The organism is Synechococcus sp. WH 5701 (assembly GCF_000153045.1).
Taxonomy (GTDB): Bacteria; Cyanobacteriota; Cyanobacteriia; order PCC-6307; family Cyanobiaceae; genus Regnicoccus_A; species Regnicoccus_A antarcticus.
This window is the reverse complement of the sequence record NZ_CH724159.1, coordinates 944420-997822: the sequence shown is the minus strand read 5'-3', so window position 1 is coordinate 997822 and position 53403 is coordinate 944420. Positions and strand designations below refer to the sequence as shown.

Here is a 53403-nt window from a genome sequence, read left to right as displayed (position 1 = left end):
TGACGGTGCTGACCCCCAGACCCACGGTCCTCCCCCCTTCCACCCACCCTTTCGCAGAGGTGGTGGAGCGGCTTGAAGCGGGCGGATCGATGCTGCCTGATACCCCAGAGAACCTCACCCAGATCATCGGCATCTACAAGGCCTATGCCGTGCCGATGGATTTCTACTGGCGTGATCTCCTGTACATCGCCGAGCGGGTATTCCTCAATCCCCTGCCGGCCTTCAAGTATTTCCCCAGCCAGGAGTATCTCGATCTTCCCAATTCCTATGCCGGAGAAGGCGCCGACCTGCGCATCTGGCGTGGGGAGGCCGGGGCCCACCCCGAGCTGCTGGCCTTCATGGAGAAGGGCGAGACGCGGCGGATGCCCAAGCTGCTCCACCACCTCTGGCACGACCGCATCAACATGGAGTTCGCGGAAGCCTGCATGGATGCCATGTTCTGGCACCAAGGCATGGGTGGGCGCTTCTACGACTACCTGGAGAGCGACAGCTACAAGGCCAATGCCGATCGAGCGATCAAGGCCTATTTCAAGGGCAATCCCCTGATGCTGGGGCTGCATAAGCTGTTCCCGGAAATGTTTCTGGAGCAGGTGCGCAAGCTCAGTTACTACGCCAACCTCGGCCTGTTCTGGGAGGTGATGGCGCCAGTGTTCTTCGAGATGAGTGACATTTACGACGAAGGGGGGTTCGCTGGCGTGCCCGATGCCATGGATTTCCTGGTGAATGGCATCTTTGCAGTGGCTGGTCGGCCGATCTATCATCACGTTTACATCAATGGAGAGTGCCTGGAGATCATCCCCAAGTCAGAAGGTTTCACCTGGCTTTACGAAGCCGCCCTGCCTTATGTGGAGGCCGTCTTCTATCGCACAGCGCCATTCCGTGGCACCAAGTCGTACAATGCCCAAGCTTCGCAGGTCCCAGCCCAGCAGGCGGATTTCCACTACGGCATTCTCTACGCCGATGTGTTCCCAGTGGGTTCTGCTGGCATTCCGCCAACTCTTCTGATGCAGGACATGGTGCATTTCCTGCCCCCCTATCTCAAGGAGATCTACCTCAAGCATCGGCGCGGCGAGGAAGATCAGCTGATTCAGCTTGGCATCACCTTCCAGCGCTCCATGTACAACGTCACCTCTGCGGTGATCCAGGCCCTGCGGGCCGCGCTGTTCTATCCCCTGGACGATCCCGATCCGGAGCATCTCCTGGCCAACCGCCGCTTCTTCGAAAGCCAGATGGATCGCTTCCTCAGGCCCGAAGCACGCCTGCGCGATGTGCAGACCCAGGACTACCGCTGAGCTGATCCACCCACCGTTCCTCTGACAAGCATCACCGTGCCCGACATTCTCGACACCGCTCGTGCGGCCGGCTGTTTCCAGACCTTGCTGGCGGCTGTTGAGGCCGGAGGTTTGCTGGAGGCTCTCGCCAGCCCGGGGCCTTTCACTGTGTTCGCTCCGGTGGACGACGCCTTTGCCGCCCTGCCACCCGGCACCGTTCAGACCCTGGTGCAGAACCCCCCCCAACTGGCACGGATCCTCAAATATCACGTGCTCTCGGGCCAGTACACCCGTGAGCAACTGCTCAGTCAGCCGGAGTGGACCACCCTGGAGGGGGCGACACTACCGATCCGCCGCGCTGATCCTTTCGAAGTGAAAAACGCCAGCGTGAATGCGGCAGATGTGGTCTGCGACAACGGGATCGTGCATGTGATCAACCGGGTGATGCTGCCGGGCTGAATCTCCGCCCCGCTTCAAAGTGGAGCCGCACCCTGCATCAACCAGAGCCCGTGAAGTCCCTCCCAGATCAGATAGGCACTGATCAGCAGGGCCAGCACACCAACCAGCCACTCGCCGTGGTGCTCCATCCAGCCCTCCAGCCGACTGAGGGGGACTCTGATCCTGCCGCCAGTAGCAATCCAGGCCAGGGGAGGCAGCAGCAGCAATGAACTGGCCACCGCCATGAATACGCCAGTGAGTTCCAGATCAGTGCTCACACCCGGCTGATTGATCAACAGCAAGCCGGCTTCCTTGAGGTAGAAGACCAGATTCTCTGGGGTGAGCAGGGCGCTGGCGGCCCCAATCAGCACCAGCATCGGTGTGCTGAAGTCAGGCAGCTGACTGATCAGACGCATCGCCATGCCCTGCTCGCCGATGGCAGCGGCCGGAGTGAGTTGATAGACGCCTAGGCCCATCAACACGGCCGCGCCGATCAGATCGATCATCACCTGCCCGCGTTCTCCGTGGTTGAGGGCCAGGGCCAGGTTGTCGCCCACGACCATCAGGCCAACGATCGCCAGTCCATTTGCACTGGCCCAACCGCTCACAAAGGCCAGGGCGCGTCTCAGGGGGAATGTTCCCAAGAGGAGCAGCACCACCACGGCAATGTGCAGCGGACTGAAGGCGATGCCGAACCCGAAGAGTGATGACTGACCAAAAAGAGCTGCCGAGCTCAGGTGCGGAGCGGGGCCGAGCAGATCAAGGCTGGGCAAGGGGAGCGCCAACGCCGATGTGACGTCTGAGACCGTACTGGTCTGGCACCCCCCAGCGTGAGGGGCCGCTGGCTCCTTAGAGGGCGATGGTGCCCGTTTCGGATGTGCGGATGCGCACGGCCTTCTCAACGGCTGTCACGAAGATCTTGCCGTCTCCGATTTCACCGGTTCGGGAGGGACCAGCAATCGCATCGATGGCGGTGTCCACCTTGTCGTCGTCGACCACGACCTCCACCTTCACCTTATTGATGAACTCCACGGTGAATTCGGCGCCGCGATAAGTCTCCACCTGACCCTTCTGGCGACCGAAGCCCCGGCAATCGGTGATGGTCATGCCAATGATGCCCGCATTGACGAGAGCCGTCTTGACATCGTCAAGCTTGACTGGGCGAATGATGGCTTCAACCTTTTTCATGATGAAAGACGGTGGGACAGATGTGAACGTGATGGAAGCACGGGCTGGGGATACCCAGCCGCGCGGGCATTCAAGCGAACAATGCGGGTCAGAGCTGCTCTTCTCTGTAGCTGTCGAGACAGAATGCCCCGCTTTAGCCTGTTTCGGATGAAACGGATGCTTGCCGCTGGCTGGGATCAGGCACGGCCCGCCTCCTCCGTCCCACCCCAGCCATGTGGGCCGCTACCGATGACGGCTCCATCATCTCCCGGTTCAGCTCACCATGATGCCAACGGCTCTGCCATCAAGTCCTGAGCCCAGGAGCGAGACACCGCCGCCGTTGTCGCTGGTCAAAGCAGTCCGCTGCTGGCGGGCTGGCTGCTGATCGCCCGCCGCTGGTCCGTGCTCAAGCTGATCGTGGTTGCGGCCTTGGTGGGGGCCCTCAACACACCCCTGCGAAGCTGAGGAGAAGCCCCGAAGCGTTCTGGCCCATGGCCGCTCCCGGCAGGGACCTGATCGCCGAGATCCTGCAACGCACCGGCGAACACCTGGTACTGGTGGGCCTGGCCATGGCGCTGGCTCTGGCTCTCAGCCTGCCGGCCGGCCTCTGGGTTCACTCTCGCCCCCGGTGGTCGGGTCCGGTGCTGGCTCTGGCGGGGATGATCCAGACCGTCCCCAGCCTGGCGATCTTCGGCCTGCTGATCACGGTGCCCCTTCTGGGGGGGATCGGGCCAGTCCCGGCCGTGGTGGCCCTGGTGCTCTACGCGCTGCTGCCCCTGCTGCGCTCCATCGTGACCGGCCTGGCCGGCGTTCCCCGGGGGCTGCGTGAAGCCGGCCTGGCCCTCGGTCTCAGCGAGGGAGAGGTGCTGCGCCACGTGGAACTTCCCCTGGCCCTGCCGGTGATCGTGACCGGGATCCGGGTGGCCACGGTGATCAGCGTGGGGGTCGCCACGATCGCGGCTGCGATCGGCGGCGGCGGACTGGGAGTGTTCATTTTCCGCGGCCTGGCCACGGTGAACAATGGCCTGATCCTGGCGGGGGCGATTCCGGCTGCAGTCCTGGCCCTGGCCGCCGATGCCGCCATCGGCCTGGTGCAGGGACGCACGCCCAGACGCTGGCCGCTGAGGCCATGGGGATTGGGCCGCCGCCGCTCCTGGCTTGCCGCAGGCCTTGGGGGCCTGCTGATTGCCCTGGTGGCAGCACTAAGCCTGGGGCTGGGACCCTTCACCGTCGGCCCCGCCACGGCCGGGCGGATCACCGTCGGATCCAAGAGTTTCACCGAACAGATCATTCTGGGGGAGCTGCTTGCCCAGCAGATCGAGCGCCACAGCAGCCTGCAGGTGGAGAGGCAGTTCAGCCTTGGTGGAACGGCAATCTGCCAGGAGGCGGTCCGCAGCGGCCGGATTGCCGCCTATGTGGAGTACAGCGGCACCGCCTGGATGACGATCCTGCAGCAACCGCCCCTACGCGAGGCCACGACAATGCTGGAGCGGACCCGAAGCCTCTACCGGGACCGCTTTGATCTGGAGGTGTTCCCATCTCTCGGATTCGAGAACACCTTTGCGGTACTGGTACGCCAGGAGACCGCCCGGCGCCTCAAGTTGACCACGATCTCGGAGGCGGCGGTCCACACCCCCGGCTGGCGAGCTGGATTCGGCTATGAATTCCTGAACAGGGCCGATGGATACACGGGCCTGGCCAGCAGCTATGGCCTGAGCTTTGCAACTCGGCCGGTCTCGATGGACCTGGGCCTGGTCTATCGCGCCCTGGCCGATGGTCAGGTGGACCTGATCGCAGGTGATTCCACCAACGGTCTGATCCCCACCCTCAGGCTGAAGGCCCTGGAGGACGACCGCCACTATTTCCCCCCGTACCAGGCCGTACCTGTGGTGAATGGCGCCATTCTCAGGCGTCACCCGGAAATCGGCCGCGCAATCAAGGGGCTCCAGGGAAAACTGAGCGCGCAGACCATGCAGAGGCTGAATGCGCAGGTGGACGAGAACGGCGAAGCCGTGGGGCAGGTGGTGAATCGCTTTCTCGACGACCTCGAGCAAACCGGCGCTCGTTGAGATCTCTGCCCGGGATCAGAGGCAGGTCTTCTCCACCGCTCTGGAAGGCCTCACTGCCGCTTGACCCTCAGAGAATCTGGGCCAGGAACTGGCGACTGCGCTCGTGCTGGGGGTTGGTGAAGAAGGTTTCCGGGGGGGCCTCCTCCACGATCTGCCCCTCAGACATCAGCACCACCCGGTGAGCCACCTCGCGAGCGAAGCCCATCTCGTGGGTCACGACCACCATGGTCATGCCGTCGGCGGCCAGATCGCGCATCACCTCCAGCACCTCGCCCACCATCTCCGGATCAAGGGCACTGGTGGGCTCGTCGAAAAGCAGGATACGGGGCTCCATGCAGAGCGAGCGGGCAATCGCCACCCGCTGCTGCTGGCCGCCCGAGAGCTGGCCGGGATACTTGCGGGCCTGCTCGGCGATGCCGACCCGCTCCAGCAGGGCCATGGCCTGGGCCTCCACCTCGCTGCGTCGGCGCTTGCGCACCACCACCGGCGCCAGGCTGAGGTTCTCCAGCACCGTGAGGTGGGGGAAGAGGTTGAACTGCTGAAACACCATGCCGGTGTCGCAGCGGATCGCATCGATGTTGCGCAGGTCGTTGGAGAGGGCGATCCCATCGACGCTGATGGAGCCCTCCTGGAACTCCTCAAGGGCATTGAAGGTGCGGATGAAGGTGCTTTTGCCGGAGCCTGAGGGGCCCATGATCACCACCACCTCCCCCTTCGACACGCTCAGGTCAACGCCGCGCAGGGCATGGAAGCCATTGGGGTACCACTTCTGCACCCCACGGGCCTCGATCATCGGCTGGGTGGACGGCATGGCTCAGGTGGGGGAATGGGTGGGATCGAGGCGGCGTTCCAGGGCCCGGCTGCCCAGACCCAGGGCAGCGCAGCAGCACCAGAACAGCACAGCCAGAGTGAGATACACCTCGGCGTTCTTGCCCAGGAACTCGGGATTGGCCATCACGGTACGGGCAGTGCCGAGCAGATCGAGCAGGCCGATCAGCGACAGCAGCGTGGTGTCCTGCAGCAGGGAGATGAACTGACCCACGGCGGCCGGCAGGGCGATGCGCAGGGCCTGGGGGAGCACCACCCGTTGCAGGGCCAGGGGCATCGAGAGCCCCAGGGAACGGGCGGCCTCCAGCTGGCCTGGGGGAACGGCGGAGAGGCCGGCGCGCACCGCCTCGGCCAGGTAGGCGCCACAGAAGAAGGTCAGCACCCAGGCGGCCCGCCAGACCCGATCCGGTGCCCAGCCGCCGGGGAGCATGTAGCCCAGGATGTTCTGACCCAGGAACAGCAGGGTGATCAGCGGGGCACCGCGGATGAACTCGATATAGAACACCGAGGTCCAGCGCAGCAACGGCAGACTGCTTCGGCGCCCAAGGGCCACCACCACCCCGATCGGAAAGCTGAGCAGGATCGCGAAGCTGGCCATCAAGAGGGTGAGCAGCAGCCCGCCCCACTCCGATGGCGGCACCCGGGGAATGCCCAGACCGCCGGCGATCAGCACCATCCCGAGCAGATAGAGCAGCGGCCAGCTCAGGGGTACCAGCTTCACCAGCCGCGGCGGCCAGCTCCGCCCCCAGTGGCCTGCCAGCCAGCGCATGGCCAGCAACAGGCCGGTGATCGCCCACCAGCGCAGTTGCAACGAAAAGTCCAGGGCCAGGGATGCCGGCAGCCAGGCCGTCAGGAAACCGAGAACGGCCAGCGCCAGTCGGTCGTTGAAGGGCCAGAGCTCGCCGCTGCGATCCGCTCGGGGAAAGGCCCGCAACAGCCCCCAGCTCACGCCGCTGAGAGCTGCCACCAGCACCACCAGCAGCCAGAGGCGCCACTGTTGCGGGATCGGATAGCGCCCGACGGCGAAGAGGGTGGTGTTGGCCTGGATCACGGCCCACTGGGCCTGGCCGAACGCCCAGCGCAACAGACCCGCCGCCGCCGCCAGGATCAGCGCGATCAGCAGCACCGAAAGCACGCCGTCGGTTGGGCTGGCGAACAGTTCCTGGCGCAGGGCACCGGCCCAGCTGCGCTGAACAGACTCCGGTGCCGGCCTGGCGGGCCGCAGGGGCGGGGTGGTTCCGGATTGGGGACCGGGTTGAATGGAGGTCATCGGCTCAGCGCTCCCGGATCTGCACCAGCTGGTTCACACCGTTCATCACGGCGGAGATCAGCAGATCGATGATCAGGTAAGAGCCCAGGAGCAGCAGAAACACTTCCAGGGCGCGCCCGGTCTGGTTGAGGGTGGTTTCCGAAACGGAATACAGATCCACGTAGCCCACAGCCACAGCCAGGGAGGAGTTCTTGGCCAGGGAGATGTACTGGCTGTTCAGGCCCGGCACGATCACCCTCAGGGCCTGGGGCAGCACCACCGAGCGCATGCTGGCGCTCCAGTGCAGGCCCAGGGAGGTGGCCGCTTCCCACTGGCCCTTCGGCACCGAAGCGATGCCACCCCGCACCACCTCGGCCACGAAGGCGCCGGTGTAGGTGATCAGGCCGGTGAGCAGGGCTGTGAACTCCACGGACAGCCTCAAAGGCGCCCTCCAGACCCCATTGACCAGCTCCGGGCCCTGCCAGCTGAAGCCCTGGGCGAACCAGGCCAGATACAACCCTGACTTCGAAAGAACGATCCCAGGCAGCTGAAAAGCAGCGGTGCCGTTGGGCAGGGCCAGAAACACCACGAAGTACCAGAACAGCAGTTGCAGCAGCAGGGGGATGTTGCGGATCACCTCCACGTACACCCGGGCCAGCCGCCGGAGCAGCCCATTGCCGCTGAACGAGGCCATGCCCATAGCCGTGCCCAGCAGCGTGGCCCCCACCAGGCCCACCAGAATCACTCGCAGGCTGTTGACCAGTCCCACCAGCAGGGCTCGCCAGTAGGGCATCGAGGCGTCGAAGGGGATCAGGCTCTCGGCGACATCGAAGCTGGCCGGCTGGCTCAGCCAGCGCCAGCTCAGCAACAGCCCGGCGGCTGTGAGGTTGCGCACCAGATTGCCCACCAGCAGGGTGATCACCAGGAGCAGGACCAGGCCCACCACCGCCTGGACGATCCAGGGCAGCACCCGGCGGTCGCGCCACCAGGGGATTCGCTTGAGGGTGGCGCTCAACGGAAGGGCGGCGAATAGATCAGGCCACCCTGGGTCCAGAGGCGGTTCTCGGCCCGCTCAAGCTTGAGCGGCGAGCCGGTGCCCACATTGCGCTCGAAGATTTCGCCGTAATTGCCAACAGCCGCGATCGTCTTGGCGACAAAGTCGGCTGGCAGACCGAGTTGCTTGCCGAAATCACCCTCCACCCCCAGGAAACGGCGCAGGTCGGCCTGGTTGGTGTTGGCCTTGGCCTCCGCCACCTTGGCGGCCACGTTGGCCTTGGTGATGCCCAGCTCCTCGGCCTGGAAGAGGGCGAACACGGTCCAGCGCAGGGCATCGGCCCAGGCGGGGTCGCCATTGACGCTGGCGGGAGTGAGCGGTTCCTTGCTCATCACCTCCGGCAGGAGGATGTGCTCATCAGGTTTGGGGAAGCTGCTGCGCTTGGCCGCCAGCTGGGAGCGATCGCTGGTGACCGCGACACAGCGGCCGCCCAGGTAGGCCGCGTAGGTCTGGTCGCCGGTCTGGAACTTGAGCGGGGTGTAGGCGATGCCCTGCTCGCGCATTCGATCGGCCAGGTTGAGTTCCGTGGTGGTGCCGCTCTCCACACAGATCGGCTTGCCGTCGAGATCCTTGAGCGTCCTGGCCCCGCTGGCCACGGGCACCATCACCCCCTGACCGTCGTAGAAGGTGGTGGGGCCGAAGGATATGCCGTTGCCGCCGGCCGAATCGCGGCTCAGGGTCATGGTGGTGTTGCGGGCCAGCATGTCCACCTCACCGCTGGCCAGGGCCGCGAAGCGCTCGCTGGAGTTGAGGTCGCGGTATTCCACCTTGGAGGGGTCACCCAGCACCGCCGCCGCCACGGCGCGGCAGGTGTCGGCATCGAGGCCGCTGTAGGTCCCGTCAGGGCCGAGGAAGCTGAAGCCTGGCAGCTTGCCGTCCACCCCGCAGACAAGCTTGTCGCGGCCCCGGATGGTGGAGAGCTTCACGCTCTGAACACCCCCGCCGCTGCCGCTGTCGTCGGCGCAACCACCAAGGGCGAAGGCCAGCAGCAGGGGCAGGGCGAGGAGCCAGCGGGGCGAGGGTTGCATCAACCAGGAGCAAAGCAGTGGGCGCAGTTTGCCAGCTCTGCCACGGACATGCCGCTTACCCAGCCTGATAATGGTGCGTCTCCGGAATCGATGGGTGCCAGGCAGCGCCAGTTCCCCCTCCAGGCCATCCACCAGAACGACCACCAACCCGATCCGTGAGCTGCTGGAGCGCTTCCAGCAACGACGCTCGCGACTGACGGTGCCTCAGTTCACGGTGCTCACCGGCCTGCTGGTGATCGCCGTGGGCACCTTGCTGATGGCCCTGCCCGTGTTCTCTTCCGAGCAGGTCGGCCTCTGGGAGGCCATGTTCACGGTGATCTCCGCCATCACAGTGACGGGACTTTCGGTGGTGGACGTGGGCCAGGAGCTCACCTTTCCTGGGCAGGTGCTCCTTGCCCTGTTGATCCTCACCGGCGGCCTGGGGTTGATGGCCATCACCACCTTTCTGCAGGGCTTCGTGCAACGGGGCTCGAGGCTGCGCCGCCGGCTTGATCGCGGCCGGGCCATGGACGAATTCGGTGTGGGCGGCATCGGCGACACCTTCCACTCGATCCTGATCACCGCAGCCTGGGTGATCGGCATGGGCACTCTCGTGCTCTACACCATCGGTTTCCGTGACATCCCCGTGCCGCGTGAGCGGCTGTGGGCCTCCCTGTTCCACTGCATCAGCGCTTACAACAACGCCGGCTTCGGCCTCTGGAGCGACAGCCTGATGGATTATCGCGCCAGTCCGGTCGTGAACCTGGTGATCATGGTGATGATCGTCTCGGGGGGAATCGGCTACCGGGTCACCAACGACCTCTGGCAGAACCGGTTCAAGGTGCGTCTGATCCGCAGTTTCAGCCTGCACACCCGCCTGGTGCTGCGCTGGACGATCGGCCTGATCCTGATCGGCGCGGCAGGGATGCTGTTCACCGAGCATTTCACCCGCTCCAGCGGACTGACGCCCCTGCCCTGGTGGGAGGAACTGCAGGTGGTGTTTTTCCAGTCGGTGAGCACCCGCACGGCCGGCTTCAACACCGTGCCCCTCTCGGTGGAGGTCATCTCCGAAGCGGGTCTGCTGCTGATGATGACGCTGATGTTCATCGGCGCCAGTCCCGGAGGGACCGGCGGCGGCATCAAGACCACCACCTTCGCGTGCCTGGTGGCGGCCACCCGCTCCACCCTCAGGGGCGAAGACACTGTGGTGATCCGGCGCCGGGCGATCTCCGACAAGGTGGTTCTGCGGGCCGTTGGGGTCACCCTCGCCTCACTGCTGTTCGTGCTGTTGATGGCTCTGGTGCTGGGTCTCGACCGCGGGGTCGGCACCGACGGTCAGCCCTTCAGCTTCCTGGAGAAACTGTTCACCTGCATCTCCGCCTTCGCCACCGTGGGACTCGATGTGGGGGTCACCGCAGAGCTGAACCGCTGGGGCCAGCTGGTGCTGATGGTGGGGATGTTCGTGGGCCGGATCGGCATCCTGCTGCTGCTCTCGGCGGTCTTCGGCAGCCACACCACCTCACGCATCTCCTACCAGCACGAGGAGCTGTACCTCTGAAGATGGGGGCTTCTGAGGCTCTCCTCCGCCAGGACGGACAATGGAGAGCCTGCTCGCGGCACCGGCTCCATGGCGGCACTCCCCGACCGACTGGTGATCCGCCGCCCTGACGACTGGCATGTGCATCTGCGCGACGGGGCGATGCTGCGGGCCGTAGCCCCCAGCACGGCCCGGGTCTTCCGGCGAGCGATCGTGATGCCCAACCTGCTGCCGCCGATCACCACGGCGGCGGCGGCAGAGGCCTACCGCGAGCGCATCCTCTTCGCGGTGTCAGGGAGCAACGGATTCGAGCCACTGATGACGGCCTACCTCACCGACACGATCGATCCTGGTGAGCTGGAGCGTGGCTTCAGCGAGGGGGTCTTCACCGCCGCCAAGCTCTATCCAGCCCGGGCCACCACCAACGCCGAGGCCGGGGTGAGTGATCTGGCCCGCATCGCGCCGGTGCTCGAGACGATGGAGCGGATCGGCATGCCGCTGCTGATCCACGGCGAGGTGACCGACCCCGAGGTGGATGTGTTCGATCGAGAAGCGGTGTTCATTGAGCGTCAGCTCGAGCCCCTGCTGGAACGTCACCAGGGGCTGAAGGTGGTGTTTGAGCACATCACCACCGCCGAGGCCGTGGCCTTCGTTGAGGGGGGGCCTCCAACCCTGGCTGCCACGATCACCCCCCATCACCTGCAGATCAACCGCAACGCCATGTTCCGGGGCGGGTTCCGCCCGGATGCCTACTGCCTGCCAGTAGCCAAGCGGGAACTGCACCGGATCGCCCTGCGCGGTGCTGCCACCTCAGGACAACCCAGGTTCTTCCTGGGCACCGATTCAGCACCTCACTCGCGGGAAGCGAAGGAATCGGCCTGCGGTTGCGCCGGTATCTTCAATGCCCCCCATGCGCTTGAGAGCTACGCCCAGGTGTTTGAGCAGGAGGGTGCCCTGGAGCAGCTGGAGAACTTTGCGTCGGTGTTCGGGCCCCGTTTCTACGGTCTGCCCCTGAACGAGACCACGATCGAGCTGGTGCGGCAGCCCTTGGAGGTGCCCCACCAGCTTGAACTGGGCGGGCAGGGTGATCGTCTCCTGCCGCTGGTGCCTTTCCAGGCCGGAGAAATCCTGCCCTGGCGAATCGGGGCTGCGCCCGCCTAAGTAGCCAGTCCGGAATCGAGGTGGATGTCTGGCTTCAGCCCGAGGGTTCGGGCCAGGTAGGGCAGGCTGACGCCCTGAACGAAGAGGTTGACCACCACCACAATGAAGATGATGCTCTCGGCGTTCTTGCTGATCTCCCCGATGATGGCCGGGTCAATGCCGCGGATCCTGGGAATCGCCAGGCTTAGGTCGTGGGACAGGGCGAGGGGAACAGCCCCTCGCAGCCCACACCACGATACCAACAACGATTCCTTGAAACTGAACGGAGAGAGAGGCTGCAGAATCAGCACGCTGATGGGACGAGCCACGAACATCAGCCCCAGGGCCGAGAGGAGGCCGATGGGCAGGGCGTCGACCAGGTCAGGAGGATAGACAAGCAGGCCAAAGATCAGAAAGATGGTGATCTCCGTCATCGTGTTGAAGGGGAGTAATACCTCCTGAATTGTGACGTGGTTAATCTCAGGCGAGCGATACCTGGTGTTGGTGAGAAACAGTCCGGTGACGTAGACAGCAATGAATCCTGAACCACCCAACAGGGTCGCCGAACCATAAACCACGAAGGCCACTGACATGGCCACCACCAACAACTGGGAGCGTTCCTCCACCAGGTCATTGATTACGAAGCGCGCCAGATATCCGAACACAAAACCCACCACCAAGCCTGCGCCAATCTGCTGAAAAAAGATCTTGACCTGTGTGACCACGGTGCTCTCCAAGCTGGGGCCGACTCCAGCAGTGCTTGAGACCACGAAGATGCCCACCACCAGGCCATAGAAGAGCAGCGCTGAAGGGTCGTTCACCGAGGATTCGAACTCCAGCAGGTGCTGCAATCTCAGCGGAACCTTGTCGCGTACCGATCGCAACACGCTCAGGGTGGCCCCAGCATCTGTGGAGCCAAGGCAGGCGGCGATCAGCATGGCGGCCCCCAGAGGGATGGTTTCAATCCCAACGGACAGCACCTGAGCTGATGGTGAGCCCAGAAACCAGATCAACCCACCCAGGATCAACGAAGAGACCACCACACCACCAACGGCGAGCACGACGCCGTACTCAAGAAAGCCCCGGATCGCGGCCAGATCGGTCTTGAGCCCTGCGTAGAACAACAACAGGGCCAGGCCCAGCAATTGAAAATTAGACGCCTGCTCATGGGTGATTTCAAGGATGTTGACGTTGATCGACAATCCCAGCAGGAGCACGCCAAGAATTGCTGGGATGCCGATCTTTGGGGAGAATCTGCTGATGGCCAGGGTTCCGAGAAAAAGGATGCCGATGAACAACAGGTGGGCCTGGAGTGGAAGGTCCAGCACATTCGTCTGTGCATTTGGCGTGGCAACCTCGGCCAGAACCATCAGGGAGTTGTTGAGCATCCAATTAGGTGTGATTGAACTCGGGGACCATGGGCTCAGGCCGTGGCTGATGCCGCTGCGGCAGGCGCTGAGGTGGTGTGGGCCTCGAGCAGATCAGCCTGCTCCTGGCTCAGGCGACCAGCCGCAAGCAGAACGGTGGTGATCCGCTCGATGCCCACCACCGCATGGCAGGCATAACCCGCCGAGGCCAACCGGTTGGATGCGTTGCCCCCGTGGTCGATGAACACCACCACATCCTGCACTTTCAGGCCCGAAGATTCCAGCTTGCTGATGCCCTCCAGGACGCTTCCACCCGTGATCAGGATGTCGTCGACGACGACAACGGTTTCGCCTTCCTCAAAATCCCCTTCGATCAAACGGCGGGCCCCATGGGCCTTCACCTCCTTGCGCGGGTAGATCAGCGGTACGTGCAGCTGTAGCGACAGCCCCGTGGCGGTGGGGAGGGATCCATAGGGAATACCGGCGATTCGATCGAACTGCAGATGGGCCAGCGGTTCGGCGTAGGCGTGCAGCACCCGGTGGAACAGGTTCGGATCAGAGATGATCCGGCGCAGGTCGATGTAGTAATTGAAAACGGCTCCGGAGGCCTGCACGTATTCCCCGAAGAGCAGGCAGCCGATATCGAACAGATCCACCAGCAGCTCATCCAGCCGCTGGTCCTCCAGACGTTGATCCTCCAGGCGCCCCTGCTCAAGGCTCTTGGCGTCGACCAGAACATCTGACGCCGAAGAGGCTGCCGGCGCCGCTGATCCAACGCGGGGAGCCGGTAGCCAGAGCTCACAGCGGTCGATCGTGCCGCCATCCCAGTTCGCCCTCATCGTCTCGATCTGCTGGCGCAGGGCCCGGGTGCCCGCCGCCATGCCCTCCTCCACCAGCAGGTGCTGGGGCAGGGGCAACAGCAGTCCGTCAGCTGACGCGTTGAGACCCGCCTGAAGCAAGGCCTCCAGCCTCTCCTCCTCACCCCAGAGGCTGCGCAGGATCAGGAAACGCTCCGGAGCTTCCCGCCGCACCCTCGCCAGCACGGCCGGATCGCTGGTTCCCACCTCCAGCAGCAGGTGCTCCGGGGTGCCCCAGAGCTGGGTCTCCCGCACGATCGTGATGTAAAGCGGGTCATCCTCATCGGGATGGTGCTGCACCACCCGGGCGCCGGGATTGGAGCTGTGGCAGGTGAGCACCACCGCCCGGTCGGGATAAAGCAGAAATGGGGCGGCGATGTCCTGGCCCGCCAGGGGGGAGAGGGTGACCGCATCCACGCCGAGGTCGCGGAAGAGGTAATGAGCCAGGGCTGAGGAGCTGTTCAGATCACCGTGCTTGGCATCGAGGATGAGTGGCAGCTCCAGCGGCACCAGCTCGCGGACTTCCCGCAGCAACTCGAGGCCGATCGGCCCCAGGGCCTGGTAGAACCCCAGGCTCGGCTTGTAGGCGCAGACGCTGTCGGAGGTGGCCTCGATCACCGCCTTGATCCAGCGGCGGGCCTGGGCCAGGAAGGAACCACTGCCGGCGTTGTGGCGCGTCCAGGTCTGCAGCATCTCCGGGTTGGGATCCAAGCCGGTGATCAACAGCGACTGGCGGCTGGCCATCGCTTCGGTGAGTTTGACGAAAAAGCTCATGGCGCCTGCCCCTGGGCCAGCATGGCAGTGCAGGCCACCCCCCGGCCGTTCAACCGCTGGCCTGGCGGTTCATGCGGCTGATCAGGCTTGAGGGAATCTCCTTCGGGCAGACCGCCGAGCACTCCAGCTGGTTGCCGCAGACTCCGAAACCCTGCGCATCCATTTGCTCGCGCATTCGTCTGGAGCGCTGGGAGGCCTCCGGCTGGCCCTGGGGCAGGAGCTCGAGGTGGGTGAGCTTGGCCGCCACGAACAGGCTGGCGGAAGCATTCGGGCAGGCCGCCACGCAGGCGCCGCAGCCGATGCAGCTGGCGGCCTCAAAGGCCTGGGCAGCCAGTTCCCGGCCCACCGGCAGGACATTGGCCTCCGGGGCGCTGCCGATGTTCACCGACACATATCCTCCGGCCATCAGCAGCTGATCGAGGGCGGAACGATCCACTGCCAGATCCTGGATCAGGGGGAAGGCGCGGGCCCGCCAGGGCTCGAGGGTGAGAACCTGGCCATCGCTGAACTCCCGCAGGTAGAGCTGGCAGACGGTGGTGCCGCTACGGGGCCCATGGGCCTGGCCGTTGATCAGGAAGCCGCAGGACCCGCAGATCCCCTCGCGACAGTCGTGATCGAAGTACACCGGCCGCTCGCCCTCCAGCAGCAGCTCCTGGTTCAGCCGATCGAGGGCCTCCAGCAGGGAAAGATCCGGGCTCAGTCCAGACAGGCGGTAATTGAGGAAGCCGCCTCTGGGCTCAGCCTGGCGCTGACGCCAGATCCGCAGGGTGAGGCTGAGGCTTGAAGGGCCGCTCATCGATAACTCCGGGCGGTGGGGCTGATCGCGCGGAAGTGCAGCGGTTCCTGGTGGCGCATGGGTGCTCCATCAGCCCGCCACTCCCAGGCGGCAATGTGGCTGAACTCGGCGTCACGGCGCAGGGCTTCGCCGCTCTCGCTCTGGTGCTCCTCGCGGAAATGGGCCCCGCACGACTCCTCCCTGGCCAGGGCATCGCGCAGCATCAGGTCGGCCAGCTCGAGATAATCCTCCAGCTGCAGGGCCTTCTCCAGCTCGGGATCCAGCGGGGTGCCGGGGTCGGGCAGCAGCAGCTCCTGATCGAAGCTGGCGCGCAGAGCCGCCACCCCCTCCAGGCCCGAGCGCAGACCTGCTGCCGAGCGGCTGATGCCGCAGCGCTCGATCAGAAGGGCCCCCAGCTGCCGCCGCAGGTCTTCTGCCGTCTGGCGGCCAGCGATGGCACGCAGGCGAGCGATGCGTTGGCGCACCCCCTCCACGGCCTCGCGGCAGGCGGGGTGTTGGTGGTCCAGCTCGGGGTGTGGATGCTCAGCCAGCCAGGCCGGCACGGTGGCCGGGGCGATGAACAGCCCATCGGCCAGGCCCTGCATCAGGGCGCTGGCGCCGAGCCGGTTGGCGCCGTGCTCGGAGAAATTCGCCTCCCCAAGCACGAACAGCCCCGGGATCGTGCTCATCAGGTGGTAGTCCACCCACAGCCCACCCATCGTGTAATGGGGGGCGGGGTAGATGCGCATCGGTTCCCTGTAGGGGTCGGCTCCGGTGATGCGCTCGTACATGGAGAAGAGGTTGCCGTAGCGGGCTTCGATCACCCCGCGGCCTTCGCGCTCGATCGCCTCGTCGAAATCCAGATAGATCGAGCGGCCGGCGGGCCCCACCCCATGACCGGCCACACAGAGCTCGCGGGCGCGCCTGGAGGCCACGTCGCGGGGAACCATGTTCCCGTAGCTGGGATAGAGCCGCTCGAGGAAGTAATCACGCTCTGCCTCCGGCACCTGATCGGGGGGGCGGTGGTCCCCAGGCCGCCGCGGCAGCCAGACCCGCCCGTCGTTGCGCAGGCTCTCGCTCATCAAGGTGAGCTTGCTCTGGTCGGGATCACCGCTGGGAATGCAGGTGGGGTGGATCTGGGTGAAGCAGGGGTTCGCCATCAGGGCGCCGCGACGGTGGGCGCGCCAGAGGGCGCTGGCGTTGGAGCGCACCGCGTTGGTTGAGCGGTGGAACACGTTGCTGTAACCACCACTGGCCAGCAGCACGGCATGGGCCGTGTGGGTCTCGAGGGCACCGCTGAGCCGGTGGCGGCAGATGGCGCCACGGGCCACACCATCAAGGGTGATCAGATCAAGCAGGTCCCGCTGGGGACAGAGCTCCACCCGTCCGGCCTCCACCTGCCGCAACAGCGCCTGGACCACGCCGTAGAGGAGCTGCTGGCCCGTCTGGCCGCGGGCGTAGAAGGTGCGGCTCACCTGGGAGCCACCGAAGCTGCGGTTGGAGAGGGTGCCGCCGTACTCCCGGGCGAAGGGCACCCCCAGGGCCACGCACTGGTCGATGATCGAACCGCTGATCTCCGCCAGCCGGTGACAGCCTGCCTCACGGGCACGGAAATCACCGCCGCGCACGGTGTCGCGGAACAACCGCTCAACGCTGTCTCCGTCGTTCTGATAGTTGCGGGCGGCGTTGATGCCCCCCTGGGCCGCGACGGAATGGGCCCGTCTGGGGCTGTCGTGGTAAGTCAGCAACCTCACTCGATAGCCCTGCTCGGCCAGGCTGGCAGCGGCGGATGCGCCCGCCAGGCCACTGCCCACCACCAGCACCCGGTACTGGCGCCGGTTGGCGGGCGCAATCAGTGGCAACTCCTGACGGCGCCGGCTCCAGGCGACAGCCACCGGGCCCGTCGGCAGCTGGGAATCGAGCCGCATCAGAGCCCAGCCCCCGCCAGGGCGCCTGTGGCCCGCAGCGCCAGTGGCAGCAAGGCAAAGCCGCCGCCGATGAGGGCCGCCAAGGCACGACTGGCCAGGCGCAGCCCCGTGGCGTTGGTCTCATCCAGCCAGCCCAGGCTGCGGGTCAGGCTCTCAGCGCCATGAAGCAGATGCAGGCCCAGGGCCACTCCCCCCAGGACGTAGAGCACAAGGATCCAGGGAGAAGTGAGCGCCAGCAAAAGAGTCTGCCGCTCAAGACCATCCCCTGGCCTGGGCCAGCGCAGCTGCCCCAGGTGGACAGCCAGGAACAGCAGCAGCACTGCGCCACTGGCGGGAGCCAGGCGACCAGCCAGGGCTGCCAGGGGCTGGAGACGCCGGCTGCGCCATTGGCCGTAGGGAACCACACCCCGGGCCCGGCGGTTGGCGACCACCCGCTGGAGCGTGAGTGCCAGGTGGGTGAGTGCGGCCAGCGCCAGGGTGAGCTCCAGGGGCGGCAACCAGGGAGCGTGATGCAAGGCTGTGGCGTAGTTCTCAAAGGCCGCCGGATCGAGCAAAGCCAGAGCAGCCCCCAGCCCATGGGCCAGGACGAACAGGATCAGAATCGTTGCCGTGATAGGAATCGCCTGGGTCATGCCCGTGCCTGAGCTCCAACCCACGCAATACCCACGACTGATCATAACGAAGCAGGCCGGAGGTTCCGCAAGGTCCCATCTGCTCCTGGGCAAGGCCTGAGGCCAAGACCACGGAGCCCGAGCTGAGCAGCCGCACGCTGCTGGTGCGCGGCCTTGAGCCCCGTTGGGGCCTGTCCTGGCTGCCGGATGAAACCTTGCTGATTTCGTTGGGGGAGCGGGTGCGGGATGTGTGCGACGGTCCCGGAACAACCCGGCGTATCGGCTCTGCCTACATTGCAATGAGGGTTGTGGGCAGATGCAGACGACATGAACGAGACCTCAGGCGATCGAACGGCCCGCTCCTACCCGGTTCCCGCCGATGAAGCCCTGCGCCTGCGGGAACTGCAGCGCCATCAACTGCTTGATCACGCCGGCGATCACCATTTCGATCGGATCGCCAAGTTGGCGAGCGCCATTTTCGACATGCCCATCGCCCTGATCTCCCTGGTGGATCACGACCGTCAGTGGTTCCTCTCACGGGAGGGGCTGGAGGTGAGCGAGACCCCGCGGGAGGTGGCCTTCTGCGCACACACCATCGCCACTGACGAGGTGATGGTGGTGCCCGATGCCCTTCAGGACGAACGCTTCAGCAGCAACCCTCTCGTGCTCTCCCCGCCTGGCATCCGCTTCTACGCCGGGGCTCCCCTGCGCACCAAAGATGGCCACAACCTGGGCACGCTTTGCGTGATCGATCAGAAACCCAGGGAGTTCAGCCCGGAGCAGAAGCAGCAGTTGCGAATGCTTGCCGACCTGGTGATGCGCGAAATCGAATGGCGCCATGATTCCAGCCTCTGCCCCGTGACGGGGCTCTCCAACCGCGGCGCGCTCTTCAGCGTGGGGCAACGGGAGATGGAGCAGGCCCGCGGCGCCGCTGAACCCATGGCCCTGATCTGCCTCGACATCGACAACTTTCGTCAGATCAACAACCGCTGGGGACATCCCGCCGGCGACCAGGTCTTGCTTGATTTCAGTCGCCTCTGCAAGGGTTTTCTACGCGAGCAGGATTTCATCGCCCGCCTCGGTGATGAGGAGTTCGTGATCCTGCTGATCGGCCGGGGGGGCGAGGCGGCCCTGCAGCTGGCTGAGCAGATCCGCGACGCCACCAGCCGGATGAGTGGCGTGTTCTCCCACTCCGGCTACCAACTGAGCATCAGCGGTGGAGTGTCAGCACTCGCCCACGACGACACCAGCTTCGGCGACCTGGTGCAGCGGGCCGAGAGGGCTCTGGAACTGGCCAAGACCAACGGCCGCAACCAGATCGCCTCCTTGCTCAGGTCATGACGGCATGCAACCGGGTCAGCGGTTGTCTGCCGCACGGAGTTACAGTTCCCAGGTCAGGCTGAAGCCGGCGAGCCGCGCAGCTCGCACAGTGCCTGATCCAGCACCGCGCCAGCTCCTTCGCTTCCTGGGGCGGCCATCAGGTTCCCAACGCCATCCGCACCGACGGTCCATTCAGGATCTGCGTATGGCGCCCGGTGCAGAAACCATATCCAGATCACACCTGTTTCCCCATGACCATCACCATTTCCCCAGCGGGCATTTCTTCTGCTGACCGCTCCTTCAGGCGTGCCGCCAGCAAGCGCAGCGGCCTCAAGGCCCCAGGGTCCAAGCACCAGGCCCCCCCGAGCTGGGAGGACCTGCTCGGCCGCCGCTGATCCAAACAGCAGAATCCGGCCTCGGGCTGGCAACATCCACAACGGCGCGGATTTCCTCAGCCCGCGCAATCACCGGCATGCTGTTCGAGATCCACCATTCCATCCGGTTCCGCTATGAGCGGCCGGTCTTCCTTGAGCCGATGACCGTACGGCTCAGTCCACGCCAGGACGTGACCCAGCGGTTGATCTCCCATGAACTGACCGTGACGGAGGCTCCGGCTGGTCACAGCCTGATCATCGAGCCCGATGGCACCGACGCCAGGGTGCTCTGGTTCAGCGATAAACGTGAGCACCTGCACCTGCAGGTGAGCTCGGTGGTGAAAACCCTGCGCTGCAATCCTTTCGACTGGATCCTCACCCACCCGCCAGCCCAGCGGCTGCCGGCGGCCTACCCCGCCGCTGAAGCGGTCTCCCTGGCGCCCAGCCGCTCCACCTCAGGGTCCTGCGATCCCGGCTTCAGCCCTGTGGGCATCTGGGCGGCGGGGATTGCCGCCCAGGTGGAGCACTCCACCCCTGATTTCCTGATGCGTCTGGCCGACGACATTCACCACGGCTTTCACCACATCGGCCGCCTCGACGGTGAACCGCTCAGCCCGGAGGACACCCTTTCCAGCCGCTGCGGAGCCTGCCGTGACACGGCGATGCTCTACGTGACGGCCTGCCGCAGCCAGGGTCTGGCGGCACGATTTGTGAGCGGCTATTCCATGCATCACCCACCGGAGGTGAGCGAGCACGAACTCCACGCCTGGGCCGAGGTGTACCTGCCGGGAGGTGGCTGGCGCGGCTACGACCCCAGCCTGGGACTGGCAGTGGCCGATGGCCATGTCGCCCTGGCGGCATCGCCCGACCACCTGATGGCTGCTCCCACCACCGGTACCTACCGGGGCACCGACGTGAGCTCCCAGCTGAGCTACACCATCGAACTCAAGGCCTCCGACTCGGAGCCAGAACCCGGCGAAGCAGCGGCATAGTCCCCGTTGGAGGTGGCCGGCGTTGCACCGATGGCATCGAGCTTGGCAGCCAGAACCGCATCCGCCCGGGTGAGTCCATCCACTTTGTGGGTGTAGATCACGGCCTCAGCGCGGCCCCATCCCAGGGAGAAATCGGCATGGTGACCTGCCTCCTCACAGACCGCTCCTGCACGGTTGATCCAGTCGAGTGCCGATTGAAAATCGGGAAACGACCAGAGCTTGTGGAAATGGTGGTGGTCCACCACCTGCCAGCCGTCCAGGTTGGGCAGCAGTGTCTCCAGATCCTCGCTTGTGAGGGTGGGGGCGCCATCGCGGCAGGGCACGCAGCGCTCGTCGCTCAGTTCCATGGCTGTGCTGATTAGGGCCCCAATTCTGGCAAAGAAGGCCGAAACGCGCCTATCTAGGTATTTCCCCTTAGGAATGGAGAGGATTTCGGCTAACTCCGGTGACGATATCTTTCAAACATTGGCTGCTTGCTCATCCACCCCTTTGACGCAGGCTCGCCAGTGGAGGTTCCGCCTTGACCCTGACGGGTACTGGGCCGAGGCCAGCGAGCACACAGCCCCACTGGAGGTTTAGGGTGGTTCGTATCCGTGAGCCGTTGAATGCCGAATCGATTTTGGCCCACGGAAGCTCTGATCGACCCCGTGTCTAGACCAGGATCCAAACGATCCAATCCCCCTGAAACAACCGGTTCCGAATGGCCATGACTGAAGCAGCCTCCCTGACGGTCGGCGAGCTTGAGGCGAACTACCACCTCTATTGCAAAGCCATGAAAATGTTGATCATGGAGGAGAGAACCTCCCAGGAAATTCAACGGACCGTGTGCTGGAGTCGCCTGGAGACTCTGCACAATTGCCTGCCGAGCATGTACAAGGCGCCCGATTATCTCTTCACCCTGTTGCGGCGTGAGCATCTGCAGAAGAAGGAGTCAAAATAGTTTGCCCTCAACATCCGGCTTGTCAGCCCGCCCATGCTGTTACAGGCTGATGGTCGTGACCTCAGCCCTGAACGGATGAAACTCGGAGCGCCCAGCTGGATCAGCGCCCTACTCCTGGCCGTGCTGGCTTTCCCAGGCCTGGGGAATAGCCGTGCCCTGGCCCAGGACGGGGCGCCGCAAAAGGAAGAAGCAGCGGATATCCCAGTTCCGGCCACGCCGGCCAAAGCCCCCGCTGCCGAGGCTGCTGATGCTCCGACCGCTAAGGAGAAGGAGCTGCTCGAGCAGATCCGCAAGCTGAAGGCCCCCCGCTGGCGCAGCTTCGGGGCCTGCCAGTACGACTGGACTGCCTGGCGCTTGAGCGCAAAAGGTGTTCGCACCACCAGCTACCGCTGCGGTGATCCACCGATCACCGGCAATGTGGCGGTCTTCTGCCCCAGCCTGCGCATCAGCCGCCAGGTCGCCGATGCCCAGTGGGAGTCGTGGCGGCTGCCGCTGAGCCTGGGCGAATCGGCAGCCACGGGCGGCGAAGACCAGATGGTGGCCAATCTCTGCGCCAACGCCCGGCCAGTGCCCAACGCCGCCACAGATGCACCGGCCCAGCCCGGCGCTGTCGCCAAGCCAAAAGCCAGCCCCGCCTCCACCAAGCCGGCCACCAAGCCGGCTACTAAGCCAGACACCAAGCCAGCACCCTGAACTCTTAACCCAAGAGCTCAGAGCACCCCCTCATAGCCACTGGGTAGCAGATTCCAATCCGCCCCGAATACATGCATGCGCTGGCTGGGGCGCCCAGCTGAGCTGAAGGGACGACCGGCATGGGCCCAGGCCAGGGCGCTTCCGGCCAGATTCCGCACCCGATACCCCTGAGCCTGCAGCTCACGGGCATAGAGGCCACTGCGCAGCCCGATGGTGCAATAGGGCACCACGAGCACTCCCCGGTAGCGATCCCCGCTGAGCTCAAACTGCTGCTGGGTGATGGCACCCGGCAGCATCGACACCCGCTGCTCCTCGGGCTCGCGCACGTCGACCAGCACGGCGCTCTGGCCCCTGGGGCGGCTCAACCACTCGGCCACGCTGATCTCCGGCACGCCGGAGAGGTGGCGCTGCTTCAGGAACTCGTAGCGGCGGGACAGTTCTGCAGCCAACCGCTGGTCAGAAGAGCTCGCCGCCCCGGGCGCCTGGCTGCCGGCTGGGCTGATCAGCACCACAGCAGCCAGCCCGGCGACCAGCACACCCAGAAGCCGCTGAGGCGATGGGGGCAGGGGGACTTGAACCCCCACAGCCTTGCGGCCTGCGGATTTTAAGTCCGCTGCGTCTACCAATTCCGCCATGCCCCCGACCCAGGGATCCTAGATTTGCGTCACCTTGCCTCCACGGTTGTGCCGCTCCCTGGGTTGCTCAGCTCCATAACGATGGATCTGGGGTCGATCTCCTCTGAAACTCTGCTGGTGCTGGGCGCTTATCTGGTGCTTGCTGGCGCCTACCTCGTGGTTGTGCCCCTGGCCCTCTATGCCTGGATGCACAAGCGCTGGACCGTGATGGGCAAGATCGAGCGCACGGCGGTCTACGGCCTGGTGTTTCTGTTCTTCCCCGGCCTGATCCTGTTCGCCCCCTTCCTGAATCTGCGCATGGCGGGTCAGGGGGAATGAACCGGGGCCAGGCACTGCTGATCGGGCTGGGGGTGTTCCTGGCCGGAGGCCTCGGCTATGCGGGCTTCAAGGCGGCGGGATTCGAGGGCTTTTCGGCCGGGATCGCCGCCGAAGCGCTGCTGATTCTCCTGGTGATGGGCTGGACGGGCTCCTACCTGCTGCGGGTGGTCACCGGAAAGATGAGTTTCATGGAGCAGCGCCGCCGCTACCGCGCCGCCTTCGATGCCCTCACCACCGAAGAGCTGCAAAAGGAATTCGATGCCCTCAGCCCTGCAGAGCAGGAGAAGTTGTTGCGGGAGATCGGCCAGTGGCAGGACGACGCCGCAGCCTGACCCCATAGGCTCGGAGCATGCCTGCCTTCGCCCAACGGCCCCGATGAGCGCCGCTCCCGCCACCCTCGCCAGCACCCCGATCCAGCGAAGCTTCGCTGGGCTCAAACAGCAGGGGCGCTGCGCCCTGATGCCGTTCCTGATGGCGGGCGATCCCGACCTCTCCACCACCCGCGCCACCCTGCTGGCCCTGGAGGCCGAGGGAAGCGATCTGATCGAGCTCGGTATCCCCTACAGCGATCCCCTGGCGGACGGGCCGGTGATTCAGGCCGCCGCCAGCCGGGCCCTCGCCGCCGGCACCACCCCCACTGCTGTGCTGGAGATGCTCGCCAGCCTGAAGGGTGAGCTGACGCTGCCCGTGGTGCTTTTCACGTACACCAACCCGCTGCTCAACCGCGGGCTCGAGACGTTCTGCCGCGAGGCCGCCGCCGCCGGTGCCGCAGGTCTGGTGGTACCCGACCTGCCCCTGGAGGAGGCAGAGCGTCTCTCGCCCATCGCCACCAGCCACGGCCTCGATCTGGTGCTGCTGGTGGCCCCCACCACTCCCGTCGAGCGGATGGCGAGGATTGCTGAGGCCAGCCGTGGATTCACCTACCTGGTGAGCGTCACGGGGGTCACCGGTGTACGCACGAACCTGGAGAGCCGGGTGGGCGATCTGGTGCAACAACTCAAGGGCCTGGGGCCCAGACCGGTGGCGGTGGGCTTCGGCATTTCGGGTCCCGAACAGGCCCGTCAGGTGCGCGACTGGGGTGCCGATGGAGCGATCGTGGGCAGCGCCCTGGTGAAGGTGATGGCGGCGGCCCATCAGCAGGGCTTGGATCCAGCCCCCGCCGCCGCCCGATTCATCGCCGACCTTCGCCGGGCCCTCGATGCCTGAGGACGGCCATGGCACCTGAGGATTCGAACGTTTCCCTGCCCCATTCGGAGGCCTGCGAACGCAACAAGGAAGCGATCCTCGAGGTCCTGCGCCAGTGGTTGGAGGAAGGCCACCGGGTGCTGGAAGTGGGCTCCGGCACAGGCCAGCACGCCGTTCATGTCTGCCGCCATTTGCCGGTGGTATGGCAGCCCAGCGACCGGGCCGTCAACCTGAGCGATCTGCACCGCCGCTGCCAGCTGGAGGGTCAGGCCAACGGCCAACTGGGCTGGCTGCTCGAACCCGTGGAACTCGACGTGCTCCAGCCGCACTGGCCCGCGGGCCCCTTTGAGGCGGTGTTCAGCGCCAACACGGTCCACATCATGCCCTGGAGCGCCGTGCCGAAGTTGCTCGAGGGCAGCGCCCAGGTGCTGCGGAGGTCAGGGCTGTTGCTGCTCTACGGCCCCTTCCACGATGGCGGCCGTCACACCAGCCCAAGCAACGCCGCCTTCGATCAGCACCTGCGCAGCCTCGATCCCGCCATGGGGGTGCGCGACGCCCAGGCGCTCACCGCCCTGGCCGCTGGCTGCGGATTGCGGGCCATCGACGATCTGCCGATGCCTGCCAATAACCGTCTGCTGGTGTTCCGCCGGATGGCGGCGGCGGGGTCTGAACCCCAGCCATGACCACGGCCTCAGCAGTGCAGGTCGCCCTGCTGGGGCTGCCCAACACCGGCAAGTCGACGCTGTACAACAAGCTCACCGGCGGCCACGCCCATGTGGCCAACTGGCCTGGGCTCACGGTGGAACTGCTGCGGGGTTCCCTGCCCGCCGATGCCGCCGGCCGCCCTTACGACCTGATCGATCTGCCCGGCATCCATGACCTGCGCGGCAGCAGTGAGGATGAAGCTGTCGTGCGCCGCTTCCTCAGCGCCACCCGCCCGGATCTGGCGGTGGTGGTGCTCAATGCCAGCCATGCCGACACCCAGCTGAGACTGGCCCTGGAGCTGCAGGCCACCGGCCTGCCCCTGATCCTGGCGCTGAACATGGGCGATGAAGCCCAGCGATACGGGGTGCGGATCGACCACCAGCGCCTGGCTGCCGATCTTGGGCTGCCGGTGCTGGTGATCAGTGCCCGCCGGGGCGAGGGACTCGACACGCTGCTGGAGCGCATCCACGGCTTTGAGCAGCTGCAGCCCGCGCTCACCCGGCTGGTGCCTGAAGCGGAGCTGGAGGCGCACCAGGCCCGGCTGGTGGCGAGCTGCATCGAGGGCCACGACCAACCCAATCCGGATCCCCAGCGCGACCACCTTGATCGGCTGCTGTTGCACCCACTGCTGGGGCTGCTCAGTTTCTTTGTGGTGATGCTGGCGGTGTTCCAGCTGATCTATGCCGTGGGCGGACCGATCCAGTCTTGGCTGGGAACCCTGTTCGACGCGGTGGAGGTCAAGCTTTTGCAACCGGCCCTGCAGAGCCTGGCCCTGCCGGATTTTTTCAGCCAGCTGCTCAGCGAAGGGCTGTGGATGGGGGCTACCACGGTGATCAGCTTCATGCCGATCATCTTTCTCTTTTACATCATGATCGCCCTGATCGAAGACTCGGGTTATCTGGCCCGATCGGCCTTTCTGATGGATGGGGTAATGCACTGGCTGGGCCTCGATGGCCGCAGCTTTGTGCTGCAGATCATGGGCTTCGGTTGCAACGTGCCAGCGATCATGGGTACCCGGGTGATCCGCGAGAGGCCCCAGCGCTGGCTGGCGATGCTGATGATCCCATTCTCGCTCTGCCAGGCCAGGCTCACGGTGTTTGTCTTCATGGCCGGCGCCTTCTTTCCCAGGCCCTGGTGGGCAGCTGGGGCGGTGATCTTCGGCTTCTATGTGGTCAGTTTCGCGGCAGCGGTGCTCACCGCCCTGCTGTTCAAACGGGTGTTCCCCAGCCAGGGGGGGTTCGTACTGGAATTGCCCCCTTACCGAGCTCCCAGCCTGGGCACGGTGTTCAGCAGGGCCTGGCGCGAGATGGTGACGTTCTTCTTCACCACCCGCCGCTTCATCATCCTGGGGGTGATCGCCATCTGGCTGCTCAACAACCTCCCCCCGGGGGTGGATCACCTCTCCGGCCAGTCACTGGCGGGCCAGATCGGCCGGCTGGTGCAGCCGCTGCTGGGGCCGATCGGCATGAACCCGGAGCTGACCATCTCGCTGATCTTCGGCTTCATCGCCAAGGAAATCCTGCTGGGGGCCATGGCGGTGATCTATGCCACCCGCGAGAGTGCGCTGGCCAGCGCGGTGGTGGGTGCGATCCGGCCGCTGCAGGCCCTGAGTTTCATGATGTTCACCCTGCTGTACACACCCTGCCTCTCAACAGTGGCGGTGCAGCTGAGGGAAAGTCGCAGCGGACGCTTCGTGGCGCTGTCGCTGGTGTGGTCGTTCAGCCTGGCCTGGGTGATGGCTTTCCTCACGTATCAGGGAGGGCTTCGACTCGGTTTTGGCTGAGCGGCAGGGCCTCCATCTGGGCGGCGTCCGCTCGGCGCAGCATGAAATCCAGCAGGCCCATGCGCAGGTGCAGGATGCCTCCGGGGCGCCCCCGGCGCATCACCACCAGGTGGCAGCCCGGCTTCACCCCCATGGCGCGCAGGCGACTCTCGAGGCTGGGACGACTGGGGAGGCTGAGCAGCTCGAGCGGCTGATCGAGAGGCGCTTCGGCCAGGTTCATGTCCTGGTTCAGGGCTGCCTGCACTTAAGCAGCGCGGCAATCAGAGGGCGATGTGCACGAAAAGTTCGCCGAGGGTGGCCGTGAGCGCTCCCAGCAGGAGCAGGCGGGTGGTGCCGCCGAGGAGGCGGGAACAGATCAGATAACGGATGGGAATCACAACGGGGTCTCCTTGAATTGGAGGTCAGGCACGGGTGGATCGCTCAGGCGCTGGCCGTGTCGAGCTGCTGAAGCTGATCGAGTGCCAGCGCGAAGGCTGGTGAGCCATGGCGTGAGAGGGGCCAGCGGCGCACCCAGCAGGTGCTGGAATCGGCGTCGATGCTGAGCACCTGATAGGTGTGGTCAGGGCTGCTGGTGAGCCGGACCATCTGGCCTTGGTGGAGGGTCATGGGAAGCAGGAAGTTCTCTGGACTGTCTGGGCCACGGTGCCTCAAGGCCGCAGGCTGTTGAACCGAAGTGTGACGGCGGCCATGGGCGAACCCGGGACTTGAGGCAACGTAACGGAGTATTTCTGTAGCTTGACAAGCAGTTGCTATTCTGTAGTCACTGTTTGCGGATGAACACCTGGTCCAGGGTTGTTCGCCCCGGCCACTCGGTCAGTGGTCCGTGATGCATCAGGCTTGACTCACGATTGGTGACGGAGATGCCCCAGACCCTGCTCAAGCCTGTCTCGCCCCTGGCTCGCACGAGGCCAGCTGAGCGGGAGCCGAGCAAAGGGTTCGGGACCAACAAGGCCACACGAACCAGCAGCGACCGCGCCAAAACCCAGGCCAAGGGCGGCAGGAAACGCAACCCAGCCCTGAGCAAGGCCGACTGGGGGCCCCTCGGCAAGCACCCCGACCTCGACGCCATCGTGGCTCGCCAGCGGCTGCACCTTCCCCGCTGCGGCCGCATCACGGCCCCAGATGTGACCCGCGCCTGGAAGCTGGCTGCCGCCGAGCACCACCCCGACCGTGGCGGCCAACACGACACCATGCAACTGGTCAATGGCGCCCGTGACCTGCTCCTGGGCCGGGGCGTCAAGGGCTGAGCGCTCAGGAGAGCTGATCGTCGCTGCCAGGTGTGGGTCACGCCGGTCGGCAGATCAACCGTCCAGCACACCCTTAACCTTCCTCACCTGAAGCATTCCCACAGGGGCAACCGATGGCCAAATTCGTCCTCTGGGGCACCTACAGCCCCGACGTGCTCGAGCGGCGCGGGCCCTTCCGGGACGAGCATCTGGCCGGGTTGCGGCGGCAAAAGGAGGAGGGAGTACTGCTCACCCTCGGGCCCACCGCCTGCACCACCAGGGTGTTCGGTCTCTATGAAGCCGAGAGCCAGGAGCAGGTGGAGGCCCTGGTCAAAGGGGATGTCTACTGGCGGCAGGGGATCTGGACCAGTGTGGAGGTCTACCCCTGGATTCAGGCCTTCTGAAGCCCTGCGGGGAACTCAGATGTGGGGCGATCAGGGATGGCGATGAAGGCACATCCACAGGAGGCCAGGCGGTCAACGAGCCCATGGGCCTGGTCACGGCCATTCCATTCACCCAGCGCGAGATCTGGCGGGCGGCGGAGGTGAACGGACAGGTGGCGCTCACGCAGTCCACCCCTCCATCACACGGGTTTCGCCTCTGCAGACCAGTTCCCCAGCGCCTGCTGCCACACCCAGCCGGCCACCGCCTCTGGCCCCCCTGGCCCCAGCACCTCCCCATACCCCGACATCTGACCCAGGCCGGCTGAGGCAATGGCTGCGATGGCGCCTGGGCCTGTGATGCCATTGCGCTCCAAGGCCTTGAGCTTGAGGGTCTTGCCGCGGCGCAGGATGTTTCCGCCGTTGATGTGGCAACCGGCACAGTGGTTCGCGAACAGGCTTTCTCCGGAAGCCGCTGGAGATTCACCCCACACCGGCCGGGGCCACCAGATCAGCAGCAGCAGGCCCAGCAACGCCAGAAATCCCAGCCACCGGCGCCAGGCCTGGGGGCCGGGGGATGAGGCTTGCATCGAGGACATCCGGGCTCCCTTAACGCCAGGAGCATCAGTCTGACGGTTTCTCAGCCGCAAGGGCCCGCAGGTAGCGGCGGTACAGATCCTCAGGTGAGCGGTAACGCTGGGGCAGCGAGCTGTGCAAGGCACTGAGGTTGTGCCAGCAGAGGGTGCGCTCGATGCGCTCGAGGCTGCGTCCGTCGGCCACAAGCCGGCGCAGGGCCTGGCAATAGGCCGAAAAGCCCGCTTCCAGTTCACCGATGCTGAGCGCTCGTGAGTCGGCCATGGCGATCCCTGACGTTCGCCGTGTGGACACGGCCAAACGCTGAACCTGCGTCCACGCTATGCAGCAGGCCTCGCGGCACTCGGCCATTCCCAACGGCCACAGCAAAGTTGTCTTAAATCGTTGAGCCGCCCCGATACCCTCCCAGCAGCCAGCCAGGGGCGATCCATGCACAGCCTGCGACCCCTCACCCCCCAGGATCTCGAAGAGGTGCGCGAGGTATACCGCGACGCTGTGCTCAGCCAGGCCCCAGTGCTCTACACACCAGAGCAAGTGAAGGCCTGGGCGGATGTGGTGCTCGAGAGCTCCCCCCTCGAGACGATCCTCGAGCAGGGAGTGGGTCTGGCCAGCTGCTCCGACGCTGGCGCGGTGATCGAGGCCTTCGCGGTGCTGGAGCCAGCCGATCGCATCTCTCTGCTCTACTGCCGCGGACGGGCCAGCCGCCAGGGCCGGGGCACAGCCCTGCTGCAGGCTCTCGAATCACTCGCTCGGGGCTACGGCAGCCGGCGGCTTTGCACCGAAGCCAGCTTCCTTTCGCGCCCCTTGTTCGAGCGGGAGGGCTGGTGCGTCGACTGGATCGAGGAGCTCACGATCGCCTCGGTGCCCTTTCGCCGCTTCCGTATGGTCAAGAATCTGACGCTCGACTGAGCGACCTGCCATGGCCGAGGAGCAGCTGCAGGCTTTTCTCGAGAAGGTGCGCCAGCTCAACGCCTTCGTGGCCCAGAGCGAAACGCGTCCCGAGCTGCGGGAGGCCCTCGCGGCCTGCTCCAGCCACCACGAGGTGGTATCCCTGGCCAGGGCACAGGGCTATGAGATCGGCAGGCGCTGGGGAGAACCAGTCCCTGGAGCAAGGAGGAGTGCTGGACCGGGCAACCTGCTGGACAGCCCCTGTCCTGCGGCAGGGGAGGAAAGGCTGGATGTGCTGCTGGAGAGCCCTGTCCTGCGCCTGGAGCGGATTCACTCCTGTGCCCACAGCACCGCCATGGGCCGGTGGTACGACCAACCGGAGACCGAATGGGTGCTGGTGCTTCGCGGAAGCGCCAGGTTGCGCTTCGAGGATGAAGCGGAAGCGCGGGACATGGCCGCAGGCGACAGCCTGCTGATCGCGCCCCGTCGACGTCACCGGGTGGTGGCTACTGATCCGGCTCCCGGAACACTTTGGCTCGCCCTCTTCTGGACGCCTTCTCCATCAGGGTGGAGGAGCGCACCAGCCAGTAGCCCGCCGACAAGCTCACCACCGTGATTCCCAGTCCAACCAGCAGCAGAGGTTTGTCCTCCGCACCGGGCTGAAGCACGATCACCTTCCGGGCCACGGCGGTGAGGGCGGTGAGCAGCACCAGCTCAATCTGAACCACATGGTGGCGCAGGTAGGCGGTGACGTTCTGCAGCACCTCCAAGGCGATCAGAACGGTGAGGACATCACCGAGGATTTTGATCAGATCGTTACCCAGCCAGCCGGTGTTGGGGTTGAAGAACTCCTGCCACACCCGAAAAATCAGCTGTGAGGTGGCGGCGACCAGCACCACGCAGAGGAGGATCGAGAGCGCCTTGGCCAGTTGACGCTCGAAACGGTCGACAAGCGCCAGGAACGCCTCGTCGTCGAACAGGCCGGAGAATCTGGCCATCAATTATTGAAGGGCTCGAATTTGGGTCGAGCTGGGGTGTCACCAGGCGGGTTCCTGAGCTTGGTGTTGCACGTGACGGACCCATCCTTGGGGTCGGTGACGCAATCGGTCGGCTCCACCTGAGTGGGTACGCCCACGTTGCTGCCAGGGCCGAGGTTGTAGCGCAGGCTCTGGGCCCGCAGGACTGAGGGGGCCAGAGCGAGCAGAGCAAGGACCGCCATCAACAGTGGCGCGGCAGACGGTGGAATCTGCCCTGGGCTCGTCAGGGTCTTGGGGGAAATGGGTGCCATGGAGAGCGTCGTGGCTGCTGCCACTCTGCCTTCCTGAGGCTAAATCCGTTGGTCCTGTCGGATCTCCTCAAGCAGGAGATCCAACTGACTCTGGGAAATCTCTCCCGCCTCATTCGGATGGCCTGGTTCCCCCTCGTCCCGCTGCCAGAGCTCCTCGATGCCACAGAGCCGGGCCGCCAGGGCGCTCAGCCCCCCCTGCGCATGGAGTTGCTGGAGGGTATCGAGCAAAACCGGCATCCGGATCGATTCAGCACGCAGGGCCCGTCGCAGGTCGGCCTGCGTGCGTCCCTGGTGGCGCAGCCAGTCTTTGAGGAAGGTCTGGAGATCTTCCAGCTGTTCGCCGCTCAGGAATGCATGACCGGCAGGTGCCGTTCTGGCTGGAGGGCTGCTGTGGTCTGGCATCAACGGCCGGGGGGGAACCAGCGATCCAGCTTGCGCCGGGCCCTGGAGCGGATGTCTGGGGTCAGGTGGCGCCCCGTTAGGCCTAGCAATGCCGTGAGCGCCACCAGATCATCGCTGAAGCCGGCAGCTGGAATGAAATCAGGGATGAGATCGAATGGCAGCAGCAGGTAGGTGAGTGCCGCAAGCATCGTCAACCGCACCTGGCTCGGGGTACTGCCATCCAGCAGCAGTTCCAGGCATTCCAGAGCCGGCAGGGCAATGGCACGGCCTGCCCTGCGCAACAGCCGCTGCAGAATCCCCTCATCGACCACCGTGCTCTCCAGCACTTCCGCTTCAACGGTGGTCTGATCCCCTACATCTGAGTCTCCTCTGGAGGAGGACCCATCGGAGAAATCGGAAAAGCCGGCATCGATTGGAGCCATAGCTCGCTCTGGGAGCAACGGACAACGACATCATCGTCAGCTGAGCCTGAGCAGACAAGGACGGTTTCAGTCCGATTTCGGACGGTGATCCGGCCCTAGCCCGCTTCCACGAGGCCGCTCTGGACGCCGGCCTTGCGTAGTTTGCGCAAGGCCCGCTGCACCACCTGACGGCAATACTCGCGGCTGCAGCCCAGCTGTCGAGCCACCTCGGCGAGGGTGCGCCATTCATGGCCGCCATCGAGACCGAAGCGCAGCATCACCACCGTGCGCTCACGGGGGGTGAGATTCGAGACGTCCAGCAATCTCCACACCGACGCGCTGCGCTCAGACAGCTCAGCCCGCTCCATGGGGGGCATTTCATCGCTGGCCAGCACATCCACCAGCTCGGTGGGATCCGACTTGGATTTGACCACCCCCTGCAGGCTGACCGTGATACTGCGCAGTTCACAGGACAGCAGGTCTTCCACCTCCGCGAGTGGAAGGTGCATGGTGGCGGCGAGCTCCTGCGGCGAGGCCGTGAGGCCATTGGCCTGCAGCAGCCTTGCTTTGGCGGCGCGCAATTTGGTGAGCTTTTCGTTCACATTCACCGGGATGCGGATCGTGCGGCTCTGGGTGGAGAGGGCACGGTTCAGCCCCTGGCGGATCCACCAGTAGGCATAAGTGCTGAAACGGTGGCCGCGGGTGGGGTCATACTTCTCGACAGCCCGCACCAGGCCAAGGGTTCCTTCCTGGATCAGGTCGAGCAGATCCAGACCCTTTCCCTGATAGCGCTTGGCCAGGTTCACCACCAGGCGCAGATTCGCCGTGATCATCTGATCCTTGGCCCGCTCACCCGTGCGGATGGTGCGACGCTCCACATCGTTGTAGTCGCAGGCTTCTCCGTTGCCACCGGCCAGGGCACAACGCTCATTGAGCGCGACCATCGCCTGCACCTTTCGCCCGAGGGTGAGCTCCTGGGTCGGGGTGAGCAGTTGATGACGTCCAATCTCTCCGAGAAAGGCACTCAACGAGCTGGCCATGTATTACCTCGAAGCTTCGTTGAATCTAGAGCAGAAATTCATTTCTCTCAAAACCACCAGAAAGGCTTCCAACTTCCAACTTGCTTCGGTATTCGGAATTAATTTCGAATGTGGTTCCAGGACATGCCTGCGACATGATCAGCTCGGCTGGCGGCTCGGCGCTGCCTCTGGCTCGCTACCGTCATGGCCCGACCGAGCAAGTCCCTGGCCATGACAGCCCTGGTTCATCTGCCCGCTGCCCTGGTGCTGCCCACCGGCGTTCTGCCCAGTGCAGCCGTGGCCTATGTCCATTACCTCAGCTTCATGGTCTGCTTCGGGGCCCTGGTGCTGGAGCGCCGCCTGATCCGGCCTGATCCCGATCGCTCGGTGGCCATCACGATGGTCATCACCGACATCGTCTACGGGATCGCCGCTTTGCTGGTGCTGCTCAGCGGCATCCTGCGGGTGCTGCACTACGGCCAGGGCAGCAGCTTCTACACCGAGAATCCTCTGTTCTGGTGGAAGGTGGGGGTGTATCTCAGCGTGGGAGCCCTCTCGCTCTACCCCACGGTCACCTACATCCTCTGGGCCCTGCCATTGCGGAAGGGGGAGTTGCCCAAGGTGAGCCAGGGCCTGGCCAACCGTTTGGGCTGGATTCTCAACATCGAGCTGGTGGGCTTCGCCACCATCCCCCTGCTGGCCACGCTGATGGCCCGTGGCGTGGGTCTGCCGGGCTGAGGGCGCTGAGTGCCAGGCTTCCTCCTTTCACGGCATCGTCCAGGTCTGCACGCCCTTGTGCTGATCGCGCTGATCTTGGTGGCTCCGGTTGCGGAAGCACCCCCAGCAGGGGCAGATTCTGAAGGCGAGCAGAGTTGTCCCGTTGCCAGCGCCAGCCGTGCCGCCAGACCCTCTCCCTCAGCAGTCGATGGCACGGCTACAGCTCAAAGGCCAACACCAGCCGGGCCAGGCGGCAGCCACGACTACCGACACGTCTTGGAGACCACACCCCTGGGCTGGCCCCGGCTCGATCGCTGGTGCGTCTGGGTGCAGCCCCTGGGGGAGACCGGACCCGGCTCTCGCTTCGATCAACGCTGGCAGCAGGCGGTCAACGGTGCCCTGACCAGCTGGGCCTCAGAACTCACCCTGGTGATGGTGAGTGATCCCGCCCGGGCCCAGATCCTGATCCAACGGCGCCGACCTCCGCTCCTGGATGCCAACGGGCGCCGCCGGGCCAGCCATGGCCGGGCCCTGCTTGAGCTGCTGGAGGTCCAGCGCCAGGGTGCCTGGCACCTGGAGCCCCGTGTGGAGGTGCTGCTGAGCCCCGATCAGCGCCTGGAGGCCCTTCAGGCCACCGCGCTGCACGAGCTTGGCCACGCCATCGGGCTCTGGGGCCACAGCGATGAACCAGCGGATGCCATGGCAGCTGTGCCCGGCGCCCAGCCGGTGCTCAGCCTCAGTGCTCGCGATCGGGCCACCGTGCGCTGGCTGTATCAGCAGCCCAGTCGCTTCGGACTGCCGCCCTAGGGCATGTTCTGGTGGTGGTGCTGAGCAGGTGTCCTGGCCGGATCCACCGGCAAGGACACAGGCGGGGTCGCCGGTGGGTTCAGCCGCACCAGTCCATGGCCCTCGAGGCCGGCCCACCACACGCCCATCGTGGTGACCCCTGCGGTGAGCACCCCCATGTTCACCACCGCCGCCGACACCAGACCCATCGAGACGGCCCCGAGGCTGATCACCCCCATCGGCACCACGCCAATGGCCACCACACCCATGGGAACGATCCCGATCGAGATGATCCCCAGGGGGGCGACGCCGGTGGCCACAAGCGGCGGGCGGCCTCCACAGTTGGCGGAGCTGTCCTGGGGCGAAGGAGACAAGGGGCCTGACTCAAGTTCTCCGACCCTATTCGCGGCCTCAACTCCGGCGCGGAGCGCCTCGGCGAGCGGCAAGCACCTCCAGCACCCGGCGCCACTCGACCCCGTGCTGGGCCAGGGCCACCTGGAGGTGAAAGATCAGATCGGCCGCCTCCCCGGCGATGCCATCGGCCTCGTCGTCCTTGCAGGCCATCACGAACTCGGCACTCTCCTCACCGATCTTTTTGAGGATGCGGTTGTCACCTCCCTCCAGAAGACGGTTGGTGTAGCTCCCCTCCACGGGGTGATCCCGTCGATCCTTGATCTGCCTGGCCAGCTCAGTGCAGGCATCGGTCGGAGGGTCAGGCAGCTCTGGAGTGCCGCTTGCCTGGGGCGGAGCAGCCGTGAAGAAGCAGCTGCGCCTACCCGTGTGGCAGGCCACATCCCCCACCTGCTCCACGGTCAGCAGAAGCACGTCGCTGTCGCAGTCGTAGCGGAGGCCCTTCAGCCGCTGCAGATGGCCACTGGTGGCGCCCTTGTGCCACAGCTCGGCCCTGGAGCGGCTCCAGTAGTGCACTTCACCCGTGGCCAGGGTCCGTTTGATCGACTCCTGGTTCATCCAGGCCAGCATCAGCACCGCCCCATCGAGCCAGTCCTGGGCGATGGCGGGAATCAGGCCGGCCCCATCGAAGCGCAGCTGATCCAACCAGGGGGCGGGGTCGGCCCCGGTCGGGCTGGGGGGCTGAAATGATGCCTCCAAGGAGGGGAGTCCGGCTGCTGCGATCCTCTCCCATCCCGGAGATGGCCCTGTTCACCTGCTCGAAACAGTTCAGCGGTTACCCCTGCTGCCACCGCCAATGGAGGCACCGGGGCCACTGCCGCTTCGTGCACGGCTACAGCCGCAGCTTCACCTGCTGGTTTCGGGCCAGAGAGCTCGATGTCAACGGCTTCGTGGTGGATTTCTCGGGCCTCAAAGAGCTGGAGGCCCGACTGGCCGGGCAATTTGATCACACCTTCCTGGTGAATGCCGATGACCCGCTGCTGGAGCAGTGGCGCTCATTGCACGATCAGGGAGCCCTCGACCTGCGCGTGATGGCCAACGTGGGGATGGAGAGCAGCGCTGAGCTGGTCTGGGGCTGGGCCAACGAGCTCCTGCGCGCTCGTGACAAGGGCCGCAGCAGCTGCTGGAAGGTGGAGGCGCGCGAGAACGAGCGCAACGCCGCCTGCTACGAGGCCACCCCCGAGTGGTTCGCCCAGGCCCGGCCGTGATGGGCGTGGAGCGGCTGGCCACCACCTGGGCCCTGTTCCAGGCGTTGCTGGTGGAGGCGATGCCCTTTCTGCTGATCGGGGTGGCCCTCTCCACCCTGGCTCGCTGGATCAGCCCCGGGGGGCAGTGGGTGCGGGCCCTGCCCGCCCACCCGCTGCTGGGCCCCCTGAGCGGTGCGGCCCTGGGCTTTGCTCTGCCCGCCTGCGAATGCGGCAACGTGCCCATGGCCCGGCACCTGCTGGTGAAGGGGGCACCGATCGCCACAGCCCTGGGGTTTCTCTTCGCGGCACCGGTGCTCAATCCGATCGTGCTGGCCAGTACCTGGGCCGCCTTCCCCGATCAGCCCTGGCTGCTGGCGGCACGGCCCCTGGGGGCTCTGTTGATCGCGGTCTGCCTGGCCACGCTGCTGCGGCTTCTGCCCGAGCGCGAACTGCTGCAGCCGGCCCTGCTGGAGGAGCGACGGCTGAGCCAGCCCCTGGGGGAGGTGACACTGCTGGAGCGGCGCAGTGGCCTGATCGGAGTGCCGGCCGGCGCTGCCGTCCCCGCCCTGGGCGGATCCAGCCGCCGTCCCCCCCTGGGCCAGGTGCTCTCCCACGGCGGCAGTGAGTTTCTGGAGCTGGCCCTGCTGCTGGTGATGGGGTGCGCGATCGCCGCGCTGGTGCAGACCGTGGTGCCGCGCCAGTGGCTGATCGCCGTGGGCGGCACCCCCACCCTGTCGATCCTGAGCCTGATGCTGCTCAGCCTGGTGGTGTCGGTGTGCTCCAGCGTGGATGCCTTTTTGGCCCTGGGTTTCGCCGCCCAGGTCACCCCCGGGGCGGTGCTGGCCTTCCTGCTGCTGGGGCCGGTGATGGACCTCAAGCTGGTGGGGCTGTTCGGCATCCTGCTGCGGCCCCGCGCCATCCTGCTCACGGCAGGGGCAGCGTCCCTGGTGGTGTTGCTGATCGGTCAATGGGTCAATCTGCTTCTGCTCTGAGCCCTGGCCGGCTCAAGGCCCTGGCCCTGGCGCTGTGGGGCGTCGCGCTGCTGCAGAGCGCCCTGAGCGGACGGCTTGATCTGCTGCTGCGGGCCGTGTTCCATCCGTTGGTGTGGGGCAGCGGGATCCTGCTGCTGCTGCTGGCCGCGGTGGAGATCAGCGGCCGCTGGAGCGACGGCAGCCGCGCCAGCGGCCGCTGGACGTCGCTGCTGAGCATCGGCGCGGCCCTGGCGGTGCTGGCCCTTCCCCCCAGGCCGTCCTTCGCCGATCTGGCCGCCAACCGCCAGGCCAACCTGCTGAAGGAGCCAGGCCTGAGCTTCGTGCTCCCCCCCGCCCAGCGCAGCCTCACCGACTGGGTGCGCTTGCTGCGCGCCGAACCCGATCCCCGGCTCTACGCGGGAGATCCGGTGCGCATCAGCGGTTTCGTTCTGCCCATGCCCGGCGAGGAGCCGCACCTGGCCCGCCTGCTGGTGCGCTGCTGCCTGGTGGATGCCGTGCCGGTGGGGCTGCCGGTGCGCTGGCCCGCCGGCCAGCCCCAACCGCGGGCCGACCAGTGGCTGCGCCTGGAGGGGGTGATGATGAGCGAAACGGTGGGCGAGCGCCAGCGCAGCGTGGTGGATGCCAGGCTTGTGGAGCCGATCCCCAGGCCCCGCCAGCCGCTGGAGCCATGAGCAGGTCTCCGCTGCGCTGGTGGCGCCGGCAGAAGCGCCTGAGGGTGATGCTGATCGCCGCTGCGGCCGTGGCCCTGCTGCAGCAGCAAGTGCTCTGGCACCGGCCCCCACGCCTGCTGGAGCTGCGCCAGGCCAGCGCCAGCTCCGGACCAGCGGCCCTGAGCCTGCGCTTCAGCCGGCCGATGCAGCCGTCCAGCGTGGCCTCGGACAGCCAGTTGCAACCCTCTCTGCCCTTCAGCATCCAGGGGGAGGGCAATCCGCTGCTGCTGCTGCCCGCCGTCGGCTCCCGCATCGAAGAGCCCCTGCAGTTGCGGCTGGAGGGTCGCGACCAGCGGGGGCTGGCCCTGCCCCCCCAGCGCTGGTTCTGGGATCCCCGCCCCGACCTGCTGGCCGTGGTGCCCGTGCCCGGAGGCGAACAGGTGCGACTGCGCACAGCCGAGGGGGCCTGGGTGCCCCTCACCCCCATATGGCCCGCCATCCCCCAGACCGTGGCCCTCGGTGATGGCTCAGGGCTTGGCGTGGTCAGCCGCGACCTGCAGGGGGGGCATCGGGTCTGGAAGCTGGATCTGAAGCGCCGGCACCTGGCCCAACGCTCCAGCGAACTGGCACCAGCCCAGGCCGGGGAGCTGGAGCCCTTCAGTTCCGAGAGCTTCGTGTTCGCCAATCTCAGCAGCAACATCAACGGCGATCTGCTGGTGCAGGCGGCCGCCCAGGCCCCGGGCCGCGAGCTCCCCCAGGAGGAGGTGGTGCTGTGGGAGCGCAACGGCAGCCGTCGCCGTCTGGAGCTGGATCCCCGCGGACCCATTGCCCTGGTGCCCCAGGGGGGAGCCCTGGTGGTGCCCGAGGCCGATGGTCTGGCGCTGAGGAGCTTGCCGCCACTTCCGGAGCGCCGCCAGCTGCTGCCTGGCAGCCGGGATCTGAGCAGCTTCTGCCCGGTGGCGGGCCGGGCCCTGCTCAGCCGCCACTGGCCCGACTTCCGCCGCTCCCTGGAGCTGGTGGAGCCGGCCCAGGCGCCCAGAACTCTTTGGCTGGGTTCGGAAGCCCTGCTGGCCAGTGCCTGCTCCAGGGGAGGCGAGCGGGTCTGGGCCCTGCTGCTGGATGGAATCGAGCGGCCCGAGCTGACCCTGCTGGCCCTCAGCCGCGGGGGCGGCGAACGGCGGCAACGGCTGGAGGGCTGGGAACTGGAGCCGGGCACCGGCCTGAGCTACGACCCCACCACCGACCGCTTGCTGCTGGCCCTGCGGCCGCTGCAAGGCTCAGAACCGGCGCTGGGCAGCTCCCGAGCGGAACCCCAGGCGGCCCTGATCGATGCCACCAGCCTGGAGCTGACCCTGCTCAAAGGGCCGGTGCGGCAGGTGAGCTGGCTTTCACCTGGCTGAACCTCGCCGGTGCAGCACCAGGGGCAGCAGCAGCAGACTCAGCACCCCGATCAGGGGTCCAGGCGGCAGGTTGATGGCCGGCTGGATCGCCAGCACAAAGCCGCAGCCGGCCAGCAGGGCCCCGATCAGGGCCGCCCGCAGCAGGGCCTGGCGCAGGCTGATCGCCCCCTCCAGGGCCAGCAGGGCCGGGGCGCCCATCAGGGCGATCACCAGCACCACCCCAACGGCCGTCATGGCGCTCACCACCGTGAGCGCGGTCACGAAGGTGAGCAGCAGGCGCAGGCGCCCCACCGCCAGCCCGGAGCTGGCCGCCCCGAGGGGGTCCACGCCCAGGAACACCAGCTGGCGGTAGCGGAAGCCGAGCAGGGCCAGCACCGCCAGCAGCGCCAGGCCGGTGCGCAGCAGATCCGGCGCTCCGGCCGCGAGCAAATCACCGAAGAGCACCGCTTCGAGGTTCACCCGGATGCGCAGCAGCGGAATCAGCAGCACCCCAAGGCCCAGAAACCCGGCCAGCACCGTGTTCAGCACCGCCTCATCGCCACGGCCGCCGGAACTGGCGGGCCGGCTGAAGCGCTCCGCCAGCAGGGCACCGGCCACCCCGCTCACCACCCCACCCAGGCCTGGGTCGAGGCCCAGCGCCAGGGCCACCGCCAGTCCGGGCAGCACGGCATGGGAGATCAGATTGGCCTGGAACAGGCGCCCCTGCACCAGCAACAGGGTGCCCGCCAGGGGGCAGAGCAGGCCGCTGAGCAGGGCCAGGGCCAGGGGAAGCATCCACCAGGTGGCGGTCATCGGGCTGCTGCAGGGCGAGGGGACTGGGGCGGTCTGCATAGGATCCCGCCCAGGGGCCCGAGCAGAGACCGATGGATTCCGAGGTGGCCAGCCAGCAGCTCAATGCCAAACAGGTGAGCGTGCTGGCGATGCTGCGCGAAAGCAGCGAGGAACTCTCCGGCCAGGAGCTGCACCAGCGGCTGCGTCTCAACGGCCAGGCGATCGGACTGGCCACGGTCTACCGGCACCTGCGCCAACTCCAGCGCCTGGGCCTGGCCCGCTGCCGCCACCTGCCCAGCGGAGAAGCTCTCTATGCCCCCCGGGAACGGGACACCCATCACCTCACCTGCGTGTCCTGCGGCCTGACGCTGCCGCTGGACCACTGCCCGATGCATGGCATCCAGCCCCAGCCGGAGGCGGCCCAGGGCTTCGAGCTGTTGTTCCACACCCTGGAATATTTCGGCCGCTGCTCCCGCTGCCGCCAGTCCGCCCCGTCGGACGTCTGAGCAGGCCAGCATCAGCCGCAGCAATGGTTCCCCAGGCGCAGGTCGCCGAGGGAGTGACGCACTGAGGCCGGGGGGCCATCAGCCAGCAGCTTTCGGTCGATCACCAGCACGCGGTCGTAGGCATCGAGGTCGTGGCCCCAGTCGTGGCTGCTCACCAGCAGGGTGAAGCCGGCATCGCGCAGCTGGCCCATCACCTGCAGCAACTGGGTGCGGGAGGGGGGATCAATGGCCGCGCAGGGCTCATCCAGCAGCAGCACCGAGGCGGGCTGCACCAGCAGGCGGGCCAGCAGGGCCCGTTGCTGCTGGCCGCCGGAGAGTTGATCGAGGCGGCGGGAGGCCAAGGCATCAATTCCCACCCGCTGCAGGGCCGCCTCAACGGCGCAGCAGCCGGGGCGTGCCGCCATCAGCCGGCCCAGACCCACCAGCTCGCGCACGCTGATCGGAAAGTGCCAGGCAATTTCCCCCCGCTGGGGCATCAGGGCCAGTTGGCGCCGGGCCAGGCGGGGGGTGAGCACGGCGCCATCGAGCAGGAGTTCACCGGAGAGCAGGGGGATCTGGCCTTCGATCGCCTGAAGCAGGGTGCTCTTGCCGGCGCCATTGGGTCCCACCAGGGCGGTGAGGGTGCCGGGCTCCAGGCAGAAGCTGATGTCCTCCAGGGCCAGTCCCTCGCCGCGGCGCACGCTGATATGACGGGCCTCGAGGGCCATCGGCGGCGGCAGCGGGACAACGTGGTCGCAACCTACCGGCACCCGAGGCGGCCAGCAGCGGCCGGCCCCGCGACAGCCAGCGCCCGAGCAGGGCCCTGCGATGAGAACTGTTATCATTCTTAAGTCTTGCCTGAGCTCTGTGCTCCCCAGTCCAGAACCGATGGCCACCGCCCCTGGCTCCTGGCCGGCTCTTCGGCGCCAGCCGCTCCCCGCAGCGAGGCTGCTGGTCTGCTCAGGCCTTGGGCTTGTCCTGCTGGCCTGCAGCCGAACCCCAGGCCCGCCCCAGGTGGTGGCGGCCGATGGGGTGCTCTGCGATCTCAGCCAGCGGCTGGCCGGCGGCAAGCTGAGCGTGAGCTGCCTGCTGCAGCCCAGCGATGATCCCCACGAGTTCAGGCTCAGTCCCCAGCAGAAAACCCAGATCAGCGGCGCCCGGCTGCTGCTGATCAGCGGCTACGACCTCACCCCGGCCCTGGCGGGCCTGCCGGGGGCGGTGGCCGTCTCCGAGCAAGCGGTGCCCCAGCCACCCAGGCTCACGCCCAAAGACCAGCACCCCTCAGGCGATCACGACCACGATCCCGCCAGCGGTCACCACCATGGCGGCCAGGATCCCCATCTTTGGCACAACCCCCGCCAGGCGGCGGCCATGGCGGCGGTGATCGCCGGCCAATTCAGCCAGCTGGATCCGGCGGCAGCCGAGGGGATCCAGCAGCGCTCCAAAGCCATGGCGGCGCTGCTGGAGCGCCTGGATGCCTGGAACCGGGTCCAGTTCAACGCCCTCCCCAGGCCCTGGCCTCCCCTGGCCAGCAGCCACCGCGCCTTTGCCAGCCTGGCTCAGGCCTATGACCTCGATGAGCTGCCCCTGGTGGATGCCACCAGCACCAGCGAGACCCTGCGCCCCGACGCCTTCCGGCAGGTGATCGAAACCCTCCAGGCCGGCTCCATCCCCCGCCTGTTCGCGGAGCAGATCCCCCCAGCGAAAACCCTCCAGCGCATCAGCGAACTCAGTGGCGTGCCGATCGCCGCGGTGCCACTGACCGCCGATGGCCTGGCGATGGGGCCCGAGGGACCCCTCAGCCTGATGGCCACCCTGGTGCGCAACACCTGCACGATCGTCGAGGGCTGGGGCGGCCGCTGCGACCGCCAGGGGGGTGAGGCCCTGACGCAGGCGTGGTCGCGGATCAACTGAGACCCTACCGGGTGCCATTGGTCACACCAGCCAGGGGTGGCAGCGGGCTGAGGATGGAGCTGGATGTTTCCCGCCATGGCCACCCCATCGGATTCAGGCCCGACGCGCCTGTGGAGGCGGCGTGAGCTTCTGCCCCTGGGCGGCGCTGCCCTGGCTCTGGGCCTGGGGGGGCTGCTGCTGAAGCGGGGTGGAAGTCCAGAGGGGTTTGGGCACGAGGTCGCACCTCAACCGCCGGCGCCCGGGGGGTTGCGCGAGTTCGACCGCGGCCGTGTGCTCATGGAGAACGGCCGCCGGGTGCGGGAGTTCGATCTCACGGCCAGCACCACCCTGCTGCAGCTCAACGAGGCGGTGACCTTCAAGGCCTGGGCCGTGAACGGACGGGTGCCGGGTCCCACCCTGCGGGCCCAGGCCGGTGAGCGGCTGCGCGTTTGCTTTCGCAACGAGGACAGCACCTCCCACAGTCTTCATTTCCATGGCATCCACCCCGCGGCCATGGATGGCATCCGACCGGTGCGTCGCGGCGGCAGCACGGTCTATGAATTCGAGGCGGAACCCTTTGGCCTCTTCCCCTACCACTGCCATGTGGCGCCGGTGACGCGCCATGTGAGCAAGGGGCTCTACGGCCTGCTGATCGTGGATCCCCCATCCCCAAGGCCGGCAGCCGATGAGATGGTGCTGGTGATGGGCGGCTACGACCTCAAGGGAGCGGGCCGCAATGATCTGTATGCCTTCAATGGCCGGCCCAATCTCTATCGCGATCAGCCCATCGCCATTACCCAGGGACAACGGATTCGCCTCTATCTGCTCAACATGGTGGAGTGGGATGGTCCGCTGACCTTTCATCTGCACGCCAACCTCTTCGAGCTGTTCAGAGGGGGCTACTCCACCCGTGCCGATGAGATCACCGACGTGATCACGATGGGGATGGCTGAGCGCCACATCCTCGAGTTCAGCTACCGCGATCCGGGCCACTACATGTTTCATCCCCATCAGGATCAGATCGCCGAGCGGGGCTGCATGGGGCAGTTCCGCGTGGAAGCCAGAGGTCGGTAGCTTTGCTCACCCAGGCGGGTCACTTCTGGTCAGCTGCACCGTTGCCGCGGGGGCACGATGCGCTCCAGTCAACGACGAGAGTCCCGTGATTCCAAGGCGCCGCGCCATTCAGCTGTTTCTGGCCGTGACCTCCACGGCCGCAGTCGCGGTGGCCTGCGGCCAGTCGCCAAGGCCCACCTCTCAGGGGGGCAGCGGAGAGGGCGGAGAGGGAGGCGAAGGGGGTGAGGTGAGCGGTGAGGATCCCATCAGCTATGCCGCCGTGCTCGGTCTGATGAAGGGCCATCTGCTGGTGGCCCGAGAACTGATGGAACTGAAGGATTACCCCGCGGCCGAGAAGCACATCGGCCATCCGGTGGAGGAGCTCTACGGAGATCTCGAGCCGGCGCTGAGCCAGTACGGCGCCCCCGGCTTCAAACAGCAGCTCAACACCCTGCTGGATCTGATTCAGAGCGCGCCCACCTTGCCGCAGACCGAGGCTGCCTTCAGCGCCGCCGAGGAAGGCATCGACAGGGCCCTGGCGGCACTGCCGCAGGCCAAGCGCAGCGATCTGGCCTTCGTGGTGGCCGTGATCCGTCAATTGCTCGAGAGCGCCAGCAGCGAATACGCGGCCTCGATCACCGAGGGGCGCTTCGCTGAAACCATCGAATACCAAGACTCCCGCGGCTTTGTGCGCTACGCCGATCAGCTCCGACAAGGCATCGCCCCGGCACTGCAGGCCAGCGATCCAGCCCTGAGCCGCCGGCTCAGCGGCGCCATGGCCGCTCTGTTGCCGGTATGGCCCACAACGATGCCCCCGGAGCAACCGATCAAGACCGCCCAGCAGGTGCAGGCCCTGATCCAGTCGATCTGAGCAGGTCCAATCGATCGGAGCAGGCCCTTTCCAGCCGTACCAATGAAACCCATGCAACAGAACGATTATCATTCCCGCTGTTGTCGTGCTGTCAACGTGCCCAGTTCAGTCGCACCCCTCTACTGGCTCCAGTGCTCTGTCCCCGCCGGTCCAGCCGTCGCCGCCATGCTGGGCCCGCTGCTGCTGCTGAACCCAGTGGCCGGGGCCAGGGCCGCCGACTTCAATCTCGAAGCAATCCAGCGCTACAGCGCCAGCTCCAGCCGTCAGGACCAGGTCACCAGCATCACCCAGTTCTCAGATGTACAGCCCAGCGAGTGGGCCTACCAGGCGCTCTCGAACCTGATCGAGCGCTACGGCTGCGTCGCTGGTTACCCCGACGGCACCTTCCGCGGCAGGACACCCCTGAGCCGCTGGGAAGCCGCTGCCCTGCTCAACGCCTGCCTGGACCGGATCACCGAAGTGACCGACGAGCTGCGCCGCCTGCTCAAGGAGTTCGAGAAGGAACTGGCGATCCTGCGTGGTCGGCTCGACAACCTTGAGGCCAAAGTTGGTGAGCTGGAAGCGAACCAGTTCTCCACCACCACCAAGCTCAGCGGCCTGGCCACCTTCGTGGTGGGCGCCAATGCCTTCAACGGCAGTGCCCGCAATCAACTCAACAGCGCCCGAGCCGAGGTGGGGGCCACCACCTTCTCCTACGACCTGCAACTCAGCCTCGACACCAGCTTCACGGGCAAGGATCTGCTGCGCACGATCCTGCGGGCTGGCAACTTCGGCGATTCGGCCTTCGGAGGAGCAGGCCCAACCGGCGGTCTCTCCGCCCTGGAAGTGGCCTTCCAGGAAGCGTCCGGTGCCGATTCACTCGGCATCGACAAGCTCTATTACCAGACCCCGATCGGCGGCGGTTTCACGGCCACCATCGGCGCACGCGTGGGCCAGGAAGACATGCTTGCTCTCTGGCCCAGTGTGTATCCCACCGACACGATCCTGAACGTGCTCACCCTCAACGGAGCACCGGCGGCCTACAACAAGAACCTTGGCCCCGGTGCCGGTCTGTGGTGGCAGAGCGGTGGCTTCAGTGTCAGTGGCAACTACGTGGCGGCCAACGGCAGCCTGGGTCATCCCAACGAAGGGGGCCTCGGCACCGCCGCCTCTGCAGGCACCGGCACGGTTCAGATCGGCTACGCCGGCGAGCAATGGGCCCTGGCCGCGATCTATTCCTCCATCCAGTCGGGAGTGGAGGTGCCCGGCGCCACAGCGTTCACGGCCTCGGCCTTCGGCAGCCCCGGCAGACACACCCATGCCTTCGGCCTCAGTGGCTACTGGCAGCCAGCCGCCTCAGGCTGGTGGCCCTCGATCAGCGCTGGCTGGGGGATCAACAGCACCTCCAGCGATGGCCAGGCTGTGGACGGTGAACTGACCACCAGTCAGTCGTGGATGGTGGGTCTGCAGTGGAGCGATGTGCTGCTCAAGGGCAACGCCGCCGGCATGGCGGTCGGGCAGCCTGTGTTTGCAACGGCCCTGCAGGGTGGAGCAACGGCTCAGGATCAGAATGTCGTCTGGGAATGGTGGTACAGATTCCAGGTCAGCGACTCGATTTCGATCACTCCGGCCCTGTTTTATCTGAGCCGGCCCCTCGGCCAAGGCACCCCATCAGGGGAGAGCTTCAGCCAGCTGGGAGGCCTGGTGAAGACCAGCTTCCAGTTCTGAGCCAGGCGTCAGACTGCTGCCACACCCTCTGAGCCGCGGCGCTCCCCTGCGGCACCATTCCTTCTCCATGACCACCACCGCCACCCCTGCCAGCTCGAGTCAGCCCTCCGCAGCCCCCCTGGTTGCCGGAATTGATCCGGCGGCCCCCTCCCTGCCGGTGACGATCCTCACGGGCTTCCTCGGTGCCGGCAAAACCACTCTGCTCAACCACATCCTCAGCAACCAGAGCGGACTGAAGACCGCTGTGCTGGTCAATGAGTTCGGTGAAATCGGCATCGACAATGACCTGATCATCGCCACCGGCGAAGACATGGTGGAGCTCAGCAATGGCTGCATCTGCTGCTCGATCAACGGCGAGCTGCTGGAGGCAGTGGAGCGGATCCTCGAGCGCCCCGAACCCGTGGATTATCTGGTGGTGGAAACCACGGGCCTGGCTGATCCCCTGCCGGTGGCGATGACCTTCCTGGGCAGTGAGCTGCGCGACAGCACCCGCCTGGATTCGATCATCACCCTGATTGATGCCGAAAACTTCGAAGCCAGCAGCTTCGAGAGCGAGGTGGGCCGGGCCCAGGTGATCTACGGCGACATCCTGATGCTCAACAAGTGTGATCTGGTGCCGGAGCCCCAGTTGCTGCAACTGGAGAGCCTGCTGCGCAACCTCAAGCCCGACGCCCGCATCCTGCGCTCGGTCAAAGGAGATGTGGCCCTGCCGCTGCTGCTGAGCGTGGGTCTGTTCGAATCCGATCGGGTGGTGGCCACAGGCGACGCCACCCCTGAGCTCGACCACAGCGACTGTGACCACGACCATGGCCACTGCACCCACGACGACGGGCACGATCACGAGCACAGCCACGGGCACGACCACAGCCACTCCCACGATCACGATCACGATCACTATCACTCCTCAGGTTCCGCCGAGCATCCGGCCGACCACCTTGCCATTGAGGGCTTCACCTCCCTCTCCTTCGCCAGCGAAGGGCCCTTCGCCCTGCGCAAGTTCCAGAACTTCCTCGACAATCAGCTGCCCACCGAGGTGTTCCGGGCCAAGGGCATCCTCTGGTTCAACGAGAGCGAACGCCGTCATGTCTTTCACCTGGCCGGCAAGCGCTTCTCCATCGACGACAGCGACTGGACTGGCGAGCGCAAGAACCAGCTGGTGCTGATCGGCAAGGATCTCGACCACCAGCGCCTGCGCCGCCAGCTCCAGGCCTGTGTGGCCAAGGACGCGGGCAAGGGATTCGCCTGAGGCGGCCCGACCGCAGCATCGGGCACGTCAAGGCCATGGAATCTGGCTAGGTTGTGCCAACTACGAGCCCGACCGATGGCCGAACTGCTGCTTGTCTCCAGCGTTCTCGCGCTCTTCGGTCTGGCGTTCTGGCTCACCACCGACTCCGATGACGACAGCGGTGGCGGCGGCATGATGCAACCGGTTCTGGTGCCGGTGCGCATCAGCCGATCGAGCCGGCGCTGAGAGCCGAAACGCCGCGTTGGCGCGGCGCTCTTCAGCCCCAACCAATTCCAGAGCTCCACGCCACCGATGCCTTTGGCCATCGGTGGCTCTGGTCTGTCTGAGCCCAGACGGCCCAGCAGCCCGAGCTCGACTGATTAACGCGGCTGATCCGGGGAATTGTCGATGCTGTCTGAAGCGGGGTCCCAAAGGGATTGGGACGGCTCTACGTTTGCCCCACACCAGAAGGAAGCCTTCCAGGCCGGTTCGTTGCCAACCCGCCCTTTGTTCAGATTTCGGATGATTTCCCCTGCTGTGTTGATGTCCAGAGATGCCTCCACCCATGCCTGGACCCTGTCCATCGCTGCAACTCAAGCCCAACTCGGTGCTACCGGCTGGGATGGCCTGGTGCATCAGTGATGGCTATGTCCGCCAGGTCACCTGGAATGAAGACACCGAGCTGATCACGCTGATGCTCTGGGGGCCCGGAGATCTCATTCTCGGCAGCCAGGCCACATTCGAATGCCGCAATGAAACCACCACAATCTCCCATGTCTCCCTTGAGGGCCATACGCCAACGGACGTGGAACGGCATGAAGCGCTCAAGCGCCAGATCAGCCGCTCGATGGAGATCATGCGCATCAGCCGGATCCGCAAGGCCGATGACCGCCTGCTGACCATGTTGCGCTGGCTGGCCGCCCAGTTCGGGCGGGTCAACAGCCTCGGCCACAGTCTCTCGCTGGAGGACATGAACCTGACCCATCAGGTGATTGCTGAGCTCACCGGCCTCACCCGTGTGACTGTGACCAAAAGTCTGAATAAGTTCAAGTCCCTCGCTCAGGCCATTCCGATGGCCCACGGAGATCTGCTGCTCCCTCACCGGGCGGACACTGATGGCTTCAGAGCATGCCGATCTGTGACCGAGAATTCACGGCATCGGCAAGGGCTTCCGCCCGGCTCATCTCCACATGATCGTGGGGCAGCAGGCTATACACCTTCAAACTCCTGAGACGCTTGAGGGTGCTGCCTTCAGCCCCCACCACATAAACATTGCGCTCCTTTTCCAGGGCTTCCTTGACGGCATTCTCCAGGGCCAGCGAGGCTGTCACACCCATGTGCGAGACCTCACTGAGATCAAAGACGATCGACTCACACTCCTGAATGGCATTGTGCTCTCGAGAGATAGTCTTGGCCAGACCAAAGATCATCGGACCGATCAACTGGAACAGCAGCACCCTGCCACCGCCTTGATCCAGCAAAGCCTTCTCGTTCTCCGGCAGATTGAGATCGTCATCGGCGGTGCTGATCGCCTTCACCGACTTGGTCTCGAGTGTGCTCATCTTCTCGATCGTGAGAATGTTGGCCACAAAGATTCCCACCCCCACCGCCGCGATCAGATCCACCAGCACGGTGAGCAGGATCACCCCGTACATGATCACCGCCCCCTTGATCGAGACGTGGTGGGCGCGGCGCAGGAAGCTCCAATCGATGATGTCGATGCCCACCTTGAGGGCAATGCCGGCCAGCACCGCCATCGGGATCGAGGCCGCCAGGCCCGAGGCCCCCAGAATCACCACCATCAGTACCAGGGCGCGGGTGATGCCGGAGAGGGCGGAGCGTGCTCCCGCCTGAATGTTCACCACCGTGCCCATGGTGGCGCCGGCACCGGCGATGCCACCGAACAGACCAGAGACGATATTGCCCAGACCCTGGCCGATCAGTTCCTTGTCGGAGTTGTGTTCGCTGCGGGTGATGCTGTCGGCCACCACAGCGGTGAGCAGGGCATCAATGCAACCCAGAAGACCCAGCACCAGGGCATCGACCACCATCAGCTGGAACAGACCCGGCTCGAAGTGGGGCACCACCAGCTGGGGGAATCCGCTGGGGATTTCGCCGATACGGCGGATGCCCTCCACCTCAGCGCCCTCGCCGCCATTGAGCAGGGTGAGCGAGAGCACGGTGCCGATCACCAGCGCCACCAACTGGGGAGGCGCAAAACGCTTCACCTGGGAGGGCGTGAACCAGATGATCGCCACAGTCACCACCGCCAGGATCACCTCCGGCAGCCGAGCGGCGGCGATCAGCTGGGGCAGGGCCGTGAGCGTGCCCATCACTCCGCCCTTGGGAATGGCCTGTCCCAGGAAGGGCCCGAACTGAAGAATGATCAGGATGAAACCGATGCCGGACATGAAGCCCGAGATCACCGTGTAGGGCATCATCGTGATGTAGCGGCCCAGCTTCAGATAGCCGAAGACGATCTGAAAGACCCCCGCCATCATCACCACGGTGAAGGCCATGGCCATGCCCTGTTCAGGACTGGCGGCCTTCGCCGTCAGGCTGGCGATCACCGCTGTCATCACCACCGTCATCGGACCGGTGGGCTCCGAGATCAGGGTGGGAGTGCCGCCGAAGAGAGCGGCGAACAGACCCACCAGCACCGCACCCCAGAGGCCCGAAACCGCCCCGGCACCGGAGGCCACGCCAAAGGCAAGGGCCATGGGCAGGGCCACCACCGCCGCCGTGAGACCGCCGAAGACATCACCTTTGATGTGTTGTGAACTGATCTGGTTCAACCAGCTCATGGGGCGGGCAACAGCCACACGGTCCCTGCAATTGATGGGGAGAACCTAAGAGGGAGGCGCGTCTCGGGTCTGGACCTGGCAGCTGATGGGCCCAGGTTGTGACAATCAATCCAGCCCGTGGCAAGGCTGACCGCCAGGGACCTTGGTCTGATGCGGTGGAGGTGGCAGGCCCCTGGAGCCCAGGATCATCGACCCCTGGAGTCAGGGCCTGATTCGGCACGGTTGCAATCACAAGGCAGAATCTGTGTCCCTGGAGAGCCCACCGTGCTGAGTGTGATTGAGGTGGTGGTGGGCATCCTGCTGCTCTTCGGAGGAGGCGAACTGTTCGTCCAGGGATCGGTGGCTCTGGCCCTGCTGCTGGGTGTTCCCCAGCTGGTGATCGGTCTCACCGTGGTGGCCCTGGGCACCAGCGCCCCCGAACTGTTCGTCAGCCTGATCTCCACGCTCAGGGGAGCCGATGACCTGGCGGTGGGCAACGTGGTGGGCAGCAACATCTTCAATGTGCTGGTGGTGCTGGGCATCAGCGCCGTGATCCTGCCGCTGAGGGTGCACAGCCGCCTGATCCGCCGCGATGTGCCGGTGCTGCTGGCCGTGTCGATGGCCGTCTGGGGCATGGCCTCCGCAGGCCGGGTGACCTGGCAGGCCGGCCTGGCCCTGCTCACCGCCGTGGTGATCAACACCGTCTGGGAAACCCGCACGGCCCGCGAGGAAGGTGAATCCGGTGGCGATGAGATCGATCCATCCGACGCGGAAGGGGGCTACGGACCGGCCCTGATCCGGTTGGCGGCCGGCCTTGCCCTGCTGGTCTGGGGCTCGCAGATCCTGGTGAAGGGGGCCACCGCCATCGCCCTGAGCCTGGGGGTGAGTGAAACCCTGATCGGCCTCACGATCGTGGCGGCCGGCACCTCGATGCCTGAACTGGTCACATCGATCATGGCGGCCCTGAAGGGCAAGGCTGATCTCGCCATCGGCAACGTGGTGGGCAGCAACCTGCTTAACCAGTTGGTGATCCTTGGTGGCTGTGCCTTCATCTCAGGATCACGCGGCCTGAATGTCGACCCGGCCATGATCCAACGCGATCTGCCGATCATGGTGGCCACCACCCTGGCCCTGCTTCCCATCTTCTGGACGGGCGGGGTGATTTCCCGGAGAGAGGGGGTACTGCTTGTGGGCCTCTACGGGCTCTACCTGGTGGAGCAGATTCTTCCCCTCACCATTCCGCCGCTGGCCTCACCCCTGCGTTCCTTCACCCTGGTGGTGGTGCTTCCGGTGCTGGTGCTGCTGCTGGCGGTACAGGTCTGGCGGCACTGGCGAGAGACCACCGTTCAGGTCAGAGCGGGCAATTGATCTTCGCCGCCCGAGGGTGCGAAGGTGCCCGAAGTTCCTGTGTCGTTGATGGCGTCGATTTTTGCTGACAGCAGCCTGAGCATCGGCCGCACGCCCCTGGTGAAGCTGAACCGGGTGGTCGGCGACAGCCGCGCCACCGTTCTCGCCAAGATCGAGGGCCGCAATCCCGCTTATTCGGTCAAGTGCCGCATCGGCGCCGCGATGATCTGGCAGGCCGAGAAAGATGGCCGGCTCGGTCCGGGCAAGGAGCTGATCGAGCCCACCAGCGGTAACACCGGCATCGCCCTGGCCTTTGTGGCCGCATCCAGGGGGATCCCCCTCACCCTGACGATGCCGGAATCGATGAGTCTGGAGCGGCGCAAGCTGCTCACGGCCTACGGCGCCAAGCTCGTACTCACCGAGGGCAAACTCGGCATGACCGGTGCGGTGGGCCGGGCCCATGAGATCGCCGCCTCCGATCCCGAGCGTTACGTGCTGCTGCAGCAGTTCGCCAACCCGGCCAACCCCCAGATCCACCACGACACCACCGGCCCGGAAATCTGGAACGACACCGATGGTCAGGTGGATGTGCTGGTGGCGGGGGTGGGCACAGGTGGCACCATCACCGGCGTCAGCCGTTATTTCAAGACCACCCGGGGCCAGAAGCTGCTCTCAGTGGCGGTGGAGCCTGTGAACAGCCCAGTGATCGCCCAGGCCAGGGCAGGCGAGCCACCCCAGCCCGGGCCCCACAAGATCCAGGGGATCGGTGCCGGTTTCGTCCCCGAGAACCTCGATCTGGATCTGGTGGACCGGGTCGAAGCGGTCAGCGACCAGGAGGCCGTGGCCATGGCCAGACGCCTGATGCGCGAAGAGGGCATCCTGGCTGGCATCTCCTGCGGGGCCGCCACCGTGGCCGCCCTGCGGCTGGCCGCCGAGGAGGAATTCGCCGGCAAGACGATCGTGGTGGTCCTGCCGGACTCCGGGGAGCGCTATCTGAGCTCGGTGCTGTTTGAGGGGGTGTTCGATGCGGCCGGTCTGGCTCCGGTCGAGCGGTGATCGCGCCACCAGAACCAGCTCTCCCAGTTGATCAGCAGCCCGATCAGCACCAGGACCACCATCAAGGCCACCTGATCCGCCCGGGAGTCGGGCACCAGGATGTCGGCCACCAGGTGGGGGAGATTGGTGACCGTGTATACCACGCTCAGCCAGAAATGCAGCCGCCGCCATCCTTGCCAGCGCTGTGGACGCTCAGGGTCACTGGCGCTGTAGGCCAGCAGGACCACGGCCGCTACCGGCAGCAGGAAGTAAATCATCATCCCACCGAAGAGCAAGGGCAGCTTCTCCATGGCCACGTGGCTTTCGATCTCCGGCGACAGACCGTGAAACAGGGGCATCAGGCCCAGATCCACGTGAAAGAGCATGCACAGCAACCAGGCCATCCACAGGGCCCGCAGGCGTAGGGCTCGATCAATGGACCCTGTCATGGCGAACAACGGCTCCGAAGGGTGAAGGAGCCTCAGGCCTGAGGGCATTCTGGCCAGCTCTGAGGTCAGTCTGACCAGGAACGCGCGGCCACGCCATGGATGGTCCTGGCACGACCGCCCGCAGCCCCTAGGGTCTGGGGGCGCTCAGACCCCACTTCCATGCCTGAAGGTCCAAGCGCGGGCCCTGACCCCGGCACCGAGCGCGATCCACGGGTGATCCAGCGACTGATGCCACTCTGGGAGTGGCTCTACCGCCACTACTTTCAGGTAAGCACCAGCGGCTGGGAGCAGATTCCAGGCGAAGGCCAAATGCTGCTGGTGGGATCCCATAACGGCGGTCTAGCCAGCCCCGACCTGCCGATGCTGATGCTCGACTGGTTCCGGCGCATCGGTTTCGAGCGGCGGGTCTACGGCCTGGCCCATCCC

The 53403-nt window shown here is 65.8% G+C and carries 65 protein-coding genes and 1 tRNA gene (3 of these 66 cut by a window edge); 37 read left to right on the top strand and 29 right to left on the bottom strand.

Features of this window, described 5'->3' with window-relative positions; genetic code table 11:
* Positions 1-3: the final stretch of an NADH-quinone oxidoreductase subunit M gene (locus WH5701_RS06040; protein ID WP_006171185.1), read on the top strand. It extends 1479 nt beyond the left edge of the window; only the last 3 of its 1482 coding nucleotides appear in the window; its start codon lies beyond the left edge, outside the window; its stop codon occupies positions 1-3.
* Positions 1-1292, top strand: the 3' portion of a protein-coding gene (locus tag WH5701_RS06035) for a CO2 hydration protein (RefSeq protein WP_006171184.1). The gene continues 1 nt to the left of window position 1, outside the view; only the last 1292 of its 1293 coding nucleotides appear in the window; its start codon straddles the left edge of the window (only 2 of its three bases are visible, at positions 1-2); the stop codon is at positions 1290-1292. Before WH5701_RS06040 ends, WH5701_RS06035 begins: the two co-directional genes overlap by 4 nt.
* A 36-nt stretch (positions 1293-1328) precedes the next feature.
* Positions 1329-1730: a fasciclin domain-containing protein gene (locus tag WH5701_RS06030; protein WP_006171183.1), complete on the top strand. Its 402-nt coding sequence runs from the start codon at positions 1329-1331 to the stop codon at positions 1728-1730.
* A 14-nt stretch (positions 1731-1744) separates the two neighbouring features.
* Here WH5701_RS06030 and WH5701_RS06025 read toward each other — a convergent pair whose 3' ends face one another.
* Both WH5701_RS06025 and WH5701_RS06020 read right to left on the bottom strand, forming a co-directional pair.
* Positions 1745-2494 (bottom strand): GAP family protein, encoded by a 750-nt coding sequence (locus tag WH5701_RS06025; RefSeq protein WP_232201796.1) that lies wholly within the window; start codon positions 2492-2494, stop codon positions 1745-1747.
* Positions 2495-2558: 64 nt separating this feature from the next.
* Positions 2559-2897 carry a P-II family nitrogen regulator gene (locus tag WH5701_RS06020; RefSeq protein ID WP_006171180.1) on the bottom strand — a complete coding sequence of 113 codons (339 nt, stop codon included), beginning with the start codon at positions 2895-2897 and terminating at the stop codon, positions 2559-2561.
* Positions 2898-3367: 470 nt separating this feature from the next.
* On the opposite strand from WH5701_RS06020, the gene WH5701_RS06015 reads away from it, so the two are divergent.
* Positions 3368-4945, top strand: coding sequence for a glycine betaine ABC transporter substrate-binding protein (locus tag WH5701_RS06015; RefSeq protein ID WP_006171178.1), 1578 nt, complete (start codon positions 3368-3370; stop codon positions 4943-4945).
* Between the two features lie 67 nt (positions 4946-5012).
* Here the strand turns inward: WH5701_RS06015 and WH5701_RS06010 are convergent, their stop codons facing one another.
* Genes WH5701_RS06010 through WH5701_RS05995 form a run of 4 tightly spaced genes read right to left on the bottom strand, consistent with a single transcriptional unit; the run spans position 5013 to position 9104 of the window.
* Positions 5013-5756 carry an amino acid ABC transporter ATP-binding protein gene (locus WH5701_RS06010; RefSeq protein WP_006171177.1) on the bottom strand — a complete coding sequence of 248 codons (744 nt, stop codon included), beginning with the start codon at positions 5754-5756 and terminating at the stop codon, positions 5013-5015.
* Positions 5757-5759: 3 nt separating this feature from the next.
* Positions 5760-7043, bottom strand: a complete 1284-nt coding sequence (locus tag WH5701_RS06005) for an amino acid ABC transporter permease (protein ID WP_006171175.1) — start codon at positions 7041-7043, stop codon at positions 5760-5762.
* A gap of 4 nt (positions 7044-7047) precedes the next feature.
* Positions 7048-8037 carry an ABC transporter permease subunit gene (locus WH5701_RS06000; RefSeq protein ID WP_006171174.1) on the bottom strand — a complete coding sequence of 330 codons (990 nt, stop codon included), beginning with the start codon at positions 8035-8037 and terminating at the stop codon, positions 7048-7050.
* Complete coding sequence (locus WH5701_RS05995; RefSeq protein ID WP_156776573.1) at positions 8034-9104, bottom strand: amino acid ABC transporter substrate-binding protein; 1071 nt, start codon at positions 9102-9104, stop codon at positions 8034-8036. The genes WH5701_RS06000 and WH5701_RS05995 overlap by 4 nt, the downstream gene beginning before the upstream one ends.
* A gap of 199 nt (positions 9105-9303) precedes the next feature.
* Here WH5701_RS05995 and WH5701_RS05990 point away from each other — a divergent pair, with 199 nt between their 5' ends.
* Positions 9304-10641, top strand: a complete 1338-nt coding sequence (locus tag WH5701_RS05990) for a TrkH family potassium uptake protein (RefSeq protein ID WP_006171170.1) — start codon at positions 9304-9306, stop codon at positions 10639-10641.
* A 69-nt stretch (positions 10642-10710) separates the two neighbouring features.
* Positions 10711-11781 (top strand): dihydroorotase, encoded by a 1071-nt coding sequence (pyrC, locus tag WH5701_RS05985; protein WP_006171168.1) that lies wholly within the window; start codon positions 10711-10713, stop codon positions 11779-11781.
* On the opposite strand, the gene WH5701_RS05980 is transcribed toward pyrC, so the two are convergent.
* From WH5701_RS05980 to WH5701_RS05960, 5 genes are all read right to left on the bottom strand, one after another.
* Positions 11778-13088: a cation:proton antiporter gene (locus WH5701_RS05980; protein WP_232201795.1), complete on the bottom strand. Its 1311-nt coding sequence runs from the start codon at positions 13086-13088 to the stop codon at positions 11778-11780. The genes pyrC and WH5701_RS05980 overlap by 4 nt on opposite strands.
* 95 nt (positions 13089-13183) lie before the next feature.
* Positions 13184-14758: a bifunctional orotidine-5'-phosphate decarboxylase/orotate phosphoribosyltransferase gene (locus tag WH5701_RS05975; protein WP_006171164.1), complete on the bottom strand. Its 1575-nt coding sequence runs from the start codon at positions 14756-14758 to the stop codon at positions 13184-13186.
* A 49-nt stretch (positions 14759-14807) separates the two neighbouring features.
* Positions 14808-15554, bottom strand: a complete 747-nt coding sequence (locus WH5701_RS05970; protein WP_006171163.1) for a succinate dehydrogenase/fumarate reductase iron-sulfur subunit — start codon at positions 15552-15554, stop codon at positions 14808-14810.
* Positions 15551-17461 (bottom strand): fumarate reductase/succinate dehydrogenase flavoprotein subunit, encoded by a 1911-nt coding sequence (locus tag WH5701_RS05965; protein WP_006171161.1) that lies wholly within the window; start codon positions 17459-17461, stop codon positions 15551-15553. The genes WH5701_RS05970 and WH5701_RS05965 overlap by 4 nt, the downstream gene beginning before the upstream one ends.
* Positions 17461-18093, bottom strand: coding sequence for a hypothetical protein (locus WH5701_RS05960; RefSeq protein ID WP_006171159.1), 633 nt, complete (start codon positions 18091-18093; stop codon positions 17461-17463). Before WH5701_RS05960 ends, WH5701_RS05965 begins: the two co-directional genes overlap by 1 nt.
* A 306-nt stretch (positions 18094-18399) precedes the next feature.
* On the opposite strand from WH5701_RS05960, the gene WH5701_RS05955 reads away from it, so the two are divergent.
* The 3 genes from WH5701_RS05955 (at position 18400) to WH5701_RS05950 (ending at position 20758) form a co-directional block, all read left to right on the top strand.
* Positions 18400-19413 (top strand): sensor domain-containing diguanylate cyclase, encoded by a 1014-nt coding sequence (locus WH5701_RS05955; protein WP_006171158.1) that lies wholly within the window; start codon positions 18400-18402, stop codon positions 19411-19413.
* Positions 19414-19643: 230 nt separating this feature from the next.
* Positions 19644-19787 carry a hypothetical protein gene (locus WH5701_RS17575; RefSeq protein WP_006171156.1) on the top strand — a complete coding sequence of 48 codons (144 nt, stop codon included), beginning with the start codon at positions 19644-19646 and terminating at the stop codon, positions 19785-19787.
* Between the two features lie 77 nt (positions 19788-19864).
* Positions 19865-20758 (top strand): transglutaminase family protein, encoded by an 894-nt coding sequence (locus WH5701_RS05950; RefSeq protein WP_006171154.1) that lies wholly within the window; start codon positions 19865-19867, stop codon positions 20756-20758.
* Here WH5701_RS05950 and WH5701_RS05945 read toward each other — a convergent pair.
* The gene (locus tag WH5701_RS05945) at positions 20698-21105 is read right to left on the bottom strand and encodes a 4a-hydroxytetrahydrobiopterin dehydratase (RefSeq protein WP_006171153.1); all 408 of its coding nucleotides are present in this window, start codon (positions 21103-21105) and stop codon (positions 20698-20700) included. The two genes, WH5701_RS05950 and WH5701_RS05945, sit on opposite strands and share 61 nt — an antisense overlap.
* Positions 21106-21458: 353 nt before the next feature.
* On the opposite strand from WH5701_RS05945, the gene WH5701_RS05940 reads away from it, so the two are divergent.
* A complete protein-coding gene (locus tag WH5701_RS05940; protein WP_006171150.1) occupies positions 21459-21698 on the top strand; it encodes a DUF3136 domain-containing protein in 240 nt (79 codons plus the stop codon).
* 75 nt (positions 21699-21773) lie between these two features.
* Positions 21774-22391: a hypothetical protein gene (locus tag WH5701_RS05935; protein WP_037979685.1), complete on the top strand. Its 618-nt coding sequence runs from the start codon at positions 21774-21776 to the stop codon at positions 22389-22391.
* A gap of 17 nt (positions 22392-22408) precedes the next feature.
* Here WH5701_RS05935 and WH5701_RS05930 read toward each other — a convergent pair whose 3' ends face one another.
* Together WH5701_RS05930 and WH5701_RS05925 are read right to left on the bottom strand one after the other, a co-directional pair.
* Positions 22409-22975, bottom strand: coding sequence for a rhodanese-like domain-containing protein (locus WH5701_RS05930; protein WP_156776572.1), 567 nt, complete (start codon positions 22973-22975; stop codon positions 22409-22411).
* Positions 22949-23032: transfer RNA gene (locus tag WH5701_RS05925), tRNA-Leu, on the bottom strand. Before WH5701_RS05925 ends, WH5701_RS05930 begins: the two co-directional genes overlap by 27 nt.
* A gap of 75 nt (positions 23033-23107) precedes the next feature.
* Between WH5701_RS05925 and WH5701_RS05920 the strand changes: the two genes are divergently transcribed.
* The 5 genes from WH5701_RS05920 to feoB are packed head-to-tail and all read left to right on the top strand — an operon-like array spanning position 23108 to position 27017.
* The gene (locus WH5701_RS05920) at positions 23108-23344 is read left to right on the top strand and encodes an NAD(P)H-quinone oxidoreductase subunit L (protein WP_006171145.1); all 237 of its coding nucleotides are present in this window, start codon (positions 23108-23110) and stop codon (positions 23342-23344) included.
* Positions 23341-23676, top strand: a complete 336-nt coding sequence (locus WH5701_RS05915; protein ID WP_006171144.1) for a DUF3007 family protein — start codon at positions 23341-23343, stop codon at positions 23674-23676. The genes WH5701_RS05920 and WH5701_RS05915 overlap by 4 nt, the downstream gene beginning before the upstream one ends.
* A gap of 43 nt (positions 23677-23719) precedes the next feature.
* Positions 23720-24550, top strand: coding sequence for a tryptophan synthase subunit alpha (trpA, locus tag WH5701_RS05910; protein WP_006171142.1), 831 nt, complete (start codon positions 23720-23722; stop codon positions 24548-24550).
* An 8-nt stretch (positions 24551-24558) separates the two neighbouring features.
* A complete protein-coding gene (locus WH5701_RS05905; protein WP_006171141.1) occupies positions 24559-25212 on the top strand; it encodes a DUF938 domain-containing protein in 654 nt (217 codons plus the stop codon).
* Positions 25209-27017, top strand: coding sequence for a ferrous iron transport protein B (feoB, locus tag WH5701_RS05900; RefSeq protein WP_006171140.1), 1809 nt, complete (start codon positions 25209-25211; stop codon positions 27015-27017). The genes WH5701_RS05905 and feoB overlap by 4 nt, the downstream gene beginning before the upstream one ends.
* Here the strand turns inward: feoB and WH5701_RS05895 are convergent.
* Entirely contained in the window at positions 26980-27261 is a 282-nt protein-coding gene (locus tag WH5701_RS05895) for a FeoA family protein (protein WP_006171139.1), read from the bottom strand. The genes feoB and WH5701_RS05895 overlap by 38 nt on opposite strands.
* Positions 27262-27437: 176 nt before the next feature.
* Positions 27438-27623 (bottom strand): hypothetical protein, encoded by a 186-nt coding sequence (locus WH5701_RS05890; RefSeq protein WP_006171137.1) that lies wholly within the window; start codon positions 27621-27623, stop codon positions 27438-27440.
* Between the two features lie 254 nt (positions 27624-27877).
* Here WH5701_RS05890 and WH5701_RS05885 point away from each other — a divergent pair, with 254 nt between their 5' ends.
* Together WH5701_RS05885 and WH5701_RS05880 are read left to right on the top strand one after the other, a co-directional pair.
* Complete coding sequence (locus WH5701_RS05885; protein WP_050751387.1) at positions 27878-28264, top strand: hypothetical protein; 387 nt, start codon at positions 27878-27880, stop codon at positions 28262-28264.
* Positions 28265-28377: 113 nt separating this feature from the next.
* Entirely contained in the window at positions 28378-28647 is a 270-nt protein-coding gene (locus tag WH5701_RS05880) for a YciI family protein (protein WP_006171134.1), read from the top strand.
* Positions 28648-28826: 179 nt separating this feature from the next.
* Here the strand turns inward: WH5701_RS05880 and WH5701_RS05875 are convergent, their stop codons facing one another.
* A complete protein-coding gene (locus WH5701_RS05875) occupies positions 28827-29222 on the bottom strand; it encodes a c-type cytochrome (RefSeq protein ID WP_006171132.1) in 396 nt (131 codons plus the stop codon).
* Positions 29223-29247: 25 nt separating this feature from the next.
* Positions 29248-29481 (bottom strand): DUF3136 domain-containing protein, encoded by a 234-nt coding sequence (locus WH5701_RS05870; protein ID WP_006171130.1) that lies wholly within the window; start codon positions 29479-29481, stop codon positions 29248-29250.
* A 165-nt stretch (positions 29482-29646) separates the two neighbouring features.
* On the opposite strand from WH5701_RS05870, the gene WH5701_RS05865 reads away from it, so the two are divergent.
* Together WH5701_RS05865 and WH5701_RS16745 are read left to right on the top strand one after the other, a co-directional pair.
* Complete coding sequence (locus WH5701_RS05865; RefSeq protein WP_006171128.1) at positions 29647-30126, top strand: GNAT family N-acetyltransferase; 480 nt, start codon at positions 29647-29649, stop codon at positions 30124-30126.
* Between the two features lie 10 nt (positions 30127-30136).
* Entirely contained in the window at positions 30137-30721 is a 585-nt protein-coding gene (locus WH5701_RS16745; RefSeq protein ID WP_006171127.1) for a Nif11 domain/cupin domain-containing protein, read from the top strand.
* Here WH5701_RS16745 and WH5701_RS05855 read toward each other — a convergent pair.
* The 5 genes from WH5701_RS05855 to WH5701_RS05835 all read right to left on the bottom strand — a co-directional run bounded on the left by WH5701_RS05855 (position 30612) and on the right by WH5701_RS05835 (position 33236).
* On the bottom strand, positions 30612-31103 hold the full coding sequence (locus WH5701_RS05855; RefSeq protein ID WP_006171126.1) for a phosphate-starvation-inducible PsiE family protein: 492 nt from the start codon (positions 31101-31103) through the stop codon (positions 30612-30614). The two genes, WH5701_RS16745 and WH5701_RS05855, sit on opposite strands and share 110 nt — an antisense overlap.
* The gene (locus WH5701_RS05850; protein WP_006171124.1) at positions 31103-31324 is read right to left on the bottom strand and encodes a hypothetical protein; all 222 of its coding nucleotides are present in this window, start codon (positions 31322-31324) and stop codon (positions 31103-31105) included. Before WH5701_RS05850 ends, WH5701_RS05855 begins: the two co-directional genes overlap by 1 nt.
* 108 nt (positions 31325-31432) lie before the next feature.
* On the bottom strand, positions 31433-31795 hold the full coding sequence (locus tag WH5701_RS05845; protein ID WP_006171123.1) for a hypothetical protein: 363 nt from the start codon (positions 31793-31795) through the stop codon (positions 31433-31435).
* On the bottom strand, positions 31795-32217 hold the full coding sequence (locus WH5701_RS05840) for a YkvA family protein (RefSeq protein WP_006171122.1): 423 nt from the start codon (positions 32215-32217) through the stop codon (positions 31795-31797). Before WH5701_RS05840 ends, WH5701_RS05845 begins: the two co-directional genes overlap by 1 nt.
* A 95-nt stretch (positions 32218-32312) precedes the next feature.
* Positions 32313-33236 carry a sigma-70 family RNA polymerase sigma factor gene (locus tag WH5701_RS05835; protein WP_006171121.1) on the bottom strand — a complete coding sequence of 308 codons (924 nt, stop codon included), beginning with the start codon at positions 33234-33236 and terminating at the stop codon, positions 32313-32315.
* A gap of 210 nt (positions 33237-33446) precedes the next feature.
* Here WH5701_RS05835 and WH5701_RS05830 point away from each other — a divergent pair, with 210 nt between their 5' ends.
* The gene (locus WH5701_RS05830; protein ID WP_198005178.1) at positions 33447-33953 is read left to right on the top strand and encodes a DUF2214 family protein; all 507 of its coding nucleotides are present in this window, start codon (positions 33447-33449) and stop codon (positions 33951-33953) included.
* A 255-nt stretch (positions 33954-34208) separates the two neighbouring features.
* Positions 34209-34739, top strand: a complete 531-nt coding sequence (locus tag WH5701_RS05825; protein WP_006171119.1) for a matrixin family metalloprotease — start codon at positions 34209-34211, stop codon at positions 34737-34739.
* Here the strand turns inward: WH5701_RS05825 and WH5701_RS18380 are convergent.
* Positions 34736-35092: a hypothetical protein gene (locus tag WH5701_RS18380; protein WP_156776570.1), complete on the bottom strand. Its 357-nt coding sequence runs from the start codon at positions 35090-35092 to the stop codon at positions 34736-34738. The two genes, WH5701_RS05825 and WH5701_RS18380, sit on opposite strands and share 4 nt — an antisense overlap.
* Positions 35093-35129: 37 nt before the next feature.
* Entirely contained in the window at positions 35130-35828 is a 699-nt protein-coding gene (hisIE, locus tag WH5701_RS05815) for a bifunctional phosphoribosyl-AMP cyclohydrolase/phosphoribosyl-ATP diphosphatase HisIE (RefSeq protein WP_050751386.1), read from the bottom strand.
* A gap of 41 nt (positions 35829-35869) precedes the next feature.
* Here hisIE and WH5701_RS05810 point away from each other — a divergent pair, with 41 nt between their 5' ends.
* The 4 genes from WH5701_RS05810 to WH5701_RS05795 are packed head-to-tail and all read left to right on the top strand — an operon-like array spanning position 35870 to position 39358.
* On the top strand, positions 35870-36337 hold the full coding sequence (locus tag WH5701_RS05810) for a 6-carboxytetrahydropterin synthase (protein ID WP_006171116.1): 468 nt from the start codon (positions 35870-35872) through the stop codon (positions 36335-36337).
* Entirely contained in the window at positions 36337-37308 is a 972-nt protein-coding gene (locus WH5701_RS05805; RefSeq protein ID WP_037979680.1) for a permease, read from the top strand. The genes WH5701_RS05810 and WH5701_RS05805 overlap by 1 nt, the downstream gene beginning before the upstream one ends.
* Positions 37284-37979: a TIGR03943 family protein gene (locus WH5701_RS05800; protein WP_006171114.1), complete on the top strand. Its 696-nt coding sequence runs from the start codon at positions 37284-37286 to the stop codon at positions 37977-37979. Before WH5701_RS05805 ends, WH5701_RS05800 begins: the two co-directional genes overlap by 25 nt.
* Positions 37976-39358: a hypothetical protein gene (locus tag WH5701_RS05795; protein ID WP_006171113.1), complete on the top strand. Its 1383-nt coding sequence runs from the start codon at positions 37976-37978 to the stop codon at positions 39356-39358. Before WH5701_RS05800 ends, WH5701_RS05795 begins: the two co-directional genes overlap by 4 nt.
* Here the strand turns inward: WH5701_RS05795 and WH5701_RS05790 are convergent.
* A complete protein-coding gene (locus tag WH5701_RS05790; protein ID WP_006171112.1) occupies positions 39347-40150 on the bottom strand; it encodes a metal ABC transporter permease in 804 nt (267 codons plus the stop codon). The genes WH5701_RS05795 and WH5701_RS05790 overlap by 12 nt on opposite strands.
* Positions 40151-40221: 71 nt before the next feature.
* On the opposite strand from WH5701_RS05790, the gene WH5701_RS05785 reads away from it, so the two are divergent.
* Entirely contained in the window at positions 40222-40635 is a 414-nt protein-coding gene (locus WH5701_RS05785) for a transcriptional repressor (protein WP_006171111.1), read from the top strand.
* An 11-nt stretch (positions 40636-40646) separates the two neighbouring features.
* On the opposite strand, the gene WH5701_RS05780 is transcribed toward WH5701_RS05785, so the two are convergent.
* Positions 40647-41342, bottom strand: coding sequence for a metal ABC transporter ATP-binding protein (locus WH5701_RS05780; protein ID WP_006171110.1), 696 nt, complete (start codon positions 41340-41342; stop codon positions 40647-40649).
* A 160-nt stretch (positions 41343-41502) separates the two neighbouring features.
* On the opposite strand from WH5701_RS05780, the gene WH5701_RS05775 reads away from it, so the two are divergent.
* The 7 genes from WH5701_RS05775 to WH5701_RS17570 all read left to right on the top strand — a co-directional run bounded on the left by WH5701_RS05775 (position 41503) and on the right by WH5701_RS17570 (position 48594).
* Positions 41503-42528, top strand: a complete 1026-nt coding sequence (locus tag WH5701_RS05775) for a metal ABC transporter substrate-binding protein (RefSeq protein WP_050751385.1) — start codon at positions 41503-41505, stop codon at positions 42526-42528.
* A 75-nt stretch (positions 42529-42603) separates the two neighbouring features.
* A complete protein-coding gene (locus tag WH5701_RS05770) occupies positions 42604-43581 on the top strand; it encodes a multicopper oxidase domain-containing protein (RefSeq protein WP_156776673.1) in 978 nt (325 codons plus the stop codon).
* Positions 43582-43666: 85 nt separating this feature from the next.
* Positions 43667-44431, top strand: a complete 765-nt coding sequence (locus tag WH5701_RS05765; RefSeq protein WP_006171107.1) for a hypothetical protein — start codon at positions 43667-43669, stop codon at positions 44429-44431.
* A 165-nt stretch (positions 44432-44596) separates the two neighbouring features.
* A complete protein-coding gene (locus WH5701_RS05760) occupies positions 44597-46138 on the top strand; it encodes an iron uptake porin (protein ID WP_006171106.1) in 1542 nt (513 codons plus the stop codon).
* A gap of 67 nt (positions 46139-46205) precedes the next feature.
* Complete coding sequence (locus WH5701_RS05755) at positions 46206-47384, top strand: GTP-binding protein (RefSeq protein ID WP_006171105.1); 1179 nt, start codon at positions 46206-46208, stop codon at positions 47382-47384.
* Between the two features lie 75 nt (positions 47385-47459).
* Positions 47460-47609: a hypothetical protein gene (locus WH5701_RS18000; protein WP_006171104.1), complete on the top strand. Its 150-nt coding sequence runs from the start codon at positions 47460-47462 to the stop codon at positions 47607-47609.
* A gap of 376 nt (positions 47610-47985) precedes the next feature.
* Positions 47986-48594: a Crp/Fnr family transcriptional regulator gene (locus WH5701_RS17570; protein WP_006171103.1), complete on the top strand. Its 609-nt coding sequence runs from the start codon at positions 47986-47988 to the stop codon at positions 48592-48594.
* Here the strand turns inward: WH5701_RS17570 and WH5701_RS05745 are convergent.
* Positions 48485-50167 (bottom strand): SulP family inorganic anion transporter, encoded by a 1683-nt coding sequence (locus WH5701_RS05745; protein ID WP_006171102.1) that lies wholly within the window; start codon positions 50165-50167, stop codon positions 48485-48487. The two genes, WH5701_RS17570 and WH5701_RS05745, sit on opposite strands and share 110 nt — an antisense overlap.
* A gap of 264 nt (positions 50168-50431) precedes the next feature.
* Here WH5701_RS05745 and WH5701_RS05740 point away from each other — a divergent pair, with 264 nt between their 5' ends.
* Positions 50432-51514, top strand: coding sequence for a calcium/sodium antiporter (locus tag WH5701_RS05740; protein ID WP_006171101.1), 1083 nt, complete (start codon positions 50432-50434; stop codon positions 51512-51514).
* A 48-nt stretch (positions 51515-51562) separates the two neighbouring features.
* A complete protein-coding gene (gene cysK, locus WH5701_RS05735) occupies positions 51563-52549 on the top strand; it encodes a cysteine synthase A (protein WP_006171100.1) in 987 nt (328 codons plus the stop codon).
* Here cysK and WH5701_RS05730 read toward each other — a convergent pair.
* Positions 52483-52977, bottom strand: a complete 495-nt coding sequence (locus WH5701_RS05730; protein WP_037979675.1) for a hypothetical protein — start codon at positions 52975-52977, stop codon at positions 52483-52485. The two genes, cysK and WH5701_RS05730, sit on opposite strands and share 67 nt — an antisense overlap.
* A gap of 159 nt (positions 52978-53136) precedes the next feature.
* Between WH5701_RS05730 and WH5701_RS05725 the strand changes: the two genes are divergently transcribed.
* Positions 53137-53403, top strand: the beginning of a protein-coding gene (locus tag WH5701_RS05725; RefSeq protein WP_006171098.1) for a lysophospholipid acyltransferase family protein. 627 nt of this gene lie beyond the right edge of the window; 267 of the gene's 894 nt are visible here — the first part of the coding sequence; it begins with the start codon at positions 53137-53139; the stop codon falls past the right edge of the window.

Bases quoted from the DNA above. Each gene is read 5' to 3' on its own strand.
- WH5701_RS06015 (WP_006171178.1), top strand. From the start codon at position 3,368: ATGGCCGCTCCCGGCAGGGACCTGATCGCCGAGATCCTGCAACGCACC.
- WH5701_RS05945 (WP_006171153.1), bottom strand. From the start codon at position 21,105: ATGGAACTGAGCGACGAGCGCTGCGTGCCCTGCCGCGATGGCGCCCCC.
- WH5701_RS05955 (WP_006171158.1), top strand. From the start codon at position 18,400: ATGAACGAGACCTCAGGCGATCGAACGGCCCGCTCCTACCCGGTTCCC.
- WH5701_RS05785 (WP_006171111.1), top strand. From the start codon at position 40,222: ATGGATTCCGAGGTGGCCAGCCAGCAGCTCAATGCCAAACAGGTGAGC.
- WH5701_RS18000 (WP_006171104.1), top strand. From the start codon at position 47,460: ATGGCCGAACTGCTGCTTGTCTCCAGCGTTCTCGCGCTCTTCGGTCTG.
- WH5701_RS05790 (WP_006171112.1), bottom strand. From the start codon at position 40,150: ATGACCGCCACCTGGTGGATGCTTCCCCTGGCCCTGGCCCTGCTCAGC.
- WH5701_RS05835 (WP_006171121.1), bottom strand. From the start codon at position 33,236: ATGGCCAGCTCGTTGAGTGCCTTTCTCGGAGAGATTGGACGTCATCAA.
- WH5701_RS05865 (WP_006171128.1), top strand. From the start codon at position 29,647: ATGCACAGCCTGCGACCCCTCACCCCCCAGGATCTCGAAGAGGTGCGC.
- WH5701_RS05845 (WP_006171123.1), bottom strand. From the start codon at position 31,795: ATGCCAGACCACAGCAGCCCTCCAGCCAGAACGGCACCTGCCGGTCAT.
- WH5701_RS05760 (WP_006171106.1), top strand. From the start codon at position 44,597: ATGCTGGGCCCGCTGCTGCTGCTGAACCCAGTGGCCGGGGCCAGGGCC.
- WH5701_RS05730 (WP_037979675.1), bottom strand. From the start codon at position 52,977: ATGACAGGGTCCATTGATCGAGCCCTACGCCTGCGGGCCCTGTGGATG.
- WH5701_RS05745 (WP_006171102.1), bottom strand. From the start codon at position 50,167: ATGAGCTGGTTGAACCAGATCAGTTCACAACACATCAAAGGTGATGTC.
- WH5701_RS05960 (WP_006171159.1), bottom strand. From the start codon at position 18,093: ATGACCCAGGCGATTCCTATCACGGCAACGATTCTGATCCTGTTCGTC.
- WH5701_RS06020 (WP_006171180.1), bottom strand. From the start codon at position 2,897: ATGAAAAAGGTTGAAGCCATCATTCGCCCAGTCAAGCTTGACGATGTC.
- cysK (WP_006171100.1), top strand. From the start codon at position 51,563: ATGGCGTCGATTTTTGCTGACAGCAGCCTGAGCATCGGCCGCACGCCC.
- WH5701_RS05840 (WP_006171122.1), bottom strand. From the start codon at position 32,217: ATGGCTCCAATCGATGCCGGCTTTTCCGATTTCTCCGATGGGTCCTCC.
- WH5701_RS05780 (WP_006171110.1), bottom strand. From the start codon at position 41,342: ATGGCCCTCGAGGCCCGTCATATCAGCGTGCGCCGCGGCGAGGGACTG.
- WH5701_RS05915 (WP_006171144.1), top strand. From the start codon at position 23,341: ATGAACCGGGGCCAGGCACTGCTGATCGGGCTGGGGGTGTTCCTGGCC.
- trpA (WP_006171142.1), top strand. From the start codon at position 23,720: ATGAGCGCCGCTCCCGCCACCCTCGCCAGCACCCCGATCCAGCGAAGC.
- WH5701_RS05970 (WP_006171163.1), bottom strand. From the start codon at position 15,554: ATGAGCGGCCCTTCAAGCCTCAGCCTCACCCTGCGGATCTGGCGTCAG.
- WH5701_RS05920 (WP_006171145.1), top strand. From the start codon at position 23,108: ATGGATCTGGGGTCGATCTCCTCTGAAACTCTGCTGGTGCTGGGCGCT.
- WH5701_RS05975 (WP_006171164.1), bottom strand. From the start codon at position 14,758: ATGAGCTTTTTCGTCAAACTCACCGAAGCGATGGCCAGCCGCCAGTCG.
- WH5701_RS05805 (WP_037979680.1), top strand. From the start codon at position 36,337: ATGGGCGTGGAGCGGCTGGCCACCACCTGGGCCCTGTTCCAGGCGTTG.
- WH5701_RS06010 (WP_006171177.1), bottom strand. From the start codon at position 5,756: ATGCCGTCCACCCAGCCGATGATCGAGGCCCGTGGGGTGCAGAAGTGG.
- WH5701_RS05885 (WP_050751387.1), top strand. From the start codon at position 27,878: ATGCCCCAGACCCTGCTCAAGCCTGTCTCGCCCCTGGCTCGCACGAGG.
- WH5701_RS06005 (WP_006171175.1), bottom strand. From the start codon at position 7,043: ATGACCTCCATTCAACCCGGTCCCCAATCCGGAACCACCCCGCCCCTG.
- WH5701_RS05795 (WP_006171113.1), top strand. From the start codon at position 37,976: ATGAGCAGGTCTCCGCTGCGCTGGTGGCGCCGGCAGAAGCGCCTGAGG.
- WH5701_RS16745 (WP_006171127.1), top strand. From the start codon at position 30,137: ATGGCCGAGGAGCAGCTGCAGGCTTTTCTCGAGAAGGTGCGCCAGCTC.
- WH5701_RS05905 (WP_006171141.1), top strand. From the start codon at position 24,559: ATGGCACCTGAGGATTCGAACGTTTCCCTGCCCCATTCGGAGGCCTGC.
- WH5701_RS17570 (WP_006171103.1), top strand. From the start codon at position 47,986: ATGGCCTGGTGCATCAGTGATGGCTATGTCCGCCAGGTCACCTGGAAT.
- WH5701_RS05770 (WP_156776673.1), top strand. From the start codon at position 42,604: ATGGCCACCCCATCGGATTCAGGCCCGACGCGCCTGTGGAGGCGGCGT.
- WH5701_RS17575 (WP_006171156.1), top strand. From the start codon at position 19,644: ATGACCATCACCATTTCCCCAGCGGGCATTTCTTCTGCTGACCGCTCC.
- WH5701_RS05775 (WP_050751385.1), top strand. From the start codon at position 41,503: ATGGCCACCGCCCCTGGCTCCTGGCCGGCTCTTCGGCGCCAGCCGCTC.
- WH5701_RS05875 (WP_006171132.1), bottom strand. From the start codon at position 29,222: ATGTCCTCGATGCAAGCCTCATCCCCCGGCCCCCAGGCCTGGCGCCGG.
- pyrC (WP_006171168.1), top strand. From the start codon at position 10,711: ATGGCGGCACTCCCCGACCGACTGGTGATCCGCCGCCCTGACGACTGG.
- WH5701_RS05950 (WP_006171154.1), top strand. From the start codon at position 19,865: ATGCTGTTCGAGATCCACCATTCCATCCGGTTCCGCTATGAGCGGCCG.
- feoB (WP_006171140.1), top strand. From the start codon at position 25,209: ATGACCACGGCCTCAGCAGTGCAGGTCGCCCTGCTGGGGCTGCCCAAC.
- WH5701_RS05850 (WP_006171124.1), bottom strand. From the start codon at position 31,324: ATGGCGGTCCTTGCTCTGCTCGCTCTGGCCCCCTCAGTCCTGCGGGCC.
- WH5701_RS05995 (WP_156776573.1), bottom strand. From the start codon at position 9,104: ATGCAACCCTCGCCCCGCTGGCTCCTCGCCCTGCCCCTGCTGCTGGCC.
- WH5701_RS05890 (WP_006171137.1), bottom strand. From the start codon at position 27,623: ATGACCCTCCACCAAGGCCAGATGGTCCGGCTCACCAGCAGCCCTGAC.
- WH5701_RS05940 (WP_006171150.1), top strand. From the start codon at position 21,459: ATGGCCATGACTGAAGCAGCCTCCCTGACGGTCGGCGAGCTTGAGGCG.
- WH5701_RS05800 (WP_006171114.1), top strand. From the start codon at position 37,284: ATGGGTCAATCTGCTTCTGCTCTGAGCCCTGGCCGGCTCAAGGCCCTG.
- WH5701_RS05755 (WP_006171105.1), top strand. From the start codon at position 46,206: ATGACCACCACCGCCACCCCTGCCAGCTCGAGTCAGCCCTCCGCAGCC.
- WH5701_RS05935 (WP_037979685.1), top strand. From the start codon at position 21,774: ATGAAACTCGGAGCGCCCAGCTGGATCAGCGCCCTACTCCTGGCCGTG.
- WH5701_RS05855 (WP_006171126.1), bottom strand. From the start codon at position 31,103: ATGGCCAGATTCTCCGGCCTGTTCGACGACGAGGCGTTCCTGGCGCTT.
- WH5701_RS05870 (WP_006171130.1), bottom strand. From the start codon at position 29,481: ATGGCCGACTCACGAGCGCTCAGCATCGGTGAACTGGAAGCGGGCTTT.
- WH5701_RS05965 (WP_006171161.1), bottom strand. From the start codon at position 17,461: ATGCGGCTCGATTCCCAGCTGCCGACGGGCCCGGTGGCTGTCGCCTGG.
- WH5701_RS05810 (WP_006171116.1), top strand. From the start codon at position 35,870: ATGGCCCTGTTCACCTGCTCGAAACAGTTCAGCGGTTACCCCTGCTGC.
- WH5701_RS05830 (WP_198005178.1), top strand. From the start codon at position 33,447: ATGACAGCCCTGGTTCATCTGCCCGCTGCCCTGGTGCTGCCCACCGGC.
- WH5701_RS05880 (WP_006171134.1), top strand. From the start codon at position 28,378: ATGGCCAAATTCGTCCTCTGGGGCACCTACAGCCCCGACGTGCTCGAG.